The following is a 54,519-nucleotide window of genomic DNA, read 5'->3' on the forward strand; positions in this document are numbered from 1 at the left end:
CGTCGTCGACGACACCGCCGTCACGACCGGCTGACCCCTCCCGCGCACCGACCGGATCCCGCACCCGGAAGCCGTCCGGGCGCGGGATCCGTACGAGGGGCGGACACGTCATATCGGCACCAAGGGTCCGTACCCCGACGGAAAGGCGGACACCTCATGCGCCGTACGACGTTCCACCGCGCGTCCCTCGCCACGGCGAGCCTGCTCCTGCTGGCGGGCTGCGGCTCGCAGAGCGGGGGCGGGGACGAGGGCAGCGGCGCGGTGTCCCCGACACCGGCATCGCCCTCGGCGTCGGCCTCGGCTCCGAGCACGGGTGGGTCCTCCGCCGGCTGCACGCCCGTGACCTCCGAACTCGCCGCCGCCGACAGCGGCCGTACCTTCTGCCTGGCCCAGGGCGGCACCCTGCGGATCACCCTGGACGGGACCGAGCGGCGCCCCTGGCAGAAGATCGCCACGGCCGGGGACACGGCCGCCCTCAAGGAGATCAACTACGGCTTCATGCTCCGCGGCGGCGACGCCGGATCCGCCTACCGCGCGGTGGCCGCCGGGACCGTCACCCTCTCCTCCACCCGCCCGCTGTGCGCCGAGCCCACCGCACCCGGCCAGGCCTCCTGCAAGGGCCTCCAGGAGTGGCACGTCACCGTGCGGGTGAACTGAGCCTCAGCCGGCCAGGTGCCGTACCTGGTCCCACAGCACCGGGTCGACCACGCCCACCCGGCGCCGGAACTCCCACACCGCGATCTCCCGCAGCTCGTCCGTCTCCAGGAAGCTCGGCCGGCCCTGGGCGTCCCCGACCGAGCCGGGCGGCAGCGGGATCACCCCGGCCTGCTCGTCGTGGTACTTGCTGGTGATCTTCGCGATCGTCGCCCGGTTGCCGCGCACGGCCAGCACCAGACAGGGCCGGTCCTTGGCGCCGGGACCGTCCTCGTAGGGCACGTTGGCCCACCAGATGTCCCCGGGGTGGGGCCGTCCGGCCTGCTCGCGGGTGCCGCGCGGATGCCCCGGCGGCCTGGTGCGGTACCCGCGCGGACGGTGGCCTCTGCCCCAGCCGTCGACGAGCGTGGCGACCAGCGCCAGCAGGACGACTGCCGCGAGCGCGAGCCACCATGACGTGTCCATAGGACGACGTTACCGGCGCGAGATAATCGATGCGCGCCCTTGCGCGATCCTGGTGCGCCCTCAGTCCAGCCGAACCGGTGACAGCACAGGTGAGTTCGCCCACAACGGCCCCTGGCAGAGGAGCGACCCGCTCTTTTGCGCCTTACGCTCGACAAACCGCACGACCCCTGCTCACCCCTTTTCCCGACTCCAGTTCCCGGTTGTTCCGGGTATTCCGCCAGCGGAGGTTTCTGCTTCATGAAGCTCACCGTCGTCGGCTGCTCGGGGTCGTTCCCGTCCGCGGAATCGGCCTGTTCGAGCTACCTCCTAGAGGCCGACGGCTTCCGGCTGCTCCTCGACATGGGCAACGGCGCCCTGGGCGAGTTGCAGCGCCACTGCGGTCTCTACGACCTCGACGCGATCTTCCTGAGCCATCTGCACGCCGACCACTGCATCGACATGTGCGCCTACTTCGTGGCGCGCTACTACCGGCACGACGGCGGCCCGTGCCCCCCGATCCCCGTCTACGGCCCCGAGGGCACCGAGCACCGGCTCACCACCGCCTACGCCGACACCCCCACCGCCTCCTCGATGAGCGAGGTCTTCGACTTCCACACGGTCAAGCCGTCCACGTTCGACATCGGCCCCTTCACGGTCCACACCGAGCGGCTCCGCCACCCCGTGGAGGCGTACGGCATCCGCGTCGAGCACGCCGGGAAGTCCCTGACGTACTCGGGCGACACCGGCGTCACCCCGGTGCTGGAGGACCTGGCCCGGGACACCGACCTGTTCCTGTGCGAGGCCGCCTTCACGCACGGCAAGGAGAACATCCCGGACCTGCACCTCAACGGCCGCGAGGCCGGCGAGGCCGCCGCCCGCGCCGGCGCCCGCAGGCTGGTCCTCACCCACATCCCGCCGTGGACCGACCCCGCCGTCAACCTCGCCGACGCCCGCGAGGTCTTCGACGGCCCCGTGGAACTCGCGGCGCCACGGGCGACGTACGAGATCTGACGCGCGTACGGCGCTCAGGGCCGTACGACGAGAAGGCCCCCGCCGCGGCGGGGGCCTTCGTCACGAGTACTGCCGGACTCACGCCTTCGTGAGGTCCTCGACCTCCTCCTCGGGCTCACGGCCCGGGGTGGGGAGATCGAAGCGGACGATGGCGAACCGGAAGACGACGTAGTAGACCGCGCCGAACACCAGGCCGATCGGGATGATCAGCCAGGGCTTGGTCGCCAGGTTCCAGTTGAGGGCGTAGTCGATGACGCCGGCCGAGAAGTTGAAGCCCGCGTGGACGCCCAGGCCCCAGGTGATCGCCATCGACAGGGCGGTCAGGACCGCGTGGATGACGTACAGGAGCGGGGCGATGAACATGAACGAGAACTCGATCGGTTCGGTCACACCCGTCACGAAGGAGGTCAGCGCGAGCGAGATCATCATGCCCGTCACGGCCTTGCGGCGTTCGGGGCGAGCGGTGTGCGCCATGGCCATCGCGGCGGCGGGCAGACCGAACATCATGATCGGGAAGAAGCCGGACATGAACATACCGGCGGTCGGGTCGCCGTGCAGGAAGCGGTTGTAGTCGCCGTTGAAGACCTGTCCGGCCGCGTCCTTGAACGAGCCGAGCTGGAACCACGCCACGGTGTTCACGAACTGGTGCATGCCGATCGGGATCAGCGCACGGTTGACCAGGCCGAACAGGGCCGAGCCGAAGGCGCCGAGGCCGGTCATCCACTCGCCGAAACTGGTGATGCCGTCGCCGATGGGCCGCCAGACCAGGCAGAAGAAGACGCCGACCAGGGTGCCGACGAAGGCCATCAGGATCGGCACCAGACGGCGGCCGTTGAAGAAGCCGAGCCAGTCCACCAGCTTGGTCCGGTGGAAACGCTGCCACATCACGGCCGACAGCAGACCCATGACGATGCCGCCCAGGACGCCCGGGTTGTTGTACGTGGCCGCGACGATCTGGCCCTTCTCGATGTGCTGTTCCGTCAGCGGAAACGCCTCGAGGACCTTGCTGTAGACCAGGAAGCCGACCAGCGCGGCCAAAGCCGTGGAACCGTCCGACTTCTTGGCGAAGCCGATGGCCACACCGATGCAGAACAGCATCGGCAGACTGCCCGTGATGGCCCCGCCGGCGGCGTTGAAAACGGCCGCGACCTTGTCCCAGCCCAGGCCGTCCTTGCCGAAGATGTCGTCCTGGCCGAGCCGGACCATGATGCCCGCCGCCGGGAGCACGGCGATCGGTAGCTGGAGGCTGCGGCCGACCTTCTGCAGACCCTGGAACAGACCGGATCCCCGCTTTTTCGCGGGGGCCGCCATGGGCGCGGTGGCGGTGCTCATAGACTTCCTCCGTCGGTGGTGGTCTACACCACTCAGTGGTGTAGACCTGTTGTACACGATGGGGGAGTTATAAGGAACCCGTCAATTCCGCAACCGCGGCGCTACGCGCTGTACGCCATGCGCCGACAGGCTGTTCAGGCCTTCGTGACGTCCTCCACTTCGTCCTCCGGTTCCCTGCCCGGCGTCTTCAGGTCGAACCGCGTGATGGCGAACCGGAAGATCACGTAGTAGACCGCCGCGAAGCACAGCCCGATCGGGACGATCGCCCAAGGCCGCGTCGCCAGCTTCCAGTTGATGACGTAGTCGATGAGCCCCGCCGAGAAACTGAACCCGTCGTGCACCCCCAGCCCCCACGTCACCGCCATCGACACCCCCGTCAGCACCGCGTGCGCCACGTACAGCAGCGGCGCGATGAACATGAACGAGTACTCGATCGGCTCGGTGATGCCGGTCACGAACGACGTCAGCGCCACCGACAGCATCAGACCGCCGATCTCCTTGCGCCGGTGCGGCTTCGCGCAGTGCGTGATCGCGAGCGCGGCGGCCGGCAGCGCGAACATCATGACCGGGAAGAACCCCGACGTGAACTGCCCCGCCTGCGGATCACCCGCCAGGAACATGTTGATGTCACCGTGCACCACCGTGCCGTCCGGCGTCGTGTAACTGCCGAACTGGAACCAGATGGGCACGTTCAGGAACTGGTGCAGCCCCACCACCAGCAGCGCCCGGTTCGCCACCCCGAACACCCCCGCGCCCCACGCCCCCGCCCCGTGCAGCCAGTCGCTGAAGCTCTGCAGCCCGCCGCCGACCGGCGGCCAGACCCACAGGCACAGGATCGCGAACGCGATCGCGACGAACGACATGATGATCGGCACCAGCCGCCGCCCGTTGAAGAACCCCAGCCAGTCCACCAGCCTCGTCCGGTGGTAACGGGCCCAGAAGAACGCGGTCAGCAGCCCCAGCGCGATCCCGCCGAAGACCCCCGGATTCTGGAACGTGAACGTCGACACCGTCCCGTCGCGCACCTGGCACCCGATCCCGGGCAGCGTCCTCGACCCGCCGGGACAGTCCTCCGGGAACTGGTGCAGCACCCCGTAATAGACGAGAAAGCCCGCCACGGCCGCCAGCGCCGTAGAACCGTCCGCCTTCTTCGCCATCCCGATCGCGACCCCGACACAGAACAGCAGCGGCAGTCCGATCGAACCGTCGAGCAGCGCGCCCCCCGCGCCCTTCATCACGCGGGAGAGCCCCGTCCAGCCAAGACCCTGGTCTCCGAACACGTCAGGCTGCCCCAGCCGGTTGAGGATGCCCGCCGCCGGCAGCACCGCGATCGGCAGCTGCAGGCTGCGGCCCATCTTCTGCAGCCCCTGGAAAAGAGCGTGCCACCGCTCCCGCGCGGGACCGACCGTACTGTCGGCGCTGTCGGCACTCATGGACGCGTCCTCCGGGCCGCTCGGCTGTACCGCGGGACCGCCGCGGGGTTTGTCGACCGCCCACCAGCTGGTGTAGACCAGTCGGCAGACGGTTCCGCCGCGGTGCTCGCCATCATTCGGCACCCGCGGTACAGCCGCTCGCGAAGATGGGCCAACTGTGGGTTACTGCGACAAAGCGGTTCGGATCAGGGAGAAGGAACATGGCCAGCAAGGCTGAGAAGATCGTCGCCGGCCTCGGCGGAATCGAGAACATCGACGAGATCGAAGGCTGCATCACCCGGCTGCGCACCGAGGTCCACGACGCCTCCAAGGTCGACGACGCCGCCCTGAAGGCCGCAGGCGCCCACGGCGTCGTGAAGATGGGCACCGCCATCCAGGTCGTCATCGGCACCGACGCCGACCCGATCGCCGCGGAGATCGAAGACATGATGTGAGCCCCCCGGCACACCGCGAAAGGGGCTCTTCCCACCGGGGGAGGAGCCCCTTCGGCCGCTCCGGATAGGCTCGTCGCCATGTCTCGAATCGACGGCCGCACCCCCGAACAACTCCGCCCGGTCACCATCGAACGCGGCTGGAGCAAGCACGCCGAGGGCTCCGTCCTCGTCTCCTTCGGCGACACCAAGGTCTTCTGCACCGCCTCCGTCACCGAAGGCGTCCCCCGCTGGCGCAAGGGCAGCGGCGAGGGGTGGGTCACCGCCGAGTACGCCATGCTCCCCCGAGCCACCAACACCCGCGGCGACCGCGAGTCCGTCAAGGGCAAGATCGGCGGCCGCACCCACGAGATCTCCCGCCTCATCGGCCGCTCCCTGCGCGCCGTCATCGACTACAAGGCCCTCGGCGAGAACACCGTCGTCCTGGACTGCGACGTCCTCCAGGCCGACGGCGGCACCCGCACCGCCGCCATCACCGGCGCCTACGTCGCCCTCGCCGACGCCGTCACCTGGGCCAGGGAACGCAAGCTCGTCAAGGCCGGCCGCCAGCCCCTGACCGGCACCGTCTCGGCCGTCTCCGTCGGCATCGTCGGCGGAGTGCCCCTCCTCGACCTCTGCTACGAGGAGGACGTCAAGGCCGAGACCGACATGAACGTCGTCTGCACCGGCGACGGCCGCTTCGTCGAGGTCCAGGGCACCGCCGAGGCCGAGCCCTTCGCCCGCGACGAACTCAACGCCCTCCTCGACCTCGCCGTCGCCGGCTGCACCGACCTCGCGGCCATCCAGCGCGCGGCACTCGAAGCCGCCCGCACCGAAAAGTAAAGGGAACCCAAAAAGCCGAGGTGCCACGGGGCAACCCCGGCGGCCGACCCCGCGTCCCTAACAACACGGGCGCACGGTACGTACAACCGTGCGCCCGGCCAGCCACACCACGGGGAGGGACACCACCATGGCCGCCAGCCGACGCCGACGCCGAGGCCGTCGCAGCACCGTCATCGCCGCCGTGACCGCGGCCACCGCACTCACCACCGCCCTGCTCACCGGCTGCGACTCGGTGAACACGGCCCTGGACTGCGTCCGCACCGCCGACTCCATCGCCGACAGCGTCACCGACCTCCAGCAGGCCGTGGAGAACGCCGCGAACGACCCCACCCAGACCGACGCCTCCCTCGACTCCATCCAGCAGAACCTCAGGAAGATCGGCGACAGGACCGACGACGCCGACGTCAACAAGGCGGTCGACAACCTCCAGCAGGCCGTGGACAACGTCCGCACGGCCGTCCGGAACGGCGACTCGACCCCCGACGTCACCCCGGTCACCGACGCGGCCGGCGAACTGACCAAGGTCTGCACGCCGTAAGCGGGCGTCCGGGCCCTTGGGATACTGCGTCTCATGACGACCCGCCTGATCCTCGCCACCCGCAACGCCGGAAAGATCACCGAGCTGCACTCGATCCTCGCGGAGGCGGGGCTGCCCCACGAACTGGTGGGCGCGGACGCGTACCCCGACATCCCCGACGTCAAGGAAACAGGCGTCACCTTCGCCGAGAACGCCCTCCTCAAGGCCCACGCCCTCGCCCGGGCGACAGGCCTCCCGGCCGTCGCCGACGACTCCGGCCTCTGCGTCGACGTCCTGGGCGGCGCCCCCGGCATCTTCTCCGCCCGCTGGGCGGGCAGGCACGGCGACGACAAGGCCAACCTGGACCTGCTGCTCGCCCAGCTCGCCGACATCACCGAGGAACACCGGGGCGCCCACTTCGCGTGCGCGGCGGCGCTCGCACTGCCCGACGGGCGGGAGCGGGTGGTCGAGGGCCGACTGCGGGGAGTGCTTCGGCACGCGCCGACGGGCACGAACGGCTTCGGCTACGACCCGATCCTCCAGCCGGAGGGCGAGACACGCACGTGCGCCGAGCTGAGCCCCGAGGAGAAGAACGCGATCAGCCACCGGGGGAAGGCGTTCCGGGCGCTGGTTCCGGTGGTGCGGGAGCTGTTGGGCTGAGAACGGGAGAGGGGCCGCCCGTGATGGTGGCCCCTCGTATGTGCGGTCGGTGGGACTCGAACCCACACGGGATTTCTCCCACGGGCACCTAAAACCCGCGCGTATCGCCTATTTCGCCACGACCGCCTCAAAACGGGCAGCTTCGGAACTGCCGTTTTGCTTGGCTCAGTCTACGGGGGCCACGCCTTCCTTCGTGCGGCTCCCCGGCACCAGGTGCTCGTGACCGCATGGCAGTTCGGGCACGGCAATCGCGTACGGAAGCCGGAAGCCGGAGGCCGGGTAAGAGGGAACGGCCCGCACCGGGTCGCCCGGTGTGGGCCGTCAGGGGTGGGTCGGGCGGTGGGGCCTCAGATGCCCAGGTCTTTGATGATCTTGGCGACGTGGCCGGTGGCGCGGACGTTGTAGAGGGCGCGTTCGACCTTGCCCTGTTCGTCGACGATGATCGTGGAGCGGATGACGCCGAGGTAGGTCTTGCCGTAGTTCATCTTCTCGCCGTAGGCGCCGTACGCGTCGAGGACCTTCTTGTCGGGGTCGGCGAGGAGGGTGACCTTGAGGTTCTCCTTCTCGCGGAACTTGCCGAGCTTCTCCGGGGCGTCGGGGGAGATGCCGAGGACGTCGTAGCCGGCGTCGGCGAGGAGGGAGAGGTTGTCGGTGAAGTCGCACGCCTGCTTCGTGCAGCCTGGGGTGAGGGCCGCGGGGTAGAAGTAGACGATGACCTTGCGGCCCTTGTGGGCGGAGAGGGACACCTCGTTGCCGTCGGCGTCGGGGAGGGTGAAGTCGGGGGCTACGTCCCCGGGCTGGAGTCGCTCGCTCATCGCTCTAGCGTAACGGGGGGTCCTGACCGTGCGGCGGCGGCAAGAGCTGACAGACTGTCCAGAACAGGCAGTACGGCAGTACGGCAGACTTCGGAGGGCCCACGGTGGCGGAGACGTCGGACACCAGAACCCCGGCGCAGATCGAGGCGGACATCACGCGCCGCCGCGAGGTGCTGGCCGAGACGCTGGACGAGATCGGGGTGCGCGTGCACCCGAAGACCATCGTCGGCGATGCGAAGGCCAAGGTCGCGGCCAACATCGATCACACGCTCGGGAGGGCCTACGTCCAGGTCAACCGGGTCGTGAGTGATGTGAAGGCCCAGTTCGTCGACGAGGAGGGCGCGCCGCGGCTGGAGCGGGTCGTGCCGGTCGCCCTCGTCGCCGTGGGAGTGGTCGGGCTGCTGGTCCTCAGCGGTACCCGGCGGCGCAAGAGCTGACCAGAGGCAGGTAGGTTCAAGGCGTGAGCGCCAAGAGAGACGAGCAGAGCAGCGAGCACGACAAGCTGCCGATCCGGATGCTGCACGACCGGGTCCTGGTCAAGCAGGACACCGGGGAGGGCGAGCGACGGTCGGGCGGAGGCATCCTGATCCCCGCCACGGCGGCCGTCGGACGCCGGCTGGCCTGGGCCGATGTGGTCGCGGTCGGCCAGAACGTGCGGACGGTGGAGCCCGGTGACCGGGTCCTGTACGACCCGGAGGACCGCGCCGAGGTCGAGGTGCGCGGGGTGGCGTACGTGCTGATGCGCGAGCGCGACCTGCACGCGGTGGCCGCCGACCGGTTCGAGGGCTCGGAGGATTCGACCGGCCTGTACCTCTGATCCCTGCCATCCGGACGATCCGCACCATCCGGATGGTGCAGGGGTCTGAAGGGGCCCGGTGACCGTGGTCACCGGGCCCCTTTGTCATTGGACGAACCCGAACCCGCCTGGGCCGCCCGCTGTCGTGCCGGTGGTGGTGCCGGTGTCGGTGCCCGCCGTCGTCCCGGTACTGGTGCCGCCGGTCGTGGTCCCGGTGGAGGTCCCGGAGTCGGTGCCCGAGGTCGTCGTACCGGAGTCGGTGCCGGCGGTCGTCGTACCCGACGTGGTGGTGCCGGCGGTGGTGGAGCCGCCTGTCGTACCGCCGGCGGTGGTGCCGTTGGTGGTGGTGCCGGGGGTGCCGCCGGTGTTCTGGCCGCCGGTGGTGGTGCCGCCGTTGTCCTGGTTCGGGCCGGTGGTGCCGCCGTTGGCCTGGCCGCCGGTGCCCGGGGTGCCCGTGCTCTGGGTGGGCGGGGCCACGATCTCGGCGCCGGCCTGGAGGTCCAGGTCGAAGTCGGAGGCCTTGGTGCCCTGCAGGGCGGCCTTGGTGTACTGCGCCCAGATCTCGGTCGGGGCCCCGCCGCCGTTGATGCGGGGGAGGCCGAGCGCGCCGTACAGGGGCTTGTGGGCGGCCGTGACCGGGTCCTGGCCCATCACGGAGACGACGGTGGCGAGGTCGGGGGTGTAGCCCGCGAACCAGGCGGCGGTGTCCTCCTCCGCGGTGCCGGTCTTGCCGGCGGCCGGGCGGCCCGCGGCCTGGGCGGCGGTGGCGGTGCCGTTGTCGACCACGCTCTGCAGGACGGAGGTGGTGGTGTCGGCGGCCTGCCGGCTGACGGCCTGCTTGGTCGTCGACTCCGGCAGCTTGATGTCCTGCGTACCGTCCCTCGTGATCTTCTCGACCATCGTGTAGGTGCCGTGCTTGCCGTGGTTGGCGAGCGTGGCGTACGCCTCCGCCATGTCGAGGACGCTGGCGGTGGCGGTGCCGAGGGCGATGGACGGGTAGGGCTGGAGGTCCTTGGTGTCGGCGGGGATGCCCAGGCCGACCGCGGTCTGCTTGATCTTGGAGGGGCCGACGTCGACGGACATCTGCGCGTACACCGAGTTCACGGAGAGGTCGGTGGCCTTGCGGACGGTGATCTGGCCGTACGACTTCCCGTCCTCGTTCTCCGGCGCGTAGGTACCGCCGGGCCAGCCCTGGACGGCGCGCTTGTCGGTGCCGTCGTAGTAGGTGTTCGGGGTGATGGTCTGGCCGGACTGGGTGGTGGAGCCGTTGTCGACGGCGGAGGCGAAGACGAAGGGCTTGAAGGTGGAGCCGACCTGGAAGTCACCGCGGGTCGCGCCGTTGGTGTACTGCTTCACGTAGTCGATGCCGCCGTACATGGCGACGACCTGGCCGGTCTTCGGGTCGACGGAGGCGCCGCCGGCCCGCACGTAGTTGTCGACCTTGTTCTTCTTGTCCAGCTTGGACATCAGCTTGTCGTCGACCGCCTTCACGAAGGCGTTCTGCCTGGACTTCTGCAGGGTGGTGGTGATGCGGTAGCCGCCGGCCGCCAGGGAGTCCGAGTCGACGATCTTGTTCTTGATCAGGTAGTCGTTGACCGCGTTGACGATGTAGCCGCGCTGTCCGGACATGCCGGTGGAGGCGGTCTGCTCCTTGGGCATCGGGAACTTCATCGCGGCCCGCTCGGACTCGCCGAGCCAGCCCTTCTTGACCATGCCGTCCAGGACGTAGTTCCAGCGGGCGACGGCCGCGGCCTTGTTCTCGGGGTGGGCGACGACGTCGTACTCGCTGGGCGCGTTGACGAGCGCGGCGAGGTAGGCGGCGCGGGCCGGGTCCAGGTCGGTGGCGTCCTTGCCGTAGTAGGCCTGGGCGGCGGCCTGGATGCCGTAGGCGTTGCGGCCGAAGTAGCTGGTGTTGAGGTAGCCCTCCAGGATCTGGTCCTTGGACTCGCTGCGGTCCAGCTTGATCGCGACGAACACCTCCTTCACCTTGCGGGTGACGGTCTGCTCCTGCGCGAGGTAGTAGTTCTTCACGTACTGCTGGGTGATCGTCGAGCCGGACTGGGTGCCCTTGCCGGTCGCGGTGTTCCAGGCGGCGCGCAGCATCGCCTTGGGGTCGACGGCGGACTCGGTGTAGAAGTCCCGGTCCTCGGCGGCGAGTACGGCGTGCTGGGCGTCCTTGGAGACCTGGGCGAGGGTCACGTTCTCCCGGTTGACCTCGCCGTCGCGGGCGAGCTGGGAGCCGTCGGCGTACAGGTACACGTTGGACTGCTTGGTGGCGAACGCGTTGGCCGCCGGGATCTTCACCATCGAGTAGCCGAGGAAGAACAGGCCGATCAGCAGCAGGACGCCGATCACGAAGGTGCCGAGCAGCATCCGCCAGGTCGGGAGGATCCGCCGCCACCCGGTCCGCTTGGGCCGCTTCATCTTCTTCTCGCCCCCCTTCGTCTCCACGGGCTCCGCGGTCTCCACGGTCGCCGCGCCGGCCGCGGGCGGCTCCGCCCGGGGTGCCGGGATCGGGGCCGGTGGCGGGGCGGGTGCCGAGGCCGGGGCGGGTGCCGCCGCCTTCGGCACCCTGATCGCCGCGAGCTGCCGCGTCTGGGTGTCCTGCGGGTCCTGCGTGTTCGGTGTGTTCTGCGTGTGCTGTGCGCCCTGCGTGTTCGGTGTGTTCTGCGCGCCCTGCCTGTCCTGCGGGTTCTGGCCGTCCTGCGGGTTTCCGGCCGTGTTCTGCCGGTTCCCGGTCGCCGCGGGCGGTCGCGCGTTCGGCACCGTGACCGCGGTGAGCTGGCGCGTCTCGGTGTCCTCGGCCGCCGGCCGCTGCGGGGCGATCTTCTTCTCGCCCGCTCCCGGCCGCTGCTGCTCCGTCTTCGCCTGCTCGGGCTGCTTGGCCTGCTCGGCCGCCGCGGGCGGCTCCGGCTTCATCGGCTCCTTCGGCTCGGCCCCCCGCTGCGGCGGGGTCTGCTTCTCCTCGGCCGCGGCCGGCGGCTCCGTCGGGCCTGTGCCGCCCTGGTTCGGCTGTCGCGGCTGCGGCTCGTCGCTCATCTCGTGCACGGACTCCTGTTTCGCGTCGTACATCGTTCCCGTACGACCTCGTACGCTTCTCGCCCCCTGGTGAAGACTCTCGCACCGTGCGTTCCGTTCCCGGATTCCGGCACGCTTCGGTCACGGAAATTGCGTGGCCTGCGATGTCGTCGGCGCAGTAGGCTCCTGCGCTTCGGTGTCGGGCGGTCCGGGAGGTCGGTTGGCGTGGGTGCGGGACGGTTGTACACGGCCGTCGCGGCGGGGGGTTTCCGACGGTACGCGACGTATCGGGCCGCCACTGCCGCCGGGGTGTTCACCAACACGGCCTTCGGGATCATCCTCGTCTACACGTACTTGGCGCTGTGGGACGAGAAACCGCACCTCGGAGGCTATGACCAGGCGCAGGCGGTGACCTATGTGTGGCTCGGACAGTGCCTGTACGCCACGCTCGCGATCCAGGGCGGGGGCGCGGAAAAAGACCTGATGGAGCGTATCCGTACGGGCGCGATCGCGATCGACCTGTACCGTCCGGCCGATCTTCAACTGTGGTGGCTGGCGACCGATCTGGGCCGCTCGCTGTTCCAGTTGCTGGGCCGGGGCGTGATCCCCTTCCTGGTCGGCGCGGTGTTCTTCCCGATGGCGCTGCCCGCGGACGCCGGTACCTGGGCGGCCTTCCTGGTCGCGCTGTTCCTCGCGATGCTCGTCAGCTTCGGCATCCGCTACCTGGTCGCGCTGAGCGTCTTCTGGCTGATGGACGGCACGGGCGTCAACCAGGCCATGATGATCACGGGGGTCTTCTTCTCGGGGATGACCCTGCCGCTGAACGTCTTCCCGGGCGGCTTCGGCGAGGTGGTCCGCGTCCTGCCGTGGGCGGCGCAGCTCCAGATGCCCGCGGACGTGCTGCTGGGGGAGACCGGGGTGGCGGGGGCGTTGGCCTTCCAGGCCGCGTGGGCGGTGGCGCTGCTGACGGCGGGCCGGCTGCTGCAGACGGCGGCGACACGACGGGTGGTGGTGCAGGGTGGCTGAGCGTGTGCGGGACGGGCGGCGCGGGGCGGCCGAGGGTGTGCCGGAGGGGCGGCGCGGGGCGGTTGACTGTGTGCCGGGAGGGCGGCGTGGGGCGGGGGAGCGGGCCCGGGACGGGCTGCGGGCGTACTGGCTGATCGCCGGGATGTGGATCCGTTCCACGATGACCTACCGGACGTCCTTCGCCCTCACGATGGCCGGGAACCTGGTGGTGACCGGGCTGGACTTCGCCACGATCCTGCTGATGTTCTCGCAGGTCGACTCGCTCGGCGGCTGGTCGCTGCCCGAGGTCTGCTTCCTGTACGGACTGTCGGCGACCGCGTTCGGCGTCGCCGACCTGGTGCTGGGCTCGATGGACGTGCTGGGCGCCCGGATCCGCGACGGCTCCTTCGACACGTTGCTGGTCCGGCCGGCCCCGGTGCTCGCCCAGATCGGCGCGGACCGCTTCGCGCTGCGCCGCCTGGGCCGGATCACCCAGGGCTCGGTGGTGCTGGGCTGGTCGCTGGTCTCCGTCGACGTCGCCTGGACACCGGCGAAGGTGCTGCTGGTCCCCGTGATGCTGGCCGCCGGCGCGGCGATCTTCTGCGCGCTGTTCGTGGCGGGCGCCGCCTTCCAGTTCGTGGCGCAGGACGCGGCGGAGGTGCAGAACGCGTTCACCTACGGCGGTACGACGCTGCTCCAGTACCCGCCGACGGTGTTCGGGAAGGACTTCGTACGCGGGGTGACGTTCATGCTGCCGCTGGCCTTCGTCAACTGGGTGCCGGCCGCGTACGTGCTGGGGCGGCCGTATCCGCTGCGGCTGCCGGGGTGGACGGCGTGGTCGGCGCCGCTGGTGGCGGTGGTCTGCTGCGCGCTGGCGGGTCTGGCCTGGCGGGCGGGGCTCAGGGCGTATCGAAGTACGGGAAGTTGATCTGATGATCGGGGCGCAGGGAGCTGATCTGATGTCGGACGTGTTCATCGAGGTCGACGAGGTGGAGAAGGTCTTCGAGGTCCGCAAGAAGACCGGGTTCCTGAAACGGGAACGGCACCAGGTGCGGGCGGTCGACTCGCTCTCCTTCACGGTGGCGCGCGGCGAGATGGTCGGCTACATCGGCCCGAACGGCGCCGGCAAGTCGACCACGATCAAGATGCTGACGGGCATCCTCACCCCGAGCGGCGGCCGGCTCCGGGTGGCCGGCATCGACCCGTCCCGTGAGCGCACCCGCCTGGCCCACCGTATCGGCGTGGTCTTCGGCCAGCGCACGACGCTGTGGTGGGACCTCCCGCTGATCGACTCCTACCGCCTGATGCACCGCATGTACCGCATCCCGGACGCCCGTTACGCCGAGAACCTGGACCGCCTGGTAGAACTCCTCTCCCTGGAAGCCCTGTTGGACGTCCCGGTACGGCAGCTCTCGCTCGGGCAGCGGATGCGCGGCGACATCGTGGCGGCGCTGCTGCACGACCCGGACGTCCTCTACCTCGACGAGCCGACGATCGGCCTCGACGTGATCTCGAAGGCCAAGGTCCGCACCTTCCTCCGCGAACTGAACACCGAACGCGGCACCACGGTCCTGCTCACCACCCACGACCTCCAGGACATCGAGCAGTTGTGCTCCCGGGTGATGGTCATCGACCACGGGCGGCTGATGTACGACGGTCCGCTCACCGGTCTGCACGAGGCGGGGGAGAGCGAGCGCACCCTCGTGGTCGACCTGGAACGGGAGCTCCCGCCCATCGACGCCGGCCCGGCGGCGCGGGTGGTGAAGGTGGAGGGCCCCAGGCAGTGGCTGGCGTTCCCGGCCGCGGAGTCGGCGGCGCCGCTGGTGGCGCGCATCGCGGCGGAGTACCCGTTGCTGGACCTGTCCGTCCGGGAGCCGGACATCGAGACGGTGATCGCGGCCATGCTGTATCCGATCGGGGACACCGCCAAGCCCCCGGCGGAGCGGCCGACGGCATAGTCCGGGGCGCCGGGAACTCGTAGTCTGCACTCCATGACCGAGGATGCTCCGGAGCTGCGCGCCTCCGACGCCGATCGTGAACGAGTCGCCGAGATCCTCCGGGACGCCCTCGCGGAGGGGCGGCTCGACATGGGGGAGTTCGAGGAGCGGCTGGAGGCGACGTACAAGGCCCGTACCTACGGTGAGCTGGCGCCCATCACGAGGGACCTGCCGGCGGGGGGTGCGCCGCCGGCCGTGTCGTTCAGCAAGGCTCCTGCGGAGAGCGGGAGCTGGGGGAGCCGGATCGTCGGTGGCGAGGGTTCGTCGACGTGGGCGATGGCCGTGATGTCCGGGTTCCAGCGCAAGGGACGCTGGACGGTGCCGAAGCGGTTCACCGGCTTCACCTTCATGGGCGGCGGCGAGATCGACCTGCGCGAGGCGAACTTCGCGGACGGCGAGGTCGAGCTCAACTGCATCGCGATCATGGGCGGGATCAGCGTGGTCGTGCCGCCGGGCGTCGAGGTCGTGATGCGGGGCATCGCCGTCATGGGCGGCTTCGACCACTACGAGGAGGAGACCCTGCCCGACCCGGCCGCCCCCAGGGTGATCGTGACGGGCCTCGCCTTCTGGGGCGGCGTCGAGGTGGAGCACAAGGTCACCAAGGCGGAACGCCGGCGCCTGAAGGAGGAACGCCGCCAGGAGCGGCTGGACGGCGGGTCGGCCCGGCACCAACTGCACGAGGCCCGGCACGAGTGGCGAGAGGCGCGCCGTGAGGAGCGCCGCGAGGAGCGGGAACGGCGCAGGCGCGGCGACCGTTGAGGGCGGCTGGTCTGGTACGGCGGCTGTTGAGGCGCGGCGGCTGCTCAAGCGCGGGGCTGCTGAGTCCCGGCGACTGCTCAAACACTGCGCCCGCGGAGGCGCCGCACCCGCTGCGGCGCCCCGGTGCCGAAGGCGCGGCGGTTGCCGAGCGGCTCGCGTCGGGCGTGCACGCGAACGGGCGGCGTACTCCGACGAGTCGCCGGGGTACGCCGCCCCCGCGCAGCCCGCGCAGCCCGCGCAGCCCGCGCAGCCCGCGCAGCCCGCGCCGTGGAGCGCGCCGTGGGAGCGCAATCTGGGGGCACAGTGGGGCCACCTGCCGGGGACTCAGAGGCTGCGGGCGGTGATGTCGCCCCGGGAGGTGGTGGCGCGGATGTCGAGCTCGGCGGAGCCGTCGTTCTTGAGGGCGTTGCTGACCCGGCCGTGGCCGGTGCCGGCGTCGAGAGCGGCCGAGACGCCGGCGGCGGCGGTCACCGTGATGTCGCCGGACTGGGTGCTCAGCACCACCGTGCCGCGCAGGGCTTCGGCGATCCGGATGTCACCCCGGGCGGTGCTGATCTCCGCGTCGCCGCCCAGCCGGCCGACCTCGACATCGCCGTCGACCGCGGTGAGGCGGAGGCTCGCGGCCTCGTCGATCTTCGTCCGGCGGTACGCGCCGTGGAAGGTGACGTCGCCGAGGCGGCCGACGCCGCGGAACTCGGCGCTGCCGGCCTTGCCCTCGACGCGGGAGCCGGCGGGCAGCTGGACGGTCACCTCGACGGATCCGGAGGGGCCGAAGAGCTGGTTCTTCGACTCCTTCGCGGCGATCCGCAGCACACCGTCGGCGTAGCCGACCTCGATCTGCTCGGCCGCCTTCACGTCGCGGCTCCTGGCGCCGTCGGCGGGCAGGACCTCGACCGTGGTGTCGGTCCGGTCGGCGGCGATGAACCGGATCTGGCCCGCGGGGATGTCGAGGACGGCGGAGACCGGGGCGGGGGTGTCGAACTTCTGCATCGTGCGCTCCTTCGATCCGTTGTTTCTGATGACAGAAACGCTACGTTGCGTTCATGGATGAGGCAACATACGCGTTGCGCTGAAACTGCATTCGTCCAGCTCAGGGCAATGATTTCGTTGCAACGTTCGTGAATCTAACGCAACGACAGCTAATCGGTTCGTTGCAATGGATTGAAGGTGAACGCTATGCTGGCGGCACTGAGGGACCACAGAGGAGGCCGTGATGCCGGGAGGCAGGCTCACCCAGCAGGAGCGTCAGCAGATCGCGGCGGGCCTGGCCGACGGTCTCGCCTACGCGGAGATCGCCCGACGGCTCGACCGCCCCACCTCGACGATCACCCGTGAGGTCATGCGCAACGGCGGACCCGTCGCCTACCGCCCCGAGATCGCCCACCGCGCCACCGAGCACCGGGCCCACCGCCGCCGGCGGACCGCGCCCCGGGAGGCGAGGACGGCGCCGGCGCCCCACGGGCGCGACACCGAGGCCGTACGCGCGTACGAGGAGGCCTTCACCACCGTCTTCATGCAGCAGGGCCTGCCCAAGATGGCGTCCCGGGTGCTGACCTGCCTCTACACCACCGACACGGGAAGCGTGACCGCGTCCGAACTCGTCCAGCGCCTCCAGGTCAGCCCGGCGACCGTGTCCAAGACGGTCGCACTGCTGGAGACCATGGGCCTGGTCCGCCGGGAGCGCGACGAGCGCCGCCGCGAACGCTACGTCGTCGACAACGACGTCTGGTACCAGGGGATGATCGCCAGCGCCCGGTCCCACGCCCAGCTCGCCGAGACCGCACGGCAGGGCGTCGGCGTCCTCGGCCCCGGCACCCCGGCCGCCGTCCGTCTGGAGAACATCGCCCGCTTCGTGGACTTCGTCGGCGAGAGCATGGCCCGCGCCGCCGAACAGGCCCGGGACATCCTCTGGGCGAAACCCGGCCCCGCCCCGCAGGACACCGCCGAGCCCGGCCCGGATCGCTGACCGGCCCGCTTACCGGTCGGCTGACCGGATCGCCGACTGGATCGCTGACCGGACCGCTGACCGGATCTCCGACCCGGCCGGCTGACGGGGCCGCCGGTCCGCCCGCAGAGAGGGCCGCCTGCGGAACATCCCGCCGGAATTTCCCGGACGGACAGCCGGCGGGAACTCTCGTCCGGTCCCGGGAGTAGCTCAGGAAGGGACAATATGTGCGGGATCACCGCGAGGGTGAGACCGGCTGCGAACGGGTGGAGCAGATGGTGGAACGTACGGGAACGGCGGACCGCGACGGCGGTGCGGACGCTCCGGTGACCGGCCGGCCGGCCGCCGCCGGGTCCCCGCCGTCCTACAAGTCCATGAACGCCTTCACACCCGCCGACGAGGAGCGCCAGGCCGGCGTCCGGCGTATGAAGCGCACGGCCACCGGCCTGCTGCTGCTCGTCGCCCTGGTGTACGCGCTGGCCAAGTGGGCGTCCGGCGCGGGCGCCGGCACCTGGGCGGACTACGTGGCCGCGGCCGCCGAGGCCGGCATGGTCGGCGCGCTCGCCGACTGGTTCGCGGTGACGGCGATCTTCCGCCACCCCCTCGGCGTGCCCATCCCGCACACCGCGATCATCCCCCACAAGAAGGACCAGCTCGGCGTCTCCCTGGGCGAGTTCGTCGGAGAGAACTTCCTCTCCCACGACGTCGTACGGCAACGGCTGCGCGCCGTGGGCATCGGCAGCCGGCTCGGTGCCTGGCTGGCGGAGCCCAAGAACGCCGACCGGGTCACCGCCGAGCTGGCGACCGCGCTGCGCGGCGCCCTGGCCGTGCTGCGGGACTCCGACGTCCAGGCGGTGGTCGGGGAGGCGATCACGCGGCGCGCCGACGCCCAGGAGATCGCCCCCGGCATCGGCAAGATGCTGGAACGGGTGGTCGCCGACGGCGGCCACAAGCGGGTCGTGGACCTCGTCGTCAGCCGGGCGCACGACTGGCTGGTGCTGCACGGGGACTCCGTGATGGACGCCGTCCAGGGCGGCGCGCCCGGCTGGACGCCCCGGTTCGTCGACCGGCGGGTCGGCGAGCGCGTCTACAAGGAACTGCTGCGCTTCTGCGCCGAGATGCGCGACATGCCGTCCCACCCGGCCCGCGGCGCCCTCGACCGCTTCCTCTCGGACTTCGCGAACGACCTCCAGTCCGACACCGACACCCGCTCCCGCGTCGAGCGGCTCAAGGGCGAGGTGCTGGGCCGCGGCGAGGTGCAGGACCTGATCGCGTCCGCCTGGACGGCCGTACGATCCATGATCGTCGCGGCGGCCGAGGACGAGCGCAGCGAGCTGCGGCTGCGCGTCCGCGCCTCCCTGATCTCTCTGGGCGCCCGGATGGCCACCGAGCCCAAGGTCCAGGACAAGGTGGACAGCTGGGTCGAGGGCGCGGCCGTGCACGTCGTGACGACGTACCGCACGGAGATCACGTCCCTGATCACCGACACGGTGGCCGGCTGGGACGCCGAGCACACCACCCGGAAGATCGAGGCGCACATCGGCCGCGACCTGCAGTTCATCCGGATCAACGGCACGGTGGTGGGGTCGCTGGCCGGGGTGCTGATCTTCACGGTGTCGCGCGCGCTGGGGGCGTAAGGCGCCCGGAGCCGGGCACACGGCCTTCGATTCCGGTTGTTCTCTCCCGGTCGAGGAGGCGCGATGGGTACGGCTACGGGTGTGGGCGGCGCGGACGGCGTGGGCGGCGCGGGCGGGACAGCCGGCGGCCGGACGATCACCACCCGCATCCCGGCCCGCCTGGACCGGCTCCCCTGGTCCCGCTGGCACTGGACGATCGTCATCGGCCTCGGCACGGTCTGGATCCTGGACGGCCTGGAAGTCACGGTCGTGGGAAACATCGCGAGCCGCCTCTCCGAACCGGGCAGCGGCCTCGCGATCTCCTCCTCCCAGGTCACCGGCACGGCCGCGGCCCTCTACGTGGTCGGCGCCTGCTTCGGCGCCCTCTTCTGGGGCCGCCTGACCGACCGTTACGGCCGCAAGAGACTCTTCATGATCACCCTGGCGGTCTACCTGGCGGCCACCGCTCTGACCTCGATCTCCTTCGCCCCCTGGTGGTTCTTCACCTTCCGTTTCCTGACCGGCTTCGGCATCGGCGGCGAATACGCGGCGATCAACTCGGCGATCGACGAGCTGATCCCGGCGCACCACCGGGGGCGCGTCGACCTGATCATCAACGGCAGCTTCTGGGTGGGCGCGGTCGGCGGCTCGCTCCTGTCGATCGTCGCGCTGAACACGGACTTCCTGGCGAAGGGCGTGGGCTGGCGCCTGACCTTCGCGCTGGGCGTCGTCCTCGGACTGGTCATCCTGCTGGTACGGCGCAACGTCCCGGAGAGCCCGCGCTGGCTGCTGATCCACGGCAGGGAGCGCGAGGCGGAGGAGATCGTCTCCTCGATCGAGAGCCGGGTGGCGGACGAGACCGGCAAGCGGCTGCCCGCGGCCGAGGGCGAGCTGGTGATCCACCAGCGCCGGAGCGTCACGTTCGGTGAGATCGCCCGTACCGTCTTCCAGGACTACCGGCGCCGGGCCGTCCTCGGCTTCTCCCTCTTCATCGGCCAGGCGTTCCTCTACAACGCGATCACCTTCGGCTTCGGCGCGATCCTCACCACGTTCTTCGACGTGCCGACGGGGGACACGGGCTACTACTTCGTGGTCATCGCGGTCGGCAACTTCCTCGGCCCCCTGCTGCTGGGCAAGCTGTTCGACACGGTCGGCCGACGCGTGATGATCTCGTCGACGTACCTCCTGTCGGGCCTGCTCCTCTTCCTCACGGCCCGGCTGTTCGACCGCGGTGTGCTGACGGCCGCAACCCTGACGGCGTGCTGGTGCGCGGTCCTCTTCTTCGCCTCCGCGGGCGCCTCCAGCGCCTACCTGACCGTCTCCGAGATCTTCCCGATGGAGACGAGGGCGATGTCCATCGCGTTCTTCTACGCCCTGGGCACGGCGGCCGGCGGCATCAGCGGGCCGCTCCTGTTCGCCGACCTGACGGGGACGGGCAAGGTGGCCGACACCGTGCTGGCCTTCCAGATCGGGGCGGCCCTGATGTGCGCGGCGGGCCTGGTGGCGGCGGTGTGCGCGGTGAACGCCGAGCGCCGGTCCCTGGAGGACATCGCCCGCCCGCTGACGGCGGCGGCGGAGAGCGGGACGGCGAAGGCGCGGGCGTAGGAAGGCACCCGGCCGACGCCGGCGAACGTGTCTCCGGCCCCCGGCCCCCGGCCCCCGGCTTCGTCTTCCGGCCCCGTTCCCCGCCCAGCCCCGGCGAACGGGGCCTCCACCGACGGCCCCCACTGACTGATTCGCGCGCCCGCTTCTCAGGCGCCCGTCGTCGAACCCGGCCGCACGATCATCAGGACCGTCACGACAGCCCACAGCAGGTTGAACAGCCCGGTGAACATGGCCAGCCGGACGGTGGCCTGCCGGGTGGCACCGTCCGCGCTGCCCCCGCCGCCCTCCACCAGCGCGCTCTGCCGGGGCAGCACCAGCGCGGCCAGCACCGCCGCTGCGAGTGCGGTGAGCGCGATCGACGTGATCAGCCAGGCGCTGCCGAGCACGTGCATGCTGCTCGCCGTGGCGAACCCGAACACCGGGACGACGACGCCTACCACCGCGTACAGCCGGCAGATCCGGTGCAGCAGCTGGAGGGTCTCGGCGGCCCGGACGTCGTCCGGCGCCTCGATGACGCGCCGGGCGGCGGGCGGGAACATGCTGGCGGCGACGGTGACGGGACCGACGGCGACGATCGCGGCGAGGACATGGACGGCGAGGAGGAACTTGGTCACGGCGACGACCGTAGGCGGCCGGGTGATCGCGTAGAAGCGGCGATAGTGCCACGCTTCGACGGATTCTCGCCAGCGGTGCCGGACGACTGCCTGGGAAACGGTTCCATGTTTGGCGGGAACCCGTTGAGCGATTACGTTCCTGCCATGCACACCGTCGCCGTACTCGTCCTGGACCAGGTCATCCCGTCCGACTTCACCGTGCCGATCGACACCTTCGGCTGGGCCCGGCTGCCCGACGGCCGGGACGCCTACCGGGTGCGGGTGTGCGGCCCGGCGGACGAGGTGACCGCGGCGGGCGGCGCGTTCACCGTCAAAGCGCCGTACGGGCTGGACGCGCTGGCCGAGGCGGACACGATCATCGTGCCGGGCGTCGCGGATCCCGCCGCCGCCCTGCCGCCCGAGGTCGCCGACGCCCTGCGCGCGGCGGCGGCGCACGGCACCCGGATCGCGTCGGTCTGCGTCGGGGCGTTCGTCCTCGCGGCCACCGGCCTGCTGGACGGGCTGCGCGCCACCACCCACTGGGCGGCGGCCGACGCCCTGGCCGCCCGGCACCCGGCGATCGAGGTGGACCCGAACGTCCTGTACGTCGACAACGGCCAGTTCCTGACCTCGGCGGGCGCGGCCGCGGCCATGGACATGTGCCTGCACCTGGTCCGCAGGGACTACGGCTCCGCGGTCGCCGCGCACACCGCCCGGATGTCGGTCATGCCGCTGGAACGGGAGGGCGGCCAGGCCCAGTTCATCGTGCACGACCAGCCGCCCGCCCCCGCCGGCGCCACCCTGGAGCCGCTGCTGGCCTGGCTGGAGGACAACTGCGACCGGGACCTGACCCTGGACGAGGTCGCGGACCGGGCCGGCATGAGCACCCGTACCCTCAACCGCCGCTTCCGCGACCAGACCGGCACGACGCCGTTGCAGTGGCTGCACCGGGCGCGGGTACGCAGGGCCCAGCACCTGCTGGAGACCACCGGCCACCCCGTCGAGCGCATCGCGACCCAGGCCGGCTTCGGCTCGCCGACGGCGTTCCGCGAGCGGTTCCGAAGGGTGGTCGGCACGAGTCCGCAGGCATACCGCCGGGCCTTCCGCAGCTCAGACGCTTAGGTCTCTGCTCGGACCTTCGCTGTTTCCACTGGAAAGGCGGCGGCCGGTACGGGTCTGCACAGATCCCGGTCAGGGCTGCCGGCGACAGCTTGACCCAGCCCTGACCGGCGTGCCGGGCGGGGGTACGCCGCGGCCGGGTGGGGATGCGGCGCTCAGGGCTGTCGCGGCGCCGGAGGCGGCCGCATCACCAGGGGAGCACCCCGGCGCGGTCGGTCACCGTTCCGGTGGGCGTGTCAGGCCCCAGAGTGGCGATGCGCACCGCGGCCTCGGCGCCCTCCTCGACGCTCTGCCCGATGCGGCCGGTGAACTCGGTCGCGGTCTGGCCGGGGTCCACCGCGTTGAAGCGGACGTCGGGGATCGTCCTGGCGTACTGCATGGTCAGCATGGTGACCGCGCTCTTCGACGAGCCGTAGGCGGCGAGCGGATACTGCGACTCGACACGCTCCGGGTCCTGGGTCAGCGTGAACGATCCGAGGCCGCTGGTGACGTTGATGACGGACGGCGCGGCCGCCGCACGCAGCAGGGGCAGGAACGCGTGCGTGACGCGCACCAGGCCGAAGACGTTGGTGTCGTAGACGTGGCGTATGTGGCCGGCCGTCATGTCCTCGGGTGGGGTCACCTCGCCGAGGATTCCGGCGTTGTTGACGAGGATGTCCAGGTGGCCGACGTGTGCGCGCAGCGTCTCGGCCGCCGCGTCGACCGATGCGTCGTCGGTCACGTCCATCTGCACGAAGGCGGCGCCGAGCCGGTCGGCGGCCTCGCGGCCCGTTTCGGCGTCCCGGGCTCCGATCCAGACCGTCTGGCCCGCCTGGATCAAGCGGCGCGCGATCTCGTGGCCGAGGCCTCTGTTGCCGCCGGTGATCAGTGTGGTGGTCACTTCTGCTCTCCTTCTGCTGCGTGTGGTCGGTAGGTGTCGTCGGCGCCGGTGCGCTGCCGAGGGCGCTCGGCTTCAGCGGGCGGGGCGGAAGCGGCGCAGCAGGCGGATGCCGTCCTCGACGGAGCCTTCGATGAGTTCGAGCATCTGCGGGACGAGTTCCTGCATGCGCGGCGCGGCGAGGTGGGCGTCGAGGTGGGCGCGGGTCTCCCAGCGTTCGTAGATGACGAACTCGCCGGGCCGGCCCTCGACCTCGTGGGCCTCGTAGTCGATGTTGCCCGGATCGTTGCGCGAGGGGGTGACGGCCGCGGTGATGAACGCCTTGAGGTCGGCCTCCCGGCCCGCCTTCGCCTTGGCGTCCCAGATGACGGTCACGTAGCCGGTGGGTGTTGCGGTCATGGTGAATCCCTTTTCTGTTTCCGTGGTGATGAGCTGTGTGCCGGTGTCGGTAGTGGTGCCGAGCCGGTGTCAGCTGCTGATGAAGTCGAGAAGGTCGGCATTGAGGGTGTCGGCGTTCACGGTGCACATGCCGTGCGACGCGCCCGGGTAGACCTTGAGGTCCGCGTCCTTGAGCAGCGTGACCGCCCGTGCGGCGGAGTCGGCGAGCGGCACGATCTGATCGTCGTCGCCGTGCAGCAGGAGCGTGGGCACGTCGATCGCCTTGAGGTCGTCGGTGAAGTCGGTCTCCGAGAGTGCCCTGATCCCCGCGTGGTGGGCCTGGGCACTGCCGGCCATCCCCTGACGCCACCAGTTCCAGATGACGCCCTGGGACGCGTGGGCGCCCGGTCGGTTGAAGCCGTAGAACGGTCCGGCGGCGAGGTCGAGGTAGAACTGGGAGCGGTCGGTGGCCACGCCCTCGCGGAAGCCGTCGAAGACCTCGGCCGGCAGCCCGTGCGGGTTTGCTTCCGTCTGGACCATGAGCGGCAGGGCCGCCGCGATGAGGACGGCCTTGGCGACCCGGCCGGCACCGTGCCGGACGACGTAGCGGGCGACCTCTCCGGCACCGGCACAGTGGCCGACGTGGACGACGTCGCGCAGGTCGAGGTGGGTCACCACGGCGGCGGCGTCCGCCGCGTAGTGATCCATGTCGTGCCCGTGGCCGACCGGGACGGAGCGCCCGTGCCCGCGACGGTCGTGGGCGATGACGCGGTAACCACGCTGGAGGAGGAACAGCAGCTGGGCGTCCCAGTCGTCCGAACTCAGCGGCCAGCCGTGGTGGAACATGACCGGCCGGCCCGAGCCCCAGTCCTTGTAGAAGATCTCGGCTCCGTCGCCGGTGGTGACGAACGGCATGCTGTGCTCCTCGTGGTCTCGCCCGGATGCCGGGCGGATGCGATGTCCCCACGAGAATGGCCCGGCCACCGTGCCGACAGCCTCCGTCAGCTGGCTGACATCCGGCCGACGGGGTGCTTAGCCCAGGGCCGGGGCAGTGGTGCGGCCCGGGCGCCAGGCCCTCACGGCCGGCCGGCCGACGACTCGGGAGGCGTTGCCTGAAGAGCGTCGCGGAGTTCGGCCCGGGCCGTGATCCCCAGCTTCGGGAACACCCGGTAGAGATGGGAGGAGACGGTCCGCGGTGAGAGGAACAGACGCGACGCGATCTGCGGGTTCGACAGCCCCGCCGCCGCCAGCCGGGCGACCTCCAGCTCCTGCGGGGTGAGTGCCGCACCGGCCTTGCCCCGGCCCGTGCGCGTCATGCCGGTGGCGCGCAGCTCCGCCGCGGCCCGGGTCTGCCACGCGTGGGCGCCGAGCTCCTCGAAGCGACTGTGGGCGGCGGCCAGATGCACCCGGGCCTCGCGGCTGCGTCCCTGACGGCGCAGCCCCTCCCCGTACGCCAGATGCGCCTGGCCGACCTCGAAGGGCCACTGTTCGATGCCGGGCAGAGCGAGCGCCTCCTCGAAGCACCGGGCCATCGCCTCGGGGGGCGATGTCATCGCCGCGACCCTGGCCGTGCTCAGCGCGAACCGCGACGACAGGCGGGCCACCCCGGAGTCGCGCAGCGCGATCGCGTGCCGTCGCGCTTCCGCGTGCCGCCCGGTGCGCACGGCGGCCTCGACGAGGTCCGGTGCGCACCACAGCGCCTCGGGGTTGAAGGGCGGCAGCTCTCCGGGGGCGCAGATCGCCGTGGTGTGCCGGTAGGCCGTCTCGAAGTCGGCGGCGCCCAGCGCGGCCCGGGCCGCCGCCTGGTGGGCGCAGTTCTCCAGCCTCCGCAGGCCCCGTGGTCCCGACCAGCCCCACACCGCCTCGCAGTGGTCACGGCAGGCGTCGAGGTCGCCGCGCTGCGCTGCGGCCATTGCGGCTACATAGTGCCCCACCTGGGCAAACAGGTGATAGCCCGTCTCCTCGCAGAGCGCGATGAGCTCGGCAGCGGCGTCGGCCGAGGGCTGCCACCGGCCGGCGTACAGGTCGTCCAGGGCGACGAAGATCAGGGCCGGCATGCTCGCCCCCACCGCGCCGCCGTCGCGGATGACCCGGGTGACGGCCTCGCGGCAGCCCGGGAGCCGGTCCAGGTAGGAGGCGGTCAGGGCGGTGCGGATGACCACATCGGCGTCACTCTGGTCCTTCAGCCGTGCGATCTCCTCGTCCAGGCGGCGCAGCAGGTCCTCGGGGACGGAGCCGGAGTCGTGGTGGACCCGTGCCAGGGACGCCGCGGCGACGGGCGAGGCTTCGGGAATGCCGGCGAGCAGCTCGGCCAGCGGCTGCCAGTGCTCCGGCCGACCCGAGTACTGACTGGCGAGGGTGAGGGTGAACAACGCGGTCTCCCACTCGCCGCGGAGCGGGCCGGACGGGAGCGGGGCCTGCTCGACCGCCTCCTTCAGCAGCGCGTGAGCCGTGTCGGCGTCCCCGTCCGTGACGAGCACCAGGAAGCCGGCCGCCGCGGCCGCCGCCGGTGACCGGGCCGCCGGGTCGCCCTGCACCTCGCGCATGATCTCGTGGCTGACGTCCAGATGGCCCGCGACCCAGGCGGCGACGTAGGCGGCCTGTGACAGGCGGCGGCTGCGGGCGGCCCGGTCAGGGCTCAGCTCGGCCGCGCGCCGCAGCCTGGTGATCGAGCCGTCGGCGTCGCCGCGCCGCAGGCTGCTGCGGGCCGCCGACTCGATGACGGCGGCGGCCTCCTCGTCGGGCACGGTCGTGGCTCTGGCGAGGTGATCACCGCGGCGTTCGGGCTGGTCGGCCAGCGCCAGGGCCAGCTTGCGGTGGGCGCTGCGCCGCTGCTCGCCGGTGGCGCCGTCGACCACCGCGGACCTGACCAGCGGATGCCGGAAGCGTACGGTGCGGCCGCTCTCCGCGACCTTGACCAGGTGGTCGCGCTCCGCGGGCGCGAGGTGGTCGAGCCCGCCCGTCCCGTCGGCCGCCTCCAGCACGCGGATGTCGCCGGAACCCTCGAGCGCCGCGAGCAGCAGCACCTCGCGCGTCCGCTGGGGCAGCCGCGCGACGCGGGCGGCGTACAGCGCACGGACATCCCGCCCCGGGCCGCTTCCCCACCCCGCTGCGGTGCCCTGCCGGTCGCCGGAGACACTGGTGGAGGCGGCGAACTCGAGCAGTGCCAGCGGGTTTCCCTGTGCATCTCGCGCCACGCCCGACAGGATGCGGCGCGGCAGGTGAGCGAAGCGCCGGGACAACAGCCGCAGGGCATCCGCGTCGGTGAGCGGCGCGATCTCCTGTTCTGCCAGGCCGGTGGGCGGGGCGGGCGCGTCGGCCTCCGTCCGCTGGGCGCCGAGCAGCCCGATGCGATGGCCCACCAGCCGTCGGGCCACGAAACCCACTGCGGACCGGCTCGCGTCGTCGACCACATGCAGGTCATCGACCACCAGGAGCAGCGGCTGTTCCCTCGCCGCCTCGCCGAACAGCGCCAGGGCCGCGTTCAGGACGGCGATCCGGTTCGGCGCGGGACCGGCGCCCAGACCGAGCGCCACGTCGAGGGCCTCTCGCGAGGACCGCGGCAGACGGTCGAGTTCGGGCGCCAGCGCGACGACGAGCTGGTGCAGCCCCGCGAAGCTGATGTCCGTCTCGTACTCGACGCCGCTCCCGCGCACCACCCGCATGCCCTGGGCCGCCGCCAGCTCGGCGGCCGCGTCCAGCAGCGCGGTCTTGCCCACCCCCGGATCCCCGGTGAGCAGAAGGGCGGCTCCGCCCGCCGCGACCGTGTCCAGGAAGGCCGCGAGATCGGCGAACTCACGCTCCCGGCCGACCAGTCCGGTCGGGTCCAAGCCCATGCCTGTCACTGATGTTGCCCGTTCCGCATCCGCTGTGTCCCTCATCCTGCCGTGCGGAGCAGCCGAAACGGCCGGCCTCGCCCATGGCCGGGAAGTATTTCACCGAGGGACGTCAGACGGATCCTTCGGTCGCCTGTACGGCCGGTCTCCAGTGTTCCCGAACCGGTGAGCGAGACGATCACAGGACAGAGATCCCGAGTCGGACGACATCGACGCCGGCACGGAAGACCGCAGCACCAGGGGCCTCCTGCTCGGGCGGATTCGACACCCACGAGCTGTGCGGGAGGCCCCGCTTTCATGCTCGGCCGGCCAGAAGAACACCCGACCGGGCCGACGATCTCGAACTCACGCCCACCAAGATCGATAGAGCAACGGCTTCCAGGCCTCCCCGCTCGGGCGTCCGCTCGGACCTTCGCTCAGGTCTCCGCCAGGCCACCCCGCTCAGGTCTCCGCCACCAAGGCCCCGCCTAGGCTCGCCGATCCGCGACGGCCCAGGACGCCAGCGCCACCGCGCCCGCCACCCCGAAGACCGCCGGCCAGGCGCCCACCTTCTTGGCCAGCGGATGCGACCCCGCGAACGCGGCGAGGTACGCGGCGGACAGCGCCCCCGCGGCCTTCCCGCCCGCCCGCTGCCGCCACTGCTGCGCGGCCGCGGCCCCGGCGACGGCCAGCACGGCCCCGCCCAGCGGCCGCTGCTTAGTCCAGCGTGCGACGCCGTAGCCGCCGACGAGACCGCTCGCCGCGATCACCGAACTGGGAACCCTGGCCATGGCCTTCTCCCTTTCTCCTGCTTTCTCCTGCTCCGTCTCCGGGACCTCCCGAGGCTAGCCGAGGGGCCGACCGGCACCTCGCCCGCCCCTCCCACCGCACCGCACGCATGCCCCACATTGGCCGAATCGGTGCCATGGCCACCGATTTTCGGGGTACCCGGCGTGGCACCGGCGCGTATCGACGCGCCCCCCCGTCCCCGCCCCGGAGTTCCCGGAGACGCCCGGAAGAGGAGTCAGCACGATGACCGTGACGAGCCCGCAGCCGAGAGCCACCATCGCCGCCCCCGCGCCCGCCACCGCGCCCGCCACTTCTCCCTCTCCGGCCCCGAGCCCCCGTAAGGTTCATGCCGTTCATGCCGTTCACGCCGTTCGTACCGGAGGCTGGCAGGAGTTCACCGAAGCCGTGCGGCAGGCGGGCCAGTACCCGACGCGGGCGCGGGCCGAGCAGGTCACCCGCATCGTTCTGTCGGCACTGGGCGACCACGTCACCGGCGACGAACGGCCGGTGCTGACCCAGGCCCTCCCACTGGAGGCGGCCGAGCTGATCGCCGCCCAGATCCCGGCGGCCGCCCCGCTGACCGCCCGCCGGTTCGTCGACTCGGTGGCCGCGCACATCGAGGGCTCGAGCCCCGCCACCGCCCGCTGGGACGTCAGCTCGGTCCTCGGCGTCCTCGCGGAGACGGTCGGCGAGCCCTTGACCACCCGTCTGCTCACCCAGCTCCCGCCCGGTTACGCCCTGTTGTTCGGCCGGGCCGAGCTGGCCCGCTACAACCTGGTCGCCCCGGACTGAGAGCGGGTCACCGGCCGGAGCGGGCCGGCCCCGCCGCCCCGCGATCGCGGCATCGCCGTCTTCCTGAAACCAGCGGCTAGGACCGCCACTTCGGGCTGAGCGCGATGGCGCGGAGCTGCTTCATGGTCAGCGCCGGGGTCGCGCGGGTCGCGGGGGTCATCTGCGACCCGGAGTTGAAGGCGCTGACCACGACCCGGAAGCCGTCCGTGCGCAGGGTGTCGGCGGTCCACATGACGACCCCGTCGCCCCCCTTCTCCCCCGGCCCCTTGTGTTCGGCGACCCGCGTCCCGTCGGCGAGGGTCTCGGACCCGGCCCCGAACAACTGCTTCGCGACGTCGGACATGTCGGGCTGCACGTTGATCTGGACGAGGCTCCTGCCGTGCCCGTCGTCGACGACGACGTAGGTGAACTGGCCGTCGTCGTCGCTCGCGTGCCCCACCACCTTCAGCCCCTTGGGGATCAGCGAGGTGAGGATCTGCCGGGTCCTCCTGCCGTCATCCGGGGCGGCGGGCGGCTCCTGGGTCTGGCGGGGGTCCTCAGGGATGGCGTCGACGACCCCGCGCCACTCCTTCGCCGCCGCCAACGCCTTCAACTGCTCTGTCGACAACGGAGGTTGGTCCCGGCTGATCGGTGCGTCCTTCTCGGCGGCGGCGTTCCACTCGCTGACGGAGACGTGATGGCCGTCCGGGGTGACCAGGTTCGCGGTCCACAGCTTGGTGTCCACGCGCCGGTCGGGATACTCGTAGCCCTTCAGGACGGTGACGACGGAGGCGTCGGGCAGATGGCTGGTGACGCAACTGTCGTAGGGGATGAACACCTTGTCGGGGCACTGGGTGGCCTGCCGGGCCTCGTTCCCGCCGGGCAGTACCCGGTTCACGGCGACGCTGATGGCGGCGGCGCCGTGCCCGTCGTCGTAGACGACCTGCGCGTACGGTGCCACCAGCGGGTCGCTCGCGTCGACGCCCCGCCCCCGCGGCTTGCCGAACTTCCCCTCGGGCAGCAGCTCTTCCAGCGTGTTGATCATCTCGTCCGCGGTGACGCCGCGGGCGGTGGGGGAGAGCACGGGGCGCGGGGTGGTGCGCACGGCGGAGGGGGACTGTCCGGACGACGATCCGCTCCAGGGCACCAGCAGCGCCCCGCCCACACCGGCGAGCGCGACACCGGCGGCGCCGCCCAGCACGGTGGCCCGCCGCCGCAGCCGTCGCCGCCGCCCCCGCACCGTACCGGCGGCGACGAGCGCGCCCCGGTCGGCCTCGAAGGTGTCGCCTGCGGCGTGCAGGGCGGCGGCGAGCCGCACCTCGAAGGCCTGGTCGTTACTGCTGTTGCTGTCGCTGTGCCGCTGCTCCACGGGCATGACGAACCACCGTTTCCACAAGGTTGATGTCAGGAGCGGGCGTACTCGGCGAGATCCTCGCCCAGCAGCTCGCGCAACCGCGCGAGGGCGCGCACGCACCGCGTACGGACGGCAGCCGAGCTCATGTTGAGCGCGTCCGCGGTCTCGTGCACCGACCGGTCCTCCCAGTACCGCAGGACGACGACGGCCCGGTCCTTGGCGGGCAGCCGCGCCAGCGCGTCGAGGAGGGTCAGCCGCAGCGAGGGATCGGCGCCGGTGTCGGCCAGCTCGGGAAACGAGTCCCTGGCCCGCTCCCTGCTGCTGAACCGCCGCCGGTGGGCGAGGAAGGTCCGGCTGAGGACGGTCTGGGCGTACCCCGCGGGGTTCTCGGCACGGGAGACCCGGCCCCAGCGGACGTAGATCCGCCCGAGGGCCTCCTGCACCAGGTCCTCCGCGAGGTGGGTGTCCCCGGCGGTGAGCAGACAGGCGGACCGGTACAGATGCCCGGCCCGTGCCGCGGCGAACTCGACGTAGTCCTCCCCAGCTTTCTGACTCATCCGCAAGCTTCCCCCGTCCCCGGCACTCTGCCGCTCACCTCACTGATGCGGTGGGCCCGGGAAAATGTTTCAGAGGAATCTCAGGATTCTCAGAGGAGGCTCTCACTGGGGCCGGTGCCGGACGGAAGTCGAGAAGCGCTCGCCGGCGGTTTTTATGACGTCCCGTCAGCTTTGGGCGGGCGCCTTCTCACGGTCTTCGGCGGCCTGGAGGGTGCAGGGGGCGCGCCAGGCGAGGTTGGTGATGTTGACGAGGCGGTCGGCGGACAGGGCGAGGCTGAGCAGGCTCAGCAGGAGGTCGAGCGCTGTCTGCGATCCGTCGAGGGTGACGGTCACCCGTCCGCCGTCGGGATGGAGGCGGATGAGGGCGGACTCCGGGCGCAGGCGTTCGATCAGCGGGCGGGTGAGGTGGACGTCGGCGGTGGCGGGGCCGTGATGGTGGAGGATTTCGCGGTAGTGGGTGCGCGCCGCCCAGCCGATGCCGCAGGCCGCCGGGGCGATGAAGAGGTCCGGGAAGTGGGCAAGGGCTGCGCGCAGCCGGGTGTCGTCCATGGTCAGATCTCCGGGCGGGTGGACCGGTCGCTGGAGCGGGTGGCGGCGATGGCGAGGACGGCGGCGGGCGGGGCGAGGTGCAGGGCGAGGGTGACGGCGGGGACGCCGACGGCGGTGCCCAGGCCTCGGGCCACGTTGACCATGCCTCCGCCGGTGCCGGCGTCCCCGATCTCGTGGCCCGGTGGCCGGTGCCCGCCGAGTCCTGGCCGTTCGTTGACGCGGCGCGCAGGCACCTTGTTCTCGAGGCGGCCGCCGTGGCCGAGGACCCGTCGACGGAACTACCCGCGATCCTGCTGTCCGCACTGATCACCCGCGTCGAGCCCCCGCATTACGAGGCGCGCTCGGCGAACCCGACGTTCCAGTTGTTCCGCTCGAGCGTCGAGGCGTATTTCCGGACCCACCACGACGCCGGCTACTACGCGGCTGCGCTCGGGTTCGCCCCGCGCACCCTGACCCGGGCAGTGCAGCAGGTCACCGGGCGTACCGCGAAGGCGTACATCGTGGAACGGATCGTGCTCGAGGCGAAGCGCCTGCTGGCCCACGAACGCGTCACCGCGGCGCGGTGTGCGAGCGAACTCGGGTTCCCGGACCCGTCGAACTTCTCGCTCTTCTTCCTGAACGCGACGGGCCTGCGCCCAGGCGCCTGGCAGGCGGCGACGATCCTCGACTGACCCGCCGACGCTCGCCTCCCGCTCGGCTACCTGCCGGCCGGCGCAACGGGTTCGGCGGCGGTCTCGACGACGTGTTCGACGACGGTCTCGACGAGCCCGGTCTCCAGTCGCAGCACGTATCCCGACACAGACGCGAGGACCTCGCTGGTCATCAGCGGGTCGGCGAGGAGCTTCTCGACGTCGCGCCGCACGGTCGCGGCCGGGTCCGTGACCGCGCGCTCGGCGAGCACGTCGTCGCCGCCTCCGGTGCGATCTGCGAAAGAGCGGCGGAACGCCGGGTCGGCGAGCAGGCCGGTGCCGCACTGCGTGTGATGCACGATCGCGACGTCCATCCTGACCCCGAGCCGCACCGCCAGATACGCGATGTCCTCGGTCACCCGGCCGTCCACCCGTCCGCCCGTGTTCCGCAGCACTCCCGCGTCCCCGGTTCCGATCCCGAGGAAGCCTGCGGGCTCGACTCGCGGATCGGCACAGACCAGCACCAGCGGCAGCCGCTCCGGCATCGATGTGGGCATCGCCAACCGGGCGAGGTCGACGTTCGCCGCGAAAACCTGGTTGCGCTTCAAGAACTCGTCGAAGTCCGACACGATTCCTCCATGTGGTGTATCTGCAACATTGACTGCATCGGCTACGCTACATACGAGGAGGTGCATATGCAACACCAAGGATCGGAAGAACCGAAGCGGCAAGCCCTGTGGATGGCGGACCGGTGTCTCGGCAGGCGCATCGCGCGGCTGCACCGGCTCGTCTCGCGGCGCTTCGAGGCGGAGTTGCGGGAGTCGGGACTCACCCTGCCGCAGGTCGAAGTGCTCTCCGAGATGACCGCTTCCGGTGAGCCCGCCCGCCCGTCGGAGATCGCCGGCTGGCTCGGCATCGAGCGCTCCACGATCAGCCGCAACCTTGACCTGCTCGCCCAACTCGGCTACGTCCGCGCTGCAGAGACGTCGGCAACCGGGCGAACGACCCGTGTCGTCGTGACCGACGCCGGCCACCAGGCACTGGCGGACGCCCAGCCCGCCTGGGAACGGGCGCAGGCATGGATCAGCGGCGCGGTCGACGAGGACGCCGTCGACGCACTCGACCGCTGGCTCACCGCCCTCGAACTCGCCCCACGGCCCCGCTGACCACGAACGTCCGCCCCGGGAGGCTACGGCGACCACGGCGCCCGCCCACTCGCCGAGGACGGCGCCGCGTTCGGGCCGTCCGGCAGAGCCCGTGGCTGGAGCGGCACGTCGGCGCGATGCGCCCCTGCGGCGTGCAGGGCCGGGACGGCTACAGCCGTGCGGTGAACTTCCCGTCGCGGCGCTTGTGCAGCCAGCCGCGGTCCGCGAGCTTGACCAGTTTCGCCCGCAGCGGCTCCGGCTTCTCGCGCACCTCCACCTGAAGGCCCAGCTCTTCGCCCACCGCCCGCACCTGCATCGGACCGCTGGCGGCTCGCACGATCGCCAGGATCCGGCGGTAGTCGTCGGACAGCGCGGTCTCGTCAACGCTGTCGCTGCGGTGCGGGACCAGCAGCATCGCGCGCCCGCCGACCCTGCGCTGACGCCGGAGTGACGGCAGCCCGTTCCCCAGCTGTCCGCTCGCTCATCCGCGTCAGGACCCGCTCGGCGACTGCGAGTTCGTCCCGCTCGGCCAACACCTCGTCCAACTGCTTGACCAGGTGTTCTTCCGGCTCGTCCAATTCCGCGCGGCGCGCGGTGATCCGTTCCGGTACCTCGGGGTCCACCATGCCCGGGAGCGTAGGAGCATCGCAGGCTGGAACGGGTCAGAGCCCACGAAGACCCCCCTGCCCGACGATCTACACGGCAGACTGCCGCGCGTGACCAGCACGAGCACCGGAGCGCGGAAGCACGCCAGGCCCGTGACCTGCCACTTCACGATGCACACCACTCACTGGAGCGAGTCGAGCCAGCGGCGGAGACGGGCGCCTTCACGAGTCATGACGTCCGGGTCGCGCAGCGCGTGGGCCATCAGCGACATGCCCTGGTAACCGGCGACGAGGGTGAGGGCCAGGTCGTCGGGGTTGTCCGGGCCGTTCGGGCCGTCCGGGCCATCCGGGCCGGACAGTGCCATCTCACGGAACTGACGTGCGGCCCAGTCCAGCAGCCGCCGGATCACGGCGCCGGCTTCCGTGTCGAGGGTCCCGTCGGCGCGCTTGCCGAGTTCGGCGGCCAGGGTGCCGGTGGGACAGCCGTACCGGGCGGCGACGTCACGCTGCTCGACCCACGCCTCGACCAGCGCCTTGAGCCGGTCGCGCGGGTCGGGCAACCGGTCGAGGCGGCCGGTGAGTTCGTCGAGGTACGCGGTGTGCTCGGAGAGGGCGGCCTGGACCAGCTCGTCCTTGGTCTTGAAGTAGTAGTAGACGTTCCCGACCGGGACGTCGGCCTCCCGCGCGATGTCGGCGAGGGTGGTGCGCTCGACGCCCTGCTCGTGCAGGACCTTGGCGGCAGCCGCCATCAGCCGCTGCCGCTTCTGCGAGGCCCGTGCCCGCCGATCCACTGAGTTGGTCACCCAACTGACTATAGACAGCGGTTGGGTTGTCCGTGCTAGCGTCTGCGTCGACCAGTAAGTCAGTCAACTAACTAACTAGCTGCCCAACGGGAGACGGCAATGATCACGGTGACGGGTGCGACCGGCAACATCGGCCGGACGCTGGTGGACCTGCTGGCCGAGGCGGGCGAGGAGGTGGTGGCGGTGTCCCGGAATCCCCAGGACCACCGGAACCCTCGGAACCCCGGGGACTACGGGGACCCCGGGCATCCCCGGCAGACGTCGTCCGGCGTCCCCGGCGTCCCCGGCGTCCGGTGGGCCGAGGCCCATGTCGGGGACGCGGCGAGCATGCGGGAGCCGCTGACCGGCGCCCGGGCCCTGTTCATCGTCCTGGGAGGCGAACTCAACGCCTTCGGCGAGCACCCGAAGCTCCTGCTCCGGGCGGCCGCGGACGCCGGCGTCGAACGGGTCGTCCTGGTCTCCTCCCAGGTCAGCGCGACCCGCCCGGAGGCACCCTCACACGCCCGCCTGCGCGAGTACGAGGCGGCGGTACGCGCCTCGGGCCTCGACTTCACGATCCTGCGGCCCGGCGGCTTCGCGTCGAACGCCTTCGCGTGGGCCGAGACGATCCGCGCCAAGCGCACGGTCCTCGCCCCGTTCGCCGACGTGGCCCTCCCGGTCGTCGACCCGGCGGACATCGCGGCGGTGGCGGCGCGGGCGCTCCGCGAGGACGGCCACGGGGGCCGCGTGTACGAACTGACCGGCCCGGAACCGATCAGCCCGCGTCAGCAGACGGCGGTGATCTCCGCGGCCCTGGGCGAGGAGGTGACACTCGTGGAACTCCCCCGCGAGGAGGCCCACGCGGCCATGTCCCGCGTCATGCCGGAGGAGGCGGTCACGGGCACCCTGGACGTCCTGGGCGCACCGCTCCCCGCGGAGCTGAGGGTCAGCCCTGACGTGGAGACCGTACTGGGGCGCCCGGCGGGCGCCTTCGGGGGATGGGTGGGGCGCAACCTGCGGGCGTTCCGGTAGCGGGTAGCCGGTATGGGGCGGCCGGGGCGGCCGGGGCGGCCGGGGCGAGCCGGGGTGGCCGGGGCGTACGGGGCGTACGGGGTTTCATGTGCTCGGGCCATCCGCCCGCTTCAGGACCGTCGAAACGGCCGGCCGGCGAACTCACCCGTCCCCGTCCCGTGCTGGCGTAGAGCGACACTCAGGCGTGCCGAACAACTCCAAGGGTCGTCACGCCTTGTGACGGGTTGCCGGGTCTTCTCTTTCGGATCACTCTCACGGGCGTGCGACAGGTTGCCCTGGCGCGGCATGTCGTGGCGTCGAGAGGTCAGACGCGGAGCAGGTCGGTCGAGAGGGCCCAGAGGCGCTTGGCGGCGACGGGGTCGAGCGCCCATTCCTTGACACCATGCGGGTGCTGCGCGAGGTCGGCGTCGTTCGGCACGGTGTAGGCCTCCTGTGCATCGTCGAGGTAGTGGCCTCCGGAGTGGGCGAACTCGGGGGCGACGGCCGCGACGATACTGGTGGCGGCCCCCTGCTCGACCGTCTTGTACGTGAAGACCCCGGCGGCCTCGGCCGCGTCGAGCGACGCCTTCTGTTCCGGTGTGAAGTTCCGCTGCAGTCCCGTGGCGATACCGCCGGGGTTCACCGCGTTGGCGACGATGCCGTCGGCCGCCCACAGGCGGGTCGCCTCGACGGCGAAGAGGGAGTTCGCCGTCTTCGACTGGGCGTAGGCGATCTGCGGGTCGTAGCTGCGGCGCTCGAAGTGGAGGTCGTCGAAGTCGATGCCGGACCGCATGTGCGCCGTCGAACTGACCGAGACGATCCGTGCTCCATCGTGGTCGGCCGCTCCCCGGGCCAGGGCGTGGTGAAGGCCGGTGGCCAGCGCGAAGTGGCCGAGATGGTTCGTCGCGAATTGCAGCTCCCAGCCCTCATGCGTTCGTTCGAGGCCGCCGGTGACCACGCCGGCGTTGTTGATCAGCAGGTGAAGCGGGCCGCCCCACGCGGCGACGAACCGGGTGACGGTGGCCCTGTCGGCGAGGTCGAGCCGGACGACCCGGGGCCGGATCCCCCCGGTCGACTTTCCGATCGTCTCGGCGACGGCGCCACCCGCAGTCGTGTTGCGGACGGCGAGCGTCACTTCCGCCCCGGCAGCGGTCAGCGCACGAGCCGTCTCGATCCCGAGTCCGGAGGAAGCTCCCGTCACGATCGCACGGAAGCCGGTGAGGTCGATGTCCTCCAGCACCTCGTCCGCGGTGCTGGAGGAGGTGAAGGGCGTGGAGATGAGTCTGCGAGCGTCCATGGCGCGACTATACGCACTAGGCTCGATTTGTATAGTACGGTTCTCGCTCGTATGCTCGCTCCATGAGCAGTCCCGACGCCGGCCACCCGCCGTCGACAGTCGCTGATGCCGACCGTCGGACCATGGTGCTGGAGTCCGCCATGGCCACGTTCGCGCGATTCGGTTACCGGAAGACCTCGATGGAGGAGGTGGCGCGGGCGGCGCACATCTCCCGGCCTGGGCTCTACTTCCTCTTCTCCTCGAAGGAGACTCTGTTCCGTGCCGCGGTCACCCAGGCCCTGGATCGCGACATCACCGCGGTCGAACGGGTCCTGGCCGACAGCGGCCGCCCCCTTTCGGAGCGCCTCGTCGAAGCGTTCGACCATTGGGCCGGTCGCTACATCGGCCCGCTGGCGCGCGATGTCGCGACGGTTATCGAGGGCAATCCCGGCATCCTCGGAGAGATCGTCGAGACCGCGCCGCGACGTTTCGAGGAGCTGATCACAGACGCGATCGCCGTCGAGTCGGGGCGAGAGGCGGCCCGCCCCGTCGCACAGACGATGATCAGCGCATCGATCGGCCTCAAGCATCAGGTCGCGTCACGGGAGTCCTACCTCGAACGGCTGGCGGTCGCTATCGGTCTCCTGGTGCGCTGAAAGGGCTCCCGGCCTTCTTGGCGGCGGCGGATGCAGCTGCTGCACCACCGGTGCGCGGAGTACACCAGCCACAGGAGTCGCGCAGGCCAAGGCCGACAACGAATCACCCCCTCCGAGGGACCATTCGACGCGACCCACCACGAGAAGCGGTACTGTCCCGGCACTTCACAGCGAACCCGTTGATGCAGTCCGCGCAACATTGCCCAGAGTCCTCGTTCCCGCCCCCGGTCACAGCGCGGCCCGTACCGCCTCGACGAGTGCGGCGGCACGCGTGTCCTCGGCACCCTCGACGATGCTGTTCATGACGTACCCGAAGGCGATGCCGTGCTCGGGGTCGGCGAAGCCCATCGACCCGCCGCGGCCGGGGTGGCCGAAGGCGCTGGGACCGGTCAGCGGGTTCGTCTCGACCGGCAGCATGTACCCGGAGGCGAACCGGACCGGGAACATGATGACCTTGTCCACCCCGGCGGCCTGCTCCGCGGTCGCGGACGCGAGCGTCTCGGGGCTGAACAGCCGTACCCCGTCCACCTCCCCGATCAACGCGGCGTACATCCGGGCGAGGCCGCGCGCGGTGCCGATCCCGTTGGAGGCGGGCAGCTCCGCGGCCTGCACCTCGGCCGAGTTGAAGTCGATCTCGGCGGGGTCGGTGACGGTGAACGCCCGGTTGCTCAACGACCGCGGATCCTGCAGCGCGGCGACGAACTCCCGTGCCTCCGACGGCACGAGCTCCAGCGGTACGGTGCTCAGGTCGACCTCCGGCTTCGGATACACCATCCGGCTGACCCGCCCGCGCTCGGCCGCCGGCAGCCCGATGAAGAAGTCGAGGCCCAGCGGTCCGGCGACCTCCTCGGCGAAGAAGCGTCCGGGCGTACGGCCGTCCACCCGCCGGACGACCTCCCCGACCAGCCATCCGAAGGTCCGCCCGTGATACCCGTGCGCGGTCCCCGGCTCCCACTCCGGCCGCTGCGCGGCGAGGGCGTCGGCCATCGGCCGCCAGCGCAACGCCTCCTCCAACGGCACGGGCGGCTCGACGGTGACCACCCCGGCCCGGTGCGACAACAGCCACCGCACCGGGATCTCCGCCTTCCCCGCCGCCCCGAACTCGGGCCAGTAGGCGGCCACCGGCGCGTCGAGGTCCAACTGCCCACGCTGGGCGAGCAGATGCGCGACGGTGGCGGTGACCCCCTTCGTCGCCGAGTACACGAGCTGCAGGGTGTCCCGCTCCCACTCCCGCCCGGTGTCGGGATCGGCGACCCCACCCCACAGATCCACCACCGGCCGCCCGTCCCGGTACACGCAGACGGCGGCCCCGACATCCCCCCGCTCCGCGAAGTTGGCGCGGAACGCCTCCCGCACACCCTCGAACCCGTCGGCCACTTCCCCGTGGATCGTCGTCATGCCCTCATCCTGACACCGGCCACGCTGGCTCCAACCAACAGGTCCCACCTGTCAGTTGGCGCGACGGCGCGCGCTCTGACGAGCCGTAAGAAATCGTCAATTACAGATTGACGACACGAGATCGTCAATTTAAAGTTGACGCATGAGCCCACTCGACATCAGTCTCGCCGACCTGATCGCCCGACTCGACGAGGAACTCCCCGACGCCGGCGAACTGGCCCGCATCAGCGAGGCCCGGCTGCGCGCCCAGACCCTGTCCGACCTCGGTGACCAGCTCATCGACCACTACGTCAGCAAGGCCAAGCAGACCGGCGCCTCGTGGACCGAGATCGGCGACGCCATCGGCGTGTCCAAGCAGGCCGCCCAGCAGCGCCACGCGCCCACCGCATTCGAGCGGTACACCAACCTGAACCGGCACAGCATCGTGCTGTCGCAGGAGGCCGCCCGCACCCACAAGCACGACTCCATCGGCACCGAACACCTCCTGCTCGGCCTCCTCGGCGAACCGAACGGCCTGGCGTATGAGTTGCTGCTCGCGAAAACCGGGTCCGAGCAGCGCATCCGCGACGCGATCCAGGAAGCCCTGCCGCCGGCCGGGAAGAAGGCACCGCGAGGCCACATCCCCTTTCACCCGGAGAGCAAGGAGGCCATCGGCCAGGCCCGCCGCGCGTCATCCGACCTCGGCCATGACTGGGTCGGCACCGAACACACCCTCCTGGGCCTCATCCGCGTGGCGGAGAGCCCGGCCGCCCAGATCCTGCGCGGCCTCGGCTTCACGTCGGAGGAGTTGCACGAGACGGTGAAGACGGAGATCACCAGGCGCCGGGCCGCGGACGACACCCGGTGACGAGGCGACCGGCCGCCACGGGGGACCGGCTCGAACCGGTCCCCCAAAGGCCCAGGCGCCTCAGGCTCACCGGCAGGAACCGGCCCGCTGGGCAGCCGACGGCCCTGGCCCGTTCCTGCTCGGTCTCCGCCCTGCCCGGCATGAGACAGTCGGGCACCACCGGCCACCGAGCCCCGTCGAAGAGAAGAGCACCATGAGAACGCTGCCCGCCGTCACCGGTCGCGATGAGTTCGACGCCCTGGTCGTCAGGACCGACTACGAGGACGACCGCACCTGGCAGGACGTGACGGCCGCACTGATGGCACCTTGGGGAGACGGCGCCTACGAGGCACGCGTCCACTTCGTCGACGACCCGGCCTGGGCGGACGCGACCGCCGAAGAGATACTTCCCGTCGTCTCAGCCGACGAGAACCTCGCCGTGGTCTTCCTGGCCGACCGCACGACCATGCGGACCGGGAGCCACCCGCTGCTCGCGGTCACCACCCTCACCCGGGAGGAGTGCGTTGACGACGAGGACTACGACCAACTGACCGAGTTCGGAACCGAGTTCCGCACCACACCGGCAGGCGTCCACGACGTCCACGCGAACCTGAGCATCGGCAACCTGGGCTTCGAGGAGTACGCGGCGTGGGCCCACGACGACGCCGAGGGCGTCTACCGGTCCGCCTGAGGGGGAGTGCCTTTCGTCCTCGACGCCCGTGGGCACATCTCCTGTGCCTGCGCATCCCACGGGGATGCGCGGTGACCGGGGACGACTTCTGAGGAGCCGTCCGCCTAGACGTCGGCCACGAACCTCCTCCAAGTCTCGGCTGAGATCCTCAAGCGAGGACCCGCATGCCGCTTGGAATCACGTATGAGTACCTGTGCTCTGCGAAATGCCACCTCAAGGCACTCGGTCGTATTTCCTCCACTGTAGGATGATTTGAGCCATATGGGATCTTCGGTAACTCCATCGGCGACGGGCATTCATGGCTCCTAGCGGGCGCGTCCGATCATGGATGGGGGAGCCTGCTGCTAGGCGGGCACTGGGCAATCGATGCAGCGGAAGCTTCGTGGCGCGCCGTTCGGGGCTGTGGAATTGTCGAACTCGGAGAAATCGCCGCTGTCGTTTCTGTAGACGATGCCGATCCCATGTTCTGCGAGCAAGTCACGGAGCTCTTCACGAGGGAGCGAAGGCGTGAGAACCATCAGGTGGAGGGGTTGATCGTGGTCGAGCTCCCTCAAATAGCGCCGAGCATCGAGGAGTTGTGCAAGGGCTTGAGTGATGGACTCGCGTGCTGCGCTGGCCGTTGGCTCGTAGACCGTGTTGTTTGTGCGGTTGTATATGTCGAAAGAGAGCTGAGACGTTGAGTTCCGCATTGACAATTCGAGTTGAACAATGGGGTGCCCAGCTGCGGTCTCACGCTCTTCGAATGCTTCGGCTAGATCGTCGCGGGCTGCTTCTATTTGATCGGCATAGGTTGGTTGTTGTTGCCGTCGCTGACGGCGGTACGTCCGCGCGAGACGTCCCGCAGTCTGATTGAATCGAAACCTTGATCTGGGAGCTACTTGAAGAGTGTCGGAAGTATCCCGGATGTAGGGGCCAGTGGGGCGTAGCCGGAAGACAATGACGTTGCGGTGGTGGCCTAATTCGTCCTCGGCTTCCCGTATCTCGAATGGGTTGAGTTCGTCGACTTTGAACTGCCCGATATATCTATGCGTACGGGTGTCGCTCCCCGGTATCTTCCCTACTGCTATGAAAAGGTGTAGAGTGCGGCCCTTGTTCGCATGGTCGAGGATTGCGGCATTTCCGCCGCTCAGGGGCTGGTCTCCCCGCTTGCCGGCGCCGGTGTAGGTGAATATGGGGCCTATTTCGTCATCCTCGGCGAGCCACCCGTCGCGATATCCGTAGCGCTCGCCAATCTTGCTGTCCGAAAACAGAAGAACGTTCTTTTTTTCCACGGCTGGGCAGATTCCGGCGTAGCCACTGCCGCCGAGGACGGGATGGATTTGCGCACGCGTGAGGACGGCGCCGGGCTGAAGCGGAGGTGTAGGCGTTGTCATGAGGCGAGATTAATGGTTCCAGTGCCAACAGTGCGCGGGGGGTGCTAGAGGGTCCTTCGAGGGGCATTGTGGTCGCGCAGGGCCGGGGTGAGGATGGTGCGATGAGTGACGCAATGGGTGCCGTCGTCTCGGCTGTTGTCGCCTTCGTGGCCGCAGTCGTCGGAGCGGTGATCGCTGGCAGGTACGCTAAATACGGGGCAGAAGTCGGCGGACGTAAGGCCGTTGAGGCCGCCTTGGCGCAGGTACATGGTCAGGCGGCAGTGGAACACTGGCAGTGGGTGCGTAGCCAGCGCCATCAATCCTTTGCCGCCCTCATTGCGGCTTATGCGGCTCTGGATGACGTATTCGCTCGTATTGCGCCTGAAGTACTTAACGGGCAGCGGCTTGATACGTCGACGGGACGCGAGATGCAAGGGTGCGCTCTCGAACTCCAAGCTAAAACGAGTCAATTGGCGCTATGGGGACCAAGCGAGGCGTATTCGCTGGCTTATGCGCTCACTGGAAAGTCGGTGGAGGCGATGGGTGCCTTGTTGCATATAGGGGGCATAGGTGCCTCGGGGGTGAGTGGAGACTGGTCCAGATTTAGCCGAGTTAGAGGTGAGATGGTGGAGGCGTATGCGAGCTTCCTACAGCGAGCCGGCGAGATAGTTCGTGATCCGCAGCAGCCGGTCAGCTAGCGCATTTTGGCATCTGTTGCGGGCATTGCTTGTATAAAGCCTTGCCATGCAGCGGCGCTCCACGTGACCTGCGGACCCAAGGCGAACTTGGAATCGCGCACGGCTATTGCCTCAACGAGAAATGCAACTTCCAAACACTCGCCCCCCATGCCGTTGCTGTAGCTGCTCTTGTGCCACTGGATGTTGGACGACGACATCATCGGGAATGCTCCTCCAGGAGTCTGGTGATCAGTGAGGTCGAGCGCTGAGGGCTCAGTGCCAATGCTCTGAGATGGTCGAACGCCTTCGCGTAGAGCGCCACATCCTTGGGTTCTTCAAGGTAGACCGAATCGGTGAGCCCCTCTCGGTAGACCATGTCGGGGTCCTCCTGCTCAGGGAAGCCGAGGACTGTGTACGACCCCGTCGTGGGGTAGGCGCCTGCATCGAACGGAAGGATCTGGAGAGTCACGTTCTTCAACTTGCCGATTTCCAGCATACGTTCGAGTTGTCGGCTCATGACCTGGCGGCTGCCGACCACGTGCTGCAGTGCGCTCTGGTGGATGACGGCCCACAGGTCGGGCGCGTCCTCTCTCGTGAGCAACTCCTGGCGGTGCATCCGGACATCGACCATGCGCCTGATGTCCTCGGAGGTGTGGTCGACCCAGGCGCGGCACTGCTCGGCAGCGTACTCATCGGTTTGCAGTAGGCCCGGGATGAACTCCGCTTGATACGTTCGCAAGTTGGAAACGGCCTGCTCAAGGCCGACATAGACAGAGAACCAGGCGGGGATGGCATCACCGTGAGCGTGCCACCACCCCTTGGTCTTGGACTCCTTGGCCAGCGACTTCAGGAGGTCGCGTAGCTCTTCGGGGGTCGCGTAGAAGCGGCAGAGCGCATCGACATCTGAGGCTTGGACGCGCCCCTGTCCCGTTTCCATACGGCTGACCTTGGAACTGCTCCAGTCGAGCTCCTTGCCTACCTGGCTACAAGTGAGGCCGCTTTCCTCGCGAAGGCGCTTGAGTTCGATTGCCAGTCGGCGACGGCGCGCTGTAGGGGATCCGGCCATGTCAACTCCTCGTAGTTAGCGGAAAGTCCATCCCACCGGAAGACGTCCGAAAGACCAATCACCCTTACGAGGGAATCCCTTCGTGCATGTTGCAGGAAGGGATTCCCCGCTGCGAATCTGTCACTAGGAGTCACGGCTTCGTGGTGCTTCGCGACGGTGTGTGTGGGGAAGGTGGACGAAGATGATCTACGCAAGTGGGCGTGTGGTCCGGGAGCCCTGGCTGCACGAGTTTGCTGCCCATCCAGAAGAAGTCGCCCAACTGAGGCGGATGGTGAGGCTTCGACTCATCCTGTGGGGGTTGCAGGAGCATGTGGATGCAGCGCAGATCTGCGTATCAGAGCTCGTGACCAACGTCATTCAGCATGTCGGCGAGGGCACACCCACGACACTGCGCATGGAGCTCAATAGGCCGCACCTTCGTGTGGAGGTTGTGGATCCTGATCCTCGGGCGCTGCCTACCTTGCTTGCTGCTAGCACTGCCCTGGAATCGGGGCGCGGAATGGCGCTAGTCGACGCGGTGACCGACCACCGGTGGGGTGTGACCCTGCGCGGCGACACCAAGGTGGTGTGGTGTGAGCTGACTGTTGACGACTTCGCTGTCTGTAGCCCAACAAACGGCCCTCGCGTCACGCGCGCTTCGGCCATCCTTGAGCTTTACGGAACCTGGCCGCTTGCGCACGGTAGTGCCGTTCTCGGAAGCGGCAGTCGGCTGAATGTGGCGGCTGCGGAAGAGGCCGCCATTGAGGCCATGGCAGACCTGCTGCACTGGTTGCGTGCGCACGGCCATGACCCCGATGACGTGCTCGACCGGGCCCAGACTCACTTTGAAGCCGAGATCGGTGGTGTTTCTGAAGCTCCTCTAGTCTGCTAGTGCTGCGACCGGAAAGGTTCACCGGCTCGCGACGCCCGGCACGGCACCTCGCCGCGTTGTCGCATCACCCGAGTACATCCAGTACGCGGGCGATGCTCCGCCTTGCGATGCACCGCACCGGACGCCGCGAGCTTTCCGGCAAACCTTCCCGGCCACAGCACTAGCTCGCGGCGATTGCCGAGTATGACCACACGTCGGCAGGCAGTTCATGGTGAAGTTGCCAGGTGATCGCCATGGGCTTGCTCCCCTCGTGCCGGACGTACGTCGCAGGGCCGAGCAGCATCCATGGTTGAGGCTTGCCGATGTCGGTGTCCTTATAGCGCCGCATGAACAGCAGCACGTGGCTACCGCGCTGCACATGCTGCTGATAACGCAGGCCCGTGGGTGAGGCGTCAGTGGTAGTGCTCTGGGACTCCCAGTGGAAGAGGGCAGGGCTCAGTGCATAGTCCTTGTAGCGGACCGTCGGCGAGAAGTCCTTCTCGTTCTTTTCGAGAGTGATCAGAAGGGCATCCGTTTGGTTCGGCTCGTCCCACAGGACGCCCTGAGCGAAGGACCCAGGCATCTGCCCGTTGAGGCGAGCGACGCCAAGCGCGGCCAGGATCTCGGAGCGGTTGTACGCACTGTGGATTTTCAGGGGGATATGCGCGTGAGGGCCCTCCAGAGGGAGGGGGAAGTGGTCGGCCTGGCCCATCACGTGATCGAGTACCTGCTGTAGTTCGCTACGGAGAGCTCGCTGTTCGCGGAGTGATTCGAGGCCCTGGTCGTAGGAGGTGAAACCGCCAGCTTTGTCCCAGAGGTTAAAGAAGAGCATGCGCGCGTACGTTCTGTCCCTCGCGTCCAGGGCCTCATACGCTGGGGCGTCATCACTCAGCAGGCGGGTGTATGCCTCGGCACGCTCAGGGTCGTCAACATGCAGGAACGCGTACGCGCGCTTCAGTAGGTCTTCTTCGCCTGCTTGTTCAGGGAGATCGGCCAGGCCGGCGCGGCGCAGGACGGACGTCCACGAGTTGCTGGACTTGTACAGCTCTTTGATCTCCCGACGGCTTTCCCGCAGGTAGTCGGCCAGGAGTGGCGTGTTGAAGGTCTTGACCTCTTTGGCGAGGGTTTGGACGGTGGCCTTGATCTGCGTGCGGATGTTGTCCAGTACGAGGTCCTTGGACTTGCCCTCAAGGATGATCTGGCAGCCGGATGGCAGTAGCGGGAAGTCGTGCTCTGCGTGCTCAAGGAGGCGGTTGCGCGACAGGTTTGTCATCGCGCGGAACTGTTCCTCAAACCGGAACTCTGCGCGATGCTGGCCGATGAAGTCGAGCACAGTGAGTACGGGTTTGTCCGGCGTGCGGCGCAGGCCTCGGCCAAGTTGCTGAAGGAAGACCGTAGCGCTGTTCGTAGGGCGCAGGAGCAGCAGGGTGTCGACGTCCGGGATGTCCAAGCCCTCGTTGAACAGGTCTACCGAGAAGATGACCTGGATCTCTCCGGCCTTGAGCTCCGACAGGATTCGGTCTCGGACTTCGGGCTTCGATTCGCTATCCAGAGCCGCCGCCTCGAATCCTGCTTCCTGAAAGCACTTCGCCATGAAGTGGGCGTGCTTCCTGGTCACGCAGAAGCCCAGTGCGCGCATGCACGTCGGGTCGGATACCTTGTCACGCACCTGCTTGATGACGATGCGTGCCCGGGCGTGGTCGGCAGAGAACAAGTCGCCGAGTTGGCTCTGGTCGTACGTTCCCGACCGCCAGTTGAGGCGGCTGAGGTCTGTGCCGTCGGGCACACCGAAGTAGTGGAACGGGCAGAGGAGGTCATTGTCCAGCGCTTCCCATAGCCGCATCTCGGCGGCGATCCGACCTTCGAAGAACTCATCCTGTACGTTCAGCCCATCGGCACGCTCAGGAGTGGCGGTGAGTCCGAGGAGTTGCTTCGGCTTGAAGTGGTTGAGAACGCGGCGATACGTCGAGGCGGTGGCGTGATGGAACTCGTCCACGACGATGATGTCGAAGTGCTCCGGGTCGAACTGCTCAAGTCGCTGATCGGTGAGCGACTGGACACTTGCGAAGACGTGCTGCCAGTCGCGGGGCAGTTCGCCGCTGAAGAGCGGTTCACCGAAGGATGCGTCATCGAGAACTTCCCGGTACTTGCGCAGCGATTGCTTCAAGATTTCTTTGCGATGGGCCACAAAGAGCAGCCGCGGATATTGTCTGCCGCCCCACTGTTTGTGCAGGCTACGGTAGTCGAGCGCGGCCATGACCGTCTTACCCGTCCCGGTGGCGGCGACCAACAGGTTGTGATCGTGGCCACGGACCTCACGCTCGACGCGTAGCCGTTCCAACATGTCGGCCTGGTGTGGGTAGGGGCGAACCTCAAGCCCCGAGAGGCTGATCTTGGCGTCCTGATTGGACGTTGAGCCACCCGCCACTCCAAGGGCTTCATCCAATTTGCGGGCGTCGCGATCCGGGTCGTACTCCTCGAAGGCTATGTCATTCCAGTACGAGTCGAAGCTGGCCTCGAACTTGCTCAATACGGCAGGTGTAGCGACGGACGACAGGCGGACGTTCCACTCCAAGCCGTCTAGTAGCGCGGCCTTGGACAGGTTCGAGCTGCCAACGTACGCGGTGTCGAAGCCGCTGTTGCGGCGAAAAAGCCAGGCCTTTGCGTGCAGGCGCGTCGAGCGGGTCTCGTAGTTGACCTTCACTTCGGCGCCGAAATCTCGGACGAGTCGGTCTAGGGCATGCCGGTCAGTGGCACCCATGTACGTCGTAGTGATGACGCGAATGGGAACGCCGCGCCGGGCGGCTTCGCGGAGCGAGCTCTCCAGGACCCGAATGCCGTACCACTTCACGAAGGCACACAGCAGGTCAATGCGGTCCGCCGTGGCCAACTCGGCGCGCAGTTCACTGCCCAGGCTCGGGTCCTCGGGAGAGTTGGTGATGAGCGCGGTTTCGGACAGGGGTGTAAGCGGTCGTATCGCGTAGACGCCGGGGGCTTCCCTCTCGGCGAGGGCCAGGAGCTGGCGGGGCCCATCGGCGATTAGCTCGATAGCATCACTGGTTTCGAGGTCGGCAGAGCTGGAGGCAAGCGATGCGATGATCTGGTTCGCTACCGCGACGCGCTTGTCCTGCGGCAACTGGCTGAGCCGCCGTCCTATAGCCCGGCCGATGTGTCGGGCGAGAACATGGGGTGATGATTCCTCGCTGACCTCGTCATCGATGGCCTTCCAGCCAGCCGCATCCAGCTGCTTTATCTGTTCCTGCATGCGGTGGGTGATGAGTTCCTCGTAAACACCCGCGACAGGCTGCGACAGGTCCCCCGGCTGAGCCACGCTGCTTCCCCAATCCCTCATGCACAGCAATGACTCTGTTGTAGCAGGTGAGAGTGACAATCCTCAGGGTGACTGTGGTTTTTATGAGCTGCTGTTGGGCCGCCCGCTTCTTTCCAGTGTCGTGCCTCCGCGCCCCGTCTCAAGGCCGCTCCGGTACGAGGGAGAAGCGAGCGGGCGGCCCGGGGAAAGTGGACGGCTTCCGGGGCGCGCCCGGGGGTGGGCTGCGGTCTTGGCCGGGGACGGGGGCGCCTCGGGTCGTCCGGGCACGCCGGGTGGGCTCGGCGGCGGGTGGCGGGCTCGGGAATTGCGTGTTTAGGAGCCGTGACAGGCGTCGTACGGCTGGGGCTGGCCGCACCAGCAGTCCGAGGTGCGCTGGGGAGGCCAGGCCACTGCCCGGCCCCGCGCCGCCAGGGTCGTCGCGTACTGGGGAAGGAGGGTGGTGTCGCTCGGGGACGAGCCCTCCGAGGCGGCGAACGCCTCGTAGGAGGGGACCGTGCCGGTGACGATGCCCAGGTTGCCGGTGCCGGAGGCCGAGAGTTCGCGGAGGGAGGACTCTATGGTCGCGAGGTGCTCGGGGTGGGACGGGTATTCGGCGGCCAGGTCGGGGTACGCCGACAGGAGTTCCGTCAGTTCGGTCGCCGGCCAGTGCAGGACCGCCACCGGGAAGGGGCGGGAGAGGGCCTCGCGGTAGGCGCCGAGTTCGGCGCGGAGGCGGGAGATCTCCGCGGCCAGTTCCTCGGGGTTGTCCGAGCCCAGGGACCAGACGCGCTTGGGGTCGTGGAGCTCGTCCAGGGAGATGGCAGAGGAGGAGTGGAGGGTGTCGGCGCGGGCGTCCCAGTCGTCGTGGGGGAGGCCGAGCATGCGGCGGACCCGGTGGCGGCCGATCAGCACCGGGTGCGTGGCGTAGGGGGGTTCCTCGACGTCCGTGAGGAGGAGGGTGGCCGCCTCCGTGAACGTGTCGTGCGCCGCTTCCAGCTCGTCGTGGGATTCCAGGGATTCGGCGACGATCACCCAGGGGGCCGGGTCCCGGGGGGCCGTGGTGCGGATGCCGTCGATGATCGCCCGGGCCTCGGCCTCGTGGTCGTACTCCCACAGGTTCGACGCCTTGAGGGCCCTGACGAGAGGCGCGTTCTCCAGGGTGTCCGGGGTGGAGAGGAGGCGGTCGTAGAGCGCGGTCGAGGCGGGGCGGGCGTCGGCCAGTTCCAGGTGGGCCGCGGCCCGGAGGAGAAGGGTCTCGGCGTCCTCCGGGTACAGGCCGGCGGTCCGCTCCAGGCGTGCCGCTTCGGCGGTGTGGTCGACGTTCTCGGCAGGCGTGTCGGGGCGCATGAACGACACCGTACTGCCCGTCGGTGACATAAGGAGAGACGGGCGAGACTCCTCTCATGCAGCTTTCCTTCGGCGGGCAGGTCATCGAGTGGCGGGGGCCCGCGCCGTACTACTTCGTTCCCGTGCCGCAGGACGAGTCCGAGGACATCCGGGCCGTGGCCGCCATGGCGTCCTACGGGTGGGGGGTCATACCCGTCGAGGCCCGGATCGGGGGCGTCGTCTTCGAGACGTCGCTCTTTCCCAAGGACGGCGGGTATCTGCTGCCGCTCAAGAGTGCCGTGCGCAAGCCGGAGGGGCTGTCGGCGGGGGATCAGGTGAGGGTCGAGATGACCGTCCGCCTGGGGTGAGGAGGGGCCGGGGACGCGGCGGGCCCGCACCCCCGGCCCCTGCTCACGCGGCCGGGACCACCCGTGTCGTCGACGTCACGCCCGGCAGGGGGCGTTCGCCGGTCAGGGTCGGCAGGGCGGAGCGGTCACCGTAGAGCTCGTAGCGGTAGAAGGCGGTCGCGTAGGTGGTGAGGGCGTTCTGCTGGGTGGCGGGGGGCAGTTCGTGGGTGGGGCAGGTGCTGTCGTCGTCGCCGAAGAGGGCAGGGGGCGTCCACGCGGTGTTGTAGTAGTTGTGGTTCGCGTTCGACAGGGACACCGAGTAGTCGGTCTCGGTGTTCAGGCCGGTGACGTCGTCCAGGTACTCCTGGCCCGCCTCGTGGACCGCGCCGTCGCAGGAGCTGGTGACCACCGTGAACGGCAGCCTGGTGATGAGGGTGTCGCTGTGGTCGCCCTCCGGGTCGTCGAACTTGACCGGTGCCAGGCCCAGGACCGCCCGGACGCGCACGCCGGCCGGCCATTCGTCGCGGTGCTTGTCGGACGCTTGCCACATCACGCCCTTTCCGCCGCGTGAGTGCCCGAGCGTGCCGACGCGGCTCATGTCGACGTGGCCCGCGAAGTGCGGGGAGACGGGGCGGCCGGAGGCGGTGGTGAAGTGTCCGGCCAGGGGGCCGGTGCCGGTGGCGGACAACTGCTGCCAGAGCCGCAGGTGTTCGTCGATGAGCCGGGCCCGGTCGCCGTAGTCGAAGGACGTCATGTTGATGCCGTCTGCACTGAGCGATACGACGACGAAGCCGCGGGCGGCGAGCGCGGCGCCCAGGTAGTCGTAGCCGCGGTAGCTGGGGAACGGCCGTGAGCCGGCCGGGCAGGGCCAGGTGTCGGCGTCCTGGGCGTCGCAGGCCCACCAGGAGCCGTGGGCCATGACGATCAGCGGGAGCAGGCCGGTCAGGTGGCGTGGGTAGTGCACGACCGCGCGCAGCTCGCTGACCGTGCCGGACTGGGGGTCGGTGAACGCCGTGTCGCCCAGGTCGTATGCGGCGACCGAGACGGGGACGGGGACGGCCGGAGTGTCGCCGTTCTCGGCCCGTGCCGGCACCTGGGCGGCCGCCGTCAGGGCGGCGGCCGTGAACAGCAGTGCGGTCAGCAGGCGGAGCGCCGGGCTGGGGAGTCGTAACCTCATGTCTCACTCGACGTTCGCCACGCCTCCGGCGTTGCCTCCTTGCCGGGACTGGGCGCACGGCCACCGGAGTCAGGCCGTGCGCACCCGTCGCGTCCCTCTAGATCGTCACGCCGTCGATCTGCAGCGTCTGCACCGCCTTCGCCGCCACCGACACCGCCACCGTCTTTCCGGACAGGTAGGTGTCCGAGTACGACTTGTACGCGTCGCCGCCCGTCGTCACCGTGTTCCAGCGGGGGACCAGGCCGCCGGAGCCGCCGGTCACCGTGGTGAAGCCCGAGAGGTTGAAGGTGAAGGTCTGGGCGGACGTGGCGGTGTTGAGGGCGACGATCACCAGACGCTTCGCCGAGGAGTCGTACGCGGCGACGGCGTTGCTCACGCCCGTGTCGAGGATCTTCATCCCCGGGCGGATGTGGCGGCTGAACTGGGCCATCACGTAGTACTTGGTGGTGACCGCGCCGGCGGCCAGGGTGCTCGCGTCGTAGGCGATCATCGCCCAGTTCGTGGAGGGGTCCATGACCTGCCAGTAGACCCAGGCGGTGGGGTGCAGCCAGCGGAAGTCGTAGAGCAGGTTGAAGGCCATGGTGTAGCCGGTGCCGTCGTTGTCGCCGGTCTCGGAGTTCCACAGGGCCTTGCCGGACGTCGTCACGACGTCCGTGTAGAGCAGGTCGCGGCGGCCGCCCGAGCCCTGGTAGCCGTGGACGTTCACGCGGTCCACGTAGCCCTTGGTGGTGGCGGAGAAGGCGCCCCAGGTGGTGCGGGCCAGGTCGTAGCTCGTCTCGTCGGAGGCCGAGATCTTGGTGCCGGTCAGGCCTCGGCTGTTCAACTCGCTGCGGAGGTAGGGGAGTACGGCTGCCTGGACCGTCGAGTCCATGTGGCAGCCCTCCTGGGTGCCCGTCGCCGTCCACCAGGAGGACGACGGTTCGTTGAAGGCCTCCACCGTCGCGAAGTTCACGCCCCAGTTGTTCTTGGCGTACAGGGCCACCGAGGCCAGGTGGGAGGCGTGCTGGCGGTAGTTCCAGGACTGGAGGTTGTTGCCGCCGTCGGAGGCGCCGGACGGGTTGTGGTTCAGACACATCCACCACATGGGGGAGTTGGCGAAGAGCTCGGCCGTCGCGCCGCGGTTCACCGCCTTCACGAGCATGGCGCGCTGGGTGGCGTCGGCGGTCCAGTCCCAGGCCGAGGAGGTGGGGTCCTCGTTGTTCCAGTCCTGCCAGTAGCCCTCGATCTGCTTGAAGGCGGGGATGTTGGCGGAGGCGACCATCGTCGTGCCGCTCACGCTGTTCCAGCTGCTCGCGCCCAGGTTGTAGCGGGCGATGTTCAGGCCGAGGCCGGGGAGCGAGGTGCTGTTGTACGTCGTCGACTTGGTGGTGAAGAAGATGTCGGCGAAGTCGTCGCGGGTGCCGAAGACGTTGCCCCACCAGGCCAGGGAGGTGCCCCAGCCCTCCCAGGTGCCCCAGGAGGTGGACGGGCTGACGGCGATCGTGGCGTCGGCGTGGGCCGTGCCGGTGGCCAGGGCGCTGCCCAGGAGGCCGCCTCCCGCGGCGGCCAGGAGTGTTCTGCGTCGGATCATGGCTGCTTCTCAACCTCTCCGTGCGGCTCAAACACCGGTTCCCGGACCGGCGTTGACTCGTCCCCCCGCATGCCAACAGGAAGCATCGGGTGTGGCGTGTGAGGTTGTCGAGAGTTGTGACCATGCTTTCTGACAGTGCTTTCTAAAACCCGTGGAGAAAGCGGGGGTGGGGAGGTCCGGTGACGGGAGGTCCGGTGGCTCTGGTGAGTTGGCGGCGGGCGCCCTATCGTGCGGGACCGACCGGGGTCGGCGCGAACGGCCCAGGGGCCGGCGAGCCCGGCCGGGGGTCGGTCGGCGGGAGGTGCGCGGTGCGGGTCGTGGGGCACGGTGAGCGGCGGTGGCGGGCGCGGCGCCGGCGGGTGCTGTGGACCGGGGGCGAACTCCTCGTCACCGTGGGCGTGGTGCTCATGCTCCTCGTCGTGCACCAGTTGTGGTGGACCAACCGGGAGGCGAAGCAGGGGGCCGAGCGGAAGGTGGAGGCGCTGGAGCGGCAGTGGGGGGACTCCGGGGACACCGGTGGTTCAGGTGGCTCCAGTGGTTCCGGTGGCTCGGGCAGCGGGGCGAACGGCGGCTCCGGTACGGCCGGTTCCCCGTCGTCCGGTCGTTCCGGCACCGGCCGGCAGCGGACGTCGTACACCACCAGGGTCGTCGCCTCCCAGGCGTACGCCGTCCTCGTCGTCCCGCGGCTCGGGCTGCGCGTCCCGGTCGCCGAGGGGGTCAGCAAACCGAAGGTGCTCAACCACGGGTACGTCGGCCACTACCCCGGCACCCAGCAGCCGGGCCAGGCCGGGAACTTCGCCCTCGCGGGGCACCGCAACACCCACGGCGAGCCGTTCCGCTACCTGCCCCGCCTCAGGCGCAGGGACACGATCGAGGTCGAGACCGGTTCGGCGACGTACACCTACGTCGTGGACCAGATCCTGCCGCAGACCTCGGCACGTGACTCGGGGGTCGTACGGCCCGTACCGCGCTCGATCGTGAAGCCGTCGTACGGGTACCAGGAGCCGGGGTACTACATCACGCTGACCACCTGCACGCCCGAGTTCACCTCGCGGTACCGGATGGTGGTGTGGGGGAAGCTGGTGTCGACGCGGCCGCGGGCGTGACACCGGGAAGCGGCCCGGTCCGCGCACTCGCCGGGTCTTCCGCGTGCGGGACCGCGTATCCGGACACGGAAGGCCAGCGCACGGTCAGCACCACGGAATCGTCCTCGGCCGCCCAGGAGTGATCCACCCCCTGGCCCCACACGACGTAGTCACCCTGCTCTTCCAGCAGGACGCTGCGGCCGGGGAACTCCAGGCGGAAACGGCCCGAGACCAGGACCAGGAGAGCCGTGCGCACCTCGCCCGTCACCCACTGGTCGCGTCGCTCGCCGCGCGGGTGGATGCCCCACTTGACCTCCACGGCGTCGCTGTGGCGAGGATCCCCCTGCTCCCTGAAGTGACCGAGCAGCCATCCCCGGTCCGCGGTCGCGTCCTTGCCGGCGTTGCCTACGTACACGCGGTCTTCCATGCGGCCGAACGCTAGCAGGCGGCCGCTGGGCGGGCCGGGGACGCACACGGAGCCCCGGCCGGCTTCCCGCCGGCCGGGGCTCCTGCTCACCGGAGGGCGTCGACCAGCAGGTTCGCGGCCACCGCCGCGCCGTCAGTGCGGATCTCGGCGCCCAGCGCCTCGGCGCGCGCACGGGTCTCCGGTGCCAGGGCCGTCTTGAACGCGAGACTCAGGGAGCCGACGGCCGGAGCCGGACCGTCGAGAGCCGCACCGATGCCCAGGTCCGCCACCCGGCCGGCCCAGTACGGGTTGTCCGACAGCTGGACGGCCACCACCACCTGCGGGACGCCCGCCCGGGCGGCCGTCGCCGTGGTGCCCGCGCCGCCGTGGTGCACCACGGCGGCCACTTCGCGGAACAGACGCTGGTGGTTGACCTCGCCGACGGCGAAGCAGTCGTCCCGGTCGTCGACCAGGCCGAGGTCCGCCCAGCCTCGGGAGACGAGTGCGCGGTGCCCCTGGGCGCGGAGCGCCTCGATGACCGAGCGGGCGATGTCCTGCGGCGGGATCATGCTGCCGAAGCCCACGTAGACCGGCGGATCGCCCGCCTCCAGGAAGCTCACCAGGTCGGCCGGGAGCGGTCGTTCGTCCGGCAGGCTCCAGGTGCCAGTCTGG

At 69.8% G+C, this 54,519-nt stretch carries 57 protein-coding genes, 1 tRNA gene and 2 pseudogenes (1 of these 60 only partly in view); 26 read left to right on the forward strand and 34 right to left on the reverse strand.

Translation table 11 applies throughout. The features are described 5' to 3' along the window. Positions 1-156: 156 nt before the first annotated feature. Positions 157-657: a hypothetical protein gene (locus tag LQ326_RS40840; RefSeq protein WP_234544137.1), complete on the forward strand. Its 501-nt coding sequence runs from the start codon at positions 157-159 to the stop codon at positions 655-657. A gap of 3 nt (positions 658-660) precedes the next feature. Here LQ326_RS40840 and LQ326_RS40845 read toward each other — a convergent pair whose 3' ends face one another. Beyond that, a complete protein-coding gene (locus LQ326_RS40845; protein ID WP_234544138.1) occupies positions 661-1,119 on the reverse strand; it encodes a type II toxin-antitoxin system PemK/MazF family toxin in 459 nt (152 codons plus the stop codon). Positions 1,120-1,356: 237 nt separating this feature from the next. On the opposite strand from LQ326_RS40845, the gene LQ326_RS40850 reads away from it, so the two are divergent. Continuing rightward, positions 1,357-2,109 (forward strand): MBL fold metallo-hydrolase, encoded by a 753-nt coding sequence (locus LQ326_RS40850; protein WP_234544139.1) that lies wholly within the window; start codon positions 1,357-1,359, stop codon positions 2,107-2,109. Positions 2,110-2,187: 78 nt separating this feature from the next. On the opposite strand, the gene LQ326_RS40855 is transcribed toward LQ326_RS40850, so the two are convergent. After that, positions 2,188-3,441, reverse strand: a complete 1,254-nt coding sequence (locus LQ326_RS40855; RefSeq protein ID WP_234544140.1) for a PTS transporter subunit EIIC — start codon at positions 3,439-3,441, stop codon at positions 2,188-2,190. A gap of 134 nt (positions 3,442-3,575) precedes the next feature. Then, positions 3,576-4,874 (reverse strand): PTS transporter subunit EIIC, encoded by a 1,299-nt coding sequence (locus tag LQ326_RS40860; protein WP_234544141.1) that lies wholly within the window; start codon positions 4,872-4,874, stop codon positions 3,576-3,578. A 200-nt stretch (positions 4,875-5,074) separates the two neighbouring features. Here LQ326_RS40860 and LQ326_RS40865 point away from each other — a divergent pair, with 200 nt between their 5' ends. The 4 genes from LQ326_RS40865 to rdgB all read left to right on the forward strand — a co-directional run bounded on the left by LQ326_RS40865 (position 5,075) and on the right by rdgB (position 7,304). Further along, positions 5,075-5,308: a PTS sugar transporter subunit IIB gene (locus LQ326_RS40865; RefSeq protein WP_234544142.1), complete on the forward strand. Its 234-nt coding sequence runs from the start codon at positions 5,075-5,077 to the stop codon at positions 5,306-5,308. Positions 5,309-5,386: 78 nt separating this feature from the next. After that, positions 5,387-6,127 carry a ribonuclease PH gene (gene rph, locus LQ326_RS40870; protein ID WP_234544143.1) on the forward strand — a complete coding sequence of 247 codons (741 nt, stop codon included), beginning with the start codon at positions 5,387-5,389 and terminating at the stop codon, positions 6,125-6,127. A 127-nt stretch (positions 6,128-6,254) separates the two neighbouring features. Further along, a complete protein-coding gene (locus LQ326_RS40875) occupies positions 6,255-6,665 on the forward strand; it encodes a prefoldin domain-containing protein (RefSeq protein ID WP_234544144.1) in 411 nt (136 codons plus the stop codon). 33 nt (positions 6,666-6,698) lie between these two features. After that, positions 6,699-7,304 (forward strand): RdgB/HAM1 family non-canonical purine NTP pyrophosphatase, encoded by a 606-nt coding sequence (gene rdgB, locus LQ326_RS40880; protein WP_234544145.1) that lies wholly within the window; start codon positions 6,699-6,701, stop codon positions 7,302-7,304. A 41-nt stretch (positions 7,305-7,345) separates the two neighbouring features. Here the strand turns inward: rdgB and LQ326_RS40885 are convergent. Continuing rightward, positions 7,346-7,430 (reverse strand) — tRNA-Leu (locus LQ326_RS40885). A 221-nt stretch (positions 7,431-7,651) separates the two neighbouring features. Next, the gene (bcp, locus tag LQ326_RS40890; RefSeq protein ID WP_181804687.1) at positions 7,652-8,119 is read right to left on the reverse strand and encodes a thioredoxin-dependent thiol peroxidase; all 468 of its coding nucleotides are present in this window, start codon (positions 8,117-8,119) and stop codon (positions 7,652-7,654) included. Positions 8,120-8,223: 104 nt separating this feature from the next. On the opposite strand from bcp, the gene LQ326_RS40895 reads away from it, so the two are divergent. Then, positions 8,224-8,556, forward strand: coding sequence for a DUF3618 domain-containing protein (locus LQ326_RS40895; protein WP_234544146.1), 333 nt, complete (start codon positions 8,224-8,226; stop codon positions 8,554-8,556). 77 nt (positions 8,557-8,633) lie between these two features. Next, on the forward strand, positions 8,634-8,936 hold the full coding sequence (locus LQ326_RS40900; RefSeq protein WP_220213875.1) for a GroES family chaperonin: 303 nt from the start codon (positions 8,634-8,636) through the stop codon (positions 8,934-8,936). Between the two features lie 84 nt (positions 8,937-9,020). On the opposite strand, the gene LQ326_RS40905 is transcribed toward LQ326_RS40900, so the two are convergent. Beyond that, the gene (locus tag LQ326_RS40905; RefSeq protein WP_434056964.1) at positions 9,021-11,987 is read right to left on the reverse strand and encodes a transglycosylase domain-containing protein; all 2,967 of its coding nucleotides are present in this window, start codon (positions 11,985-11,987) and stop codon (positions 9,021-9,023) included. A gap of 186 nt (positions 11,988-12,173) precedes the next feature. Here LQ326_RS40905 and LQ326_RS40910 point away from each other — a divergent pair, with 186 nt between their 5' ends. From LQ326_RS40910 to LQ326_RS40925, 4 genes are all read left to right on the forward strand, one after another. Beyond that, positions 12,174-12,959, forward strand: a complete 786-nt coding sequence (locus LQ326_RS40910; protein WP_234544194.1) for an ABC transporter permease — start codon at positions 12,174-12,176, stop codon at positions 12,957-12,959. 142 nt (positions 12,960-13,101) lie between these two features. Further along, positions 13,102-13,866 (forward strand): ABC transporter permease, encoded by a 765-nt coding sequence (locus LQ326_RS40915; protein ID WP_234544195.1) that lies wholly within the window; start codon positions 13,102-13,104, stop codon positions 13,864-13,866. A gap of 4 nt (positions 13,867-13,870) precedes the next feature. Beyond that, on the forward strand, positions 13,871-14,896 hold the full coding sequence (locus LQ326_RS40920) for an ABC transporter ATP-binding protein (RefSeq protein ID WP_372497084.1): 1,026 nt from the start codon (positions 13,871-13,873) through the stop codon (positions 14,894-14,896). A gap of 33 nt (positions 14,897-14,929) precedes the next feature. After that, positions 14,930-15,694 (forward strand): DUF1707 SHOCT-like domain-containing protein, encoded by a 765-nt coding sequence (locus tag LQ326_RS40925; protein WP_234544149.1) that lies wholly within the window; start codon positions 14,930-14,932, stop codon positions 15,692-15,694. A gap of 324 nt (positions 15,695-16,018) precedes the next feature. Here LQ326_RS40925 and LQ326_RS40930 read toward each other — a convergent pair whose 3' ends face one another. Further along, a complete protein-coding gene (locus LQ326_RS40930) occupies positions 16,019-16,684 on the reverse strand; it encodes a DUF4097 family beta strand repeat-containing protein (RefSeq protein ID WP_234544150.1) in 666 nt (221 codons plus the stop codon). Between the two features lie 223 nt (positions 16,685-16,907). Between LQ326_RS40930 and LQ326_RS40935 the strand changes: the two genes are divergently transcribed. The 3 genes from LQ326_RS40935 to LQ326_RS40945 all read left to right on the forward strand — a co-directional run bounded on the left by LQ326_RS40935 (position 16,908) and on the right by LQ326_RS40945 (position 20,860). Beyond that, entirely contained in the window at positions 16,908-17,660 is a 753-nt protein-coding gene (locus tag LQ326_RS40935; protein WP_234544151.1) for a helix-turn-helix domain-containing protein, read from the forward strand. A 353-nt stretch (positions 17,661-18,013) separates the two neighbouring features. Next, positions 18,014-19,276, forward strand: coding sequence for a DUF445 domain-containing protein (locus tag LQ326_RS40940; protein ID WP_234544196.1), 1,263 nt, complete (start codon positions 18,014-18,016; stop codon positions 19,274-19,276). A 63-nt stretch (positions 19,277-19,339) separates the two neighbouring features. Beyond that, entirely contained in the window at positions 19,340-20,860 is a 1,521-nt protein-coding gene (locus LQ326_RS40945) for an MFS transporter (RefSeq protein WP_234544152.1), read from the forward strand. A gap of 146 nt (positions 20,861-21,006) precedes the next feature. Here the strand turns inward: LQ326_RS40945 and LQ326_RS40950 are convergent, their stop codons facing one another. Further along, entirely contained in the window at positions 21,007-21,474 is a 468-nt protein-coding gene (locus LQ326_RS40950; RefSeq protein WP_234544153.1) for a hypothetical protein, read from the reverse strand. A gap of 144 nt (positions 21,475-21,618) precedes the next feature. Between LQ326_RS40950 and LQ326_RS40955 the strand changes: the two genes are divergently transcribed. Continuing rightward, positions 21,619-22,575, forward strand: coding sequence for a GlxA family transcriptional regulator (locus LQ326_RS40955; RefSeq protein ID WP_234544154.1), 957 nt, complete (start codon positions 21,619-21,621; stop codon positions 22,573-22,575). Between the two features lie 184 nt (positions 22,576-22,759). Here LQ326_RS40955 and LQ326_RS40960 read toward each other — a convergent pair whose 3' ends face one another. The 5 genes from LQ326_RS40960 to LQ326_RS40980 form a co-directional block, all read right to left on the reverse strand. After that, positions 22,760-23,452, reverse strand: coding sequence for an SDR family NAD(P)-dependent oxidoreductase (locus tag LQ326_RS40960; protein WP_234544155.1), 693 nt, complete (start codon positions 23,450-23,452; stop codon positions 22,760-22,762). Between the two features lie 72 nt (positions 23,453-23,524). Continuing rightward, entirely contained in the window at positions 23,525-23,848 is a 324-nt protein-coding gene (locus LQ326_RS40965; RefSeq protein ID WP_234544156.1) for a putative quinol monooxygenase, read from the reverse strand. Between the two features lie 69 nt (positions 23,849-23,917). Next, positions 23,918-24,742, reverse strand: a complete 825-nt coding sequence (locus LQ326_RS40970) for an alpha/beta fold hydrolase (RefSeq protein ID WP_234544157.1) — start codon at positions 24,740-24,742, stop codon at positions 23,918-23,920. A gap of 161 nt (positions 24,743-24,903) precedes the next feature. Continuing rightward, on the reverse strand, positions 24,904-27,663 hold the full coding sequence (locus LQ326_RS40975; RefSeq protein WP_234544158.1) for a helix-turn-helix transcriptional regulator: 2,760 nt from the start codon (positions 27,661-27,663) through the stop codon (positions 24,904-24,906). A gap of 467 nt (positions 27,664-28,130) precedes the next feature. Then, positions 28,131-28,433 carry a hypothetical protein gene (locus tag LQ326_RS40980; protein ID WP_234544159.1) on the reverse strand — a complete coding sequence of 101 codons (303 nt, stop codon included), beginning with the start codon at positions 28,431-28,433 and terminating at the stop codon, positions 28,131-28,133. A 241-nt stretch (positions 28,434-28,674) separates the two neighbouring features. Between LQ326_RS40980 and LQ326_RS40985 the strand changes: the two genes are divergently transcribed. Then, positions 28,675-29,223 (forward strand): DUF2267 domain-containing protein, encoded by a 549-nt coding sequence (locus LQ326_RS40985; RefSeq protein WP_234544160.1) that lies wholly within the window; start codon positions 28,675-28,677, stop codon positions 29,221-29,223. A 76-nt stretch (positions 29,224-29,299) separates the two neighbouring features. Here LQ326_RS40985 and LQ326_RS40990 read toward each other — a convergent pair whose 3' ends face one another. The 4 genes from LQ326_RS40990 to LQ326_RS41005 form a co-directional block, all read right to left on the reverse strand. Further along, the gene (locus LQ326_RS40990; RefSeq protein ID WP_234544161.1) at positions 29,300-30,577 is read right to left on the reverse strand and encodes a hypothetical protein; all 1,278 of its coding nucleotides are present in this window, start codon (positions 30,575-30,577) and stop codon (positions 29,300-29,302) included. A 29-nt stretch (positions 30,578-30,606) separates the two neighbouring features. Next, positions 30,607-31,113, reverse strand: a complete 507-nt coding sequence (locus LQ326_RS40995; protein WP_234544162.1) for a SigE family RNA polymerase sigma factor — start codon at positions 31,111-31,113, stop codon at positions 30,607-30,609. Positions 31,114-31,278: 165 nt separating this feature from the next. Further along, positions 31,279-31,662, reverse strand: a complete 384-nt coding sequence (locus tag LQ326_RS41000; protein WP_234544163.1) for a luciferase domain-containing protein — start codon at positions 31,660-31,662, stop codon at positions 31,279-31,281. A gap of 2 nt (positions 31,663-31,664) precedes the next feature. Continuing rightward, positions 31,665-31,805 carry a hypothetical protein gene (locus LQ326_RS41005; protein ID WP_234544199.1) on the reverse strand — a complete coding sequence of 47 codons (141 nt, stop codon included), beginning with the start codon at positions 31,803-31,805 and terminating at the stop codon, positions 31,665-31,667. A 21-nt stretch (positions 31,806-31,826) separates the two neighbouring features. Between LQ326_RS41005 and LQ326_RS41010 the strand changes: the two are divergent. Continuing rightward, positions 31,827-32,333, forward strand: a pseudogene (locus LQ326_RS41010) (helix-turn-helix domain-containing protein); the annotation flags it as partial. 26 nt (positions 32,334-32,359) lie between these two features. Here the strand turns inward: LQ326_RS41010 and LQ326_RS41015 are convergent. Further along, positions 32,360-32,920, reverse strand: coding sequence for a carbonic anhydrase (locus tag LQ326_RS41015; protein ID WP_234544164.1), 561 nt, complete (start codon positions 32,918-32,920; stop codon positions 32,360-32,362). Positions 32,921-32,986: 66 nt separating this feature from the next. Here LQ326_RS41015 and LQ326_RS41020 point away from each other — a divergent pair, with 66 nt between their 5' ends. Further along, positions 32,987-33,457 carry a MarR family winged helix-turn-helix transcriptional regulator gene (locus LQ326_RS41020; protein ID WP_234544165.1) on the forward strand — a complete coding sequence of 157 codons (471 nt, stop codon included), beginning with the start codon at positions 32,987-32,989 and terminating at the stop codon, positions 33,455-33,457. Between the two features lie 148 nt (positions 33,458-33,605). Here LQ326_RS41020 and LQ326_RS41025 read toward each other — a convergent pair whose 3' ends face one another. From LQ326_RS41025 to LQ326_RS41035, 3 genes are all read right to left on the reverse strand, one after another. Next, on the reverse strand, positions 33,606-33,851 hold the full coding sequence (locus LQ326_RS41025) for a hypothetical protein (RefSeq protein ID WP_234544166.1): 246 nt from the start codon (positions 33,849-33,851) through the stop codon (positions 33,606-33,608). Next, the gene (locus LQ326_RS41030; RefSeq protein WP_234544167.1) at positions 33,817-34,062 is read right to left on the reverse strand and encodes a hypothetical protein; all 246 of its coding nucleotides are present in this window, start codon (positions 34,060-34,062) and stop codon (positions 33,817-33,819) included. Before LQ326_RS41030 ends, LQ326_RS41025 begins: the two co-directional genes overlap by 35 nt. 161 nt (positions 34,063-34,223) lie before the next feature. Then, a complete protein-coding gene (locus LQ326_RS41035) occupies positions 34,224-34,844 on the reverse strand; it encodes a TetR/AcrR family transcriptional regulator (RefSeq protein WP_234544168.1) in 621 nt (206 codons plus the stop codon). A 99-nt stretch (positions 34,845-34,943) separates the two neighbouring features. Between LQ326_RS41035 and LQ326_RS41040 the strand changes: the two genes are divergently transcribed. Then, positions 34,944-35,855: an SDR family oxidoreductase gene (locus LQ326_RS41040; RefSeq protein ID WP_234544169.1), complete on the forward strand. Its 912-nt coding sequence runs from the start codon at positions 34,944-34,946 to the stop codon at positions 35,853-35,855. A 304-nt stretch (positions 35,856-36,159) separates the two neighbouring features. Here the strand turns inward: LQ326_RS41040 and LQ326_RS41045 are convergent, their stop codons facing one another. Further along, positions 36,160-37,131 carry an SDR family NAD(P)-dependent oxidoreductase gene (locus LQ326_RS41045; RefSeq protein WP_234544170.1) on the reverse strand — a complete coding sequence of 324 codons (972 nt, stop codon included), beginning with the start codon at positions 37,129-37,131 and terminating at the stop codon, positions 36,160-36,162. A 62-nt stretch (positions 37,132-37,193) separates the two neighbouring features. Between LQ326_RS41045 and LQ326_RS41050 the strand changes: the two genes are divergently transcribed. Beyond that, positions 37,194-37,766, forward strand: coding sequence for a TetR/AcrR family transcriptional regulator (locus LQ326_RS41050; RefSeq protein WP_372497087.1), 573 nt, complete (start codon positions 37,194-37,196; stop codon positions 37,764-37,766). A 228-nt stretch (positions 37,767-37,994) separates the two neighbouring features. Here the strand turns inward: LQ326_RS41050 and LQ326_RS41055 are convergent, their stop codons facing one another. Then, complete coding sequence (locus tag LQ326_RS41055; protein WP_234544171.1) at positions 37,995-39,164, reverse strand: serine hydrolase domain-containing protein; 1,170 nt, start codon at positions 39,162-39,164, stop codon at positions 37,995-37,997. 142 nt (positions 39,165-39,306) lie between these two features. Between LQ326_RS41055 and LQ326_RS41060 the strand changes: the two genes are divergently transcribed. Then, positions 39,307-40,011, forward strand: coding sequence for a Clp protease N-terminal domain-containing protein (locus LQ326_RS41060; RefSeq protein ID WP_234544172.1), 705 nt, complete (start codon positions 39,307-39,309; stop codon positions 40,009-40,011). Positions 40,012-40,204: 193 nt separating this feature from the next. Beyond that, positions 40,205-40,681, forward strand: a complete 477-nt coding sequence (locus LQ326_RS41065) for a DUF6924 domain-containing protein (RefSeq protein ID WP_234544173.1) — start codon at positions 40,205-40,207, stop codon at positions 40,679-40,681. Positions 40,682-40,785: 104 nt separating this feature from the next. Here the strand turns inward: LQ326_RS41065 and LQ326_RS41070 are convergent, their stop codons facing one another. The 5 genes from LQ326_RS41070 to LQ326_RS41090 all read right to left on the reverse strand — a co-directional run bounded on the left by LQ326_RS41070 (position 40,786) and on the right by LQ326_RS41090 (position 43,776). Further along, positions 40,786-40,977 carry a DUF397 domain-containing protein gene (locus tag LQ326_RS41070; protein ID WP_234544174.1) on the reverse strand — a complete coding sequence of 64 codons (192 nt, stop codon included), beginning with the start codon at positions 40,975-40,977 and terminating at the stop codon, positions 40,786-40,788. Between the two features lie 48 nt (positions 40,978-41,025). Further along, positions 41,026-42,054, reverse strand: a complete 1,029-nt coding sequence (locus LQ326_RS41075; RefSeq protein ID WP_234544175.1) for an SRA domain-containing endonuclease — start codon at positions 42,052-42,054, stop codon at positions 41,026-41,028. 44 nt (positions 42,055-42,098) lie between these two features. Further along, positions 42,099-42,488: a hypothetical protein gene (locus LQ326_RS41080; RefSeq protein ID WP_234544176.1), complete on the reverse strand. Its 390-nt coding sequence runs from the start codon at positions 42,486-42,488 to the stop codon at positions 42,099-42,101. A 239-nt stretch (positions 42,489-42,727) separates the two neighbouring features. After that, positions 42,728-42,931, reverse strand: coding sequence for a DUF397 domain-containing protein (locus LQ326_RS41085; RefSeq protein WP_234544177.1), 204 nt, complete (start codon positions 42,929-42,931; stop codon positions 42,728-42,730). Next, positions 42,928-43,776 (reverse strand): helix-turn-helix domain-containing protein, encoded by an 849-nt coding sequence (locus tag LQ326_RS41090; RefSeq protein WP_234544178.1) that lies wholly within the window; start codon positions 43,774-43,776, stop codon positions 42,928-42,930. The genes LQ326_RS41085 and LQ326_RS41090 overlap by 4 nt, the downstream gene beginning before the upstream one ends. Positions 43,777-43,957: 181 nt before the next feature. Here LQ326_RS41090 and LQ326_RS41095 point away from each other — a divergent pair, with 181 nt between their 5' ends. Then, positions 43,958-44,647, forward strand: coding sequence for an ATP-binding protein (locus LQ326_RS41095; RefSeq protein WP_234544179.1), 690 nt, complete (start codon positions 43,958-43,960; stop codon positions 44,645-44,647). Positions 44,648-44,807: 160 nt separating this feature from the next. On the opposite strand, the gene LQ326_RS41100 is transcribed toward LQ326_RS41095, so the two are convergent. Together LQ326_RS41100 and LQ326_RS41105 are read right to left on the reverse strand one after the other, a co-directional pair. Next, a complete protein-coding gene (locus LQ326_RS41100; RefSeq protein ID WP_234544180.1) occupies positions 44,808-47,978 on the reverse strand; it encodes a DEAD/DEAH box helicase in 3,171 nt (1,056 codons plus the stop codon). 291 nt (positions 47,979-48,269) lie between these two features. Next, entirely contained in the window at positions 48,270-49,283 is a 1,014-nt protein-coding gene (locus LQ326_RS41105; protein ID WP_234544181.1) for a hypothetical protein, read from the reverse strand. A gap of 56 nt (positions 49,284-49,339) precedes the next feature. On the opposite strand from LQ326_RS41105, the gene LQ326_RS41110 reads away from it, so the two are divergent. Further along, a complete protein-coding gene (locus tag LQ326_RS41110; protein ID WP_234544182.1) occupies positions 49,340-49,630 on the forward strand; it encodes a DUF1905 domain-containing protein in 291 nt (96 codons plus the stop codon). Between the two features lie 43 nt (positions 49,631-49,673). Here the strand turns inward: LQ326_RS41110 and LQ326_RS41115 are convergent, their stop codons facing one another. Together LQ326_RS41115 and LQ326_RS41120 are read right to left on the reverse strand one after the other, a co-directional pair. Next, entirely contained in the window at positions 49,674-50,786 is a 1,113-nt protein-coding gene (locus tag LQ326_RS41115) for an alpha/beta hydrolase (RefSeq protein WP_234544183.1), read from the reverse strand. A gap of 97 nt (positions 50,787-50,883) precedes the next feature. Then, positions 50,884-52,356 carry a glycoside hydrolase gene (locus LQ326_RS41120; protein ID WP_234544184.1) on the reverse strand — a complete coding sequence of 491 codons (1,473 nt, stop codon included), beginning with the start codon at positions 52,354-52,356 and terminating at the stop codon, positions 50,884-50,886. Positions 52,357-52,673: 317 nt separating this feature from the next. Between LQ326_RS41120 and LQ326_RS41125 the strand changes: the two genes are divergently transcribed. Then, on the forward strand, positions 52,674-53,462 hold the full coding sequence (locus LQ326_RS41125; RefSeq protein WP_234544198.1) for a class E sortase: 789 nt from the start codon (positions 52,674-52,676) through the stop codon (positions 53,460-53,462). Between the two features lie 22 nt (positions 53,463-53,484). Here LQ326_RS41125 and LQ326_RS41130 read toward each other — a convergent pair. Further along, a pseudogene (locus LQ326_RS41130) lies at positions 53,485-53,868 on the reverse strand (signal peptidase I); the annotation flags it as partial. Positions 53,869-53,954: 86 nt separating this feature from the next. After that, positions 53,955-54,519: the final stretch of a glycosyltransferase gene (locus tag LQ326_RS41135; protein ID WP_234544185.1), read on the reverse strand. 641 nt of this gene lie beyond the right edge of the window; only the last 565 of its 1,206 coding nucleotides appear in the window; the start codon falls outside the window, past its right edge — the gene reads right to left on this strand; the stop codon is at positions 53,955-53,957.

Source organism: Streptomyces shenzhenensis, assembly GCF_021462265.1.
Classification (GTDB): domain Bacteria; phylum Actinomycetota; class Actinomycetes; order Streptomycetales; family Streptomycetaceae; genus Streptomyces; species Streptomyces shenzhenensis.

Coding starts and splice junctions, on each gene's coding strand:
- LQ326_RS40840 (WP_234544137.1), top strand. CDS start 157: ATGCGCCGTACGACGTTCCACCGCGCGTCCCTCGCCACGGCGAGCCTG.
- LQ326_RS40845 (WP_234544138.1), bottom strand. CDS start 1,119: ATGGACACGTCATGGTGGCTCGCGCTCGCGGCAGTCGTCCTGCTGGCG.
- LQ326_RS40850 (WP_234544139.1), top strand. CDS start 1,357: ATGAAGCTCACCGTCGTCGGCTGCTCGGGGTCGTTCCCGTCCGCGGAA.
- LQ326_RS40855 (WP_234544140.1), bottom strand. CDS start 3,441: ATGAGCACCGCCACCGCGCCCATGGCGGCCCCCGCGAAAAAGCGGGGA.
- LQ326_RS40860 (WP_234544141.1), bottom strand. CDS start 4,874: ATGAGTGCCGACAGCGCCGACAGTACGGTCGGTCCCGCGCGGGAGCGG.
- LQ326_RS40865 (WP_234544142.1), top strand. CDS start 5,075: ATGGCCAGCAAGGCTGAGAAGATCGTCGCCGGCCTCGGCGGAATCGAG.
- rph (WP_234544143.1), top strand. CDS start 5,387: ATGTCTCGAATCGACGGCCGCACCCCCGAACAACTCCGCCCGGTCACC.
- LQ326_RS40875 (WP_234544144.1), top strand. CDS start 6,255: ATGGCCGCCAGCCGACGCCGACGCCGAGGCCGTCGCAGCACCGTCATC.
- rdgB (WP_234544145.1), top strand. CDS start 6,699: ATGACGACCCGCCTGATCCTCGCCACCCGCAACGCCGGAAAGATCACC.
- bcp (WP_181804687.1), bottom strand. CDS start 8,119: ATGAGCGAGCGACTCCAGCCCGGGGACGTAGCCCCCGACTTCACCCTC.
- LQ326_RS40900 (WP_220213875.1), top strand. CDS start 8,634: ATGCTGCACGACCGGGTCCTGGTCAAGCAGGACACCGGGGAGGGCGAG.
- LQ326_RS40905 (WP_434056964.1), bottom strand. CDS start 11,987: ATGTACGACGCGAAACAGGAGTCCGTGCACGAGATGAGCGACGAGCCG.
- LQ326_RS40915 (WP_234544195.1), top strand. CDS start 13,102: ATGTGGATCCGTTCCACGATGACCTACCGGACGTCCTTCGCCCTCACG.
- LQ326_RS40920 (WP_372497084.1), top strand. CDS start 13,871: ATGATCGGGGCGCAGGGAGCTGATCTGATGTCGGACGTGTTCATCGAG.
- LQ326_RS40925 (WP_234544149.1), top strand. CDS start 14,930: ATGACCGAGGATGCTCCGGAGCTGCGCGCCTCCGACGCCGATCGTGAA.
- LQ326_RS40930 (WP_234544150.1), bottom strand. CDS start 16,684: ATGCAGAAGTTCGACACCCCCGCCCCGGTCTCCGCCGTCCTCGACATC.
- LQ326_RS40935 (WP_234544151.1), top strand. CDS start 16,908: ATGCCGGGAGGCAGGCTCACCCAGCAGGAGCGTCAGCAGATCGCGGCG.
- LQ326_RS40940 (WP_234544196.1), top strand. CDS start 18,014: ATGAACGCCTTCACACCCGCCGACGAGGAGCGCCAGGCCGGCGTCCGG.
- LQ326_RS40945 (WP_234544152.1), top strand. CDS start 19,340: ATGGGTACGGCTACGGGTGTGGGCGGCGCGGACGGCGTGGGCGGCGCG.
- LQ326_RS40955 (WP_234544154.1), top strand. CDS start 21,619: ATGCACACCGTCGCCGTACTCGTCCTGGACCAGGTCATCCCGTCCGAC.
- LQ326_RS40965 (WP_234544156.1), bottom strand. CDS start 23,848: ATGACCGCAACACCCACCGGCTACGTGACCGTCATCTGGGACGCCAAG.
- LQ326_RS40970 (WP_234544157.1), bottom strand. CDS start 24,742: ATGCCGTTCGTCACCACCGGCGACGGAGCCGAGATCTTCTACAAGGAC.
- LQ326_RS40975 (WP_234544158.1), bottom strand. CDS start 27,663: ATGGGCTTGGACCCGACCGGACTGGTCGGCCGGGAGCGTGAGTTCGCC.
- LQ326_RS40980 (WP_234544159.1), bottom strand. CDS start 28,433: ATGGCCAGGGTTCCCAGTTCGGTGATCGCGGCGAGCGGTCTCGTCGGC.
- LQ326_RS40985 (WP_234544160.1), top strand. CDS start 28,675: ATGACCGTGACGAGCCCGCAGCCGAGAGCCACCATCGCCGCCCCCGCG.
- LQ326_RS40990 (WP_234544161.1), bottom strand. CDS start 30,577: ATGCCCGTGGAGCAGCGGCACAGCGACAGCAACAGCAGTAACGACCAG.
- LQ326_RS40995 (WP_234544162.1), bottom strand. CDS start 31,113: ATGAGTCAGAAAGCTGGGGAGGACTACGTCGAGTTCGCCGCGGCACGG.
- LQ326_RS41000 (WP_234544163.1), bottom strand. CDS start 31,662: ATGGACGACACCCGGCTGCGCGCAGCCCTTGCCCACTTCCCGGACCTC.
- LQ326_RS41005 (WP_234544199.1), bottom strand. CDS start 31,805: ATGGTCAACGTGGCCCGAGGCCTGGGCACCGCCGTCGGCGTCCCCGCC.
- LQ326_RS41020 (WP_234544165.1), top strand. CDS start 32,987: ATGCAACACCAAGGATCGGAAGAACCGAAGCGGCAAGCCCTGTGGATG.
- LQ326_RS41025 (WP_234544166.1), bottom strand. CDS start 33,851: ATGCTGCTGGTCCCGCACCGCAGCGACAGCGTTGACGAGACCGCGCTG.
- LQ326_RS41030 (WP_234544167.1), bottom strand. CDS start 34,062: ATGGTGGACCCCGAGGTACCGGAACGGATCACCGCGCGCCGCGCGGAA.
- LQ326_RS41040 (WP_234544169.1), top strand. CDS start 34,944: ATGATCACGGTGACGGGTGCGACCGGCAACATCGGCCGGACGCTGGTG.
- LQ326_RS41045 (WP_234544170.1), bottom strand. CDS start 37,131: ATGGACGCTCGCAGACTCATCTCCACGCCCTTCACCTCCTCCAGCACC.
- LQ326_RS41050 (WP_372497087.1), top strand. CDS start 37,194: ATGAGCAGTCCCGACGCCGGCCACCCGCCGTCGACAGTCGCTGATGCC.
- LQ326_RS41055 (WP_234544171.1), bottom strand. CDS start 39,164: ATGACGACGATCCACGGGGAAGTGGCCGACGGGTTCGAGGGTGTGCGG.
- LQ326_RS41060 (WP_234544172.1), top strand. CDS start 39,307: ATGAGCCCACTCGACATCAGTCTCGCCGACCTGATCGCCCGACTCGAC.
- LQ326_RS41065 (WP_234544173.1), top strand. CDS start 40,205: ATGAGAACGCTGCCCGCCGTCACCGGTCGCGATGAGTTCGACGCCCTG.
- LQ326_RS41070 (WP_234544174.1), bottom strand. CDS start 40,977: ATGCCCGTCGCCGATGGAGTTACCGAAGATCCCATATGGCTCAAATCA.
- LQ326_RS41075 (WP_234544175.1), bottom strand. CDS start 42,054: ATGACAACGCCTACACCTCCGCTTCAGCCCGGCGCCGTCCTCACGCGT.
- LQ326_RS41085 (WP_234544177.1), bottom strand. CDS start 42,931: ATGATGTCGTCGTCCAACATCCAGTGGCACAAGAGCAGCTACAGCAAC.
- LQ326_RS41090 (WP_234544178.1), bottom strand. CDS start 43,776: ATGGCCGGATCCCCTACAGCGCGCCGTCGCCGACTGGCAATCGAACTC.
- LQ326_RS41095 (WP_234544179.1), top strand. CDS start 43,958: ATGATCTACGCAAGTGGGCGTGTGGTCCGGGAGCCCTGGCTGCACGAG.
- LQ326_RS41100 (WP_234544180.1), bottom strand. CDS start 47,978: ATGAGGGATTGGGGAAGCAGCGTGGCTCAGCCGGGGGACCTGTCGCAG.
- LQ326_RS41105 (WP_234544181.1), bottom strand. CDS start 49,283: ATGCGCCCCGACACGCCTGCCGAGAACGTCGACCACACCGCCGAAGCG.
- LQ326_RS41110 (WP_234544182.1), top strand. CDS start 49,340: ATGCAGCTTTCCTTCGGCGGGCAGGTCATCGAGTGGCGGGGGCCCGCG.
- LQ326_RS41115 (WP_234544183.1), bottom strand. CDS start 50,786: ATGAGGTTACGACTCCCCAGCCCGGCGCTCCGCCTGCTGACCGCACTG.
- LQ326_RS41120 (WP_234544184.1), bottom strand. CDS start 52,356: ATGATCCGACGCAGAACACTCCTGGCCGCCGCGGGAGGCGGCCTCCTG.